Here is a 57,671-nt window from a genome sequence, read left to right on the forward strand (position 1 = left end):
GAGGATCCAGTTGACCATGTTGTGGATGGTCAGAAAGGCGGTGGTGGAGGTGCAGCCCTGGGCCAGCTCCTCGATGATCAGGGTCGCATCGAGGCGGCTCAGCCCCAGCCCGCCGGCGGCTTCCGGGGTGTACAGGCCGCAGAAGCCGAGGCCTCCGGTCTGACGCAGGACATCCACCGGAAAGACGCTGTTGGCGTCCCATTCGGCGGCGTTGGGTGCCATTTCGCGCTGGGCGAACTGACGTGCCGCCTCCCGATAGGCCTGCTGGTCGGCGTCGAGTTCGAAGTCCATGAGCAGTCGACACTCCTCGTCTTGGAAAATCCCGTCTGGAACGCATCCGCCTGGAGCAGCCCGGCCGGGCGTAGTCCGTCTGGAGATAGTCCTTCTGGAAATAGTCCGTCTGGAAAGAATCCGTCTGTAAATAGCCTCATGATCAGAGGACGCACGCGCCTGACCGGGTAGATCGGGCGCGTCGCACTGTTCTAGCGACGCTGCGTCGCGCAGGACAATAGGACCTAGTGCTGAAAGACCAAGGTCGGATGGCGGCGAGTTGACATTAACGTCAAGGTCATATGTCGAAAGCCGCTCACAAAGCGCATCGCTCTCTCGGCCATCTCGATTTCAGGAAGCGCCAGATGAAGACGACCCGATCCACGGCGAAGCCGGTCCACAAGCCCGTCTTCGCCAATGGCGACGATATCCAGATCCCCGTATTCACGCTGCTCAAGCCCGATGGCACCCTCTACGCCGGTGCGGGCCAGTCGAGCCTGGAACGCGACACGGCGCGGCGCCTCTACCGCGCCATGCTCTACACCCGGGTGCTCGACGAGCGCATGATGGCGGCCCAGCGCCAGGGGCGGCTCAGCTTCTACATGCAGTGCACCGGCGAGGAGGCCGCGGTGGTCGGCGCCACCGCGGCACTCGACGATGCCGACATGATCATGGCGCAGTACCGCGAACAGGGGGCGCTGGCCTACCGCGGCTTTACCACCGAGGCCTTCATGGATCAGCTGTTCGGCAATCAGGGCGACCCCGCCCACGGCCGCCAGATGCCGATCCACTACGGCTCGCGTGAGCTCTACTACCTCACCATCTCGTCGCCGCTGGCGACCCAGATTCCCCAGGCCACCGGCTACGCCTACGGTCAGAAGTTGGCCGGCCAGGGCCACTGCACGCTGGCGATCTTCGGCGAGGGGGCGGCCTCGGAGGGGGATTTCCACGCCGCGCTCAACATGGCCTCGGTGCACAAGGTGCCGGTGATCTTCCTGTGCCGTAACAACGGCTACGCCATCTCTACCCCGGTCACCGAGCAGTTCGCCGGCGACGGCGTCGCCGCGCGCGCGTTCGGCTATCGCATGCAGTCGATCCGGGTCGACGGCAACGATGCCCTGGCGGTCTACGAGGCGACCCGCGAGGCCCGGCGGCTGGCGGTGGAGGAGAACGAGCCGGTGCTGATCGAGGCGATGACCTACCGCCTGGCGGCGCACTCCTCCTCCGACGACCCCTCCGGCTACCGCAGCAAGAAGGAGGAGGAGGCGTGGCGCAAGAAGGACCCGCTGCGCCGCCTGCAGCGCTGGCTGCTCGATCGCGGCTGGTGGGAGGAAGACGAAGAGCGCGAGCTGGTGGAGTCGCTGCGCCGCGAGGTGCTCGATACCATGAAGCGCGCCGAGAAGCGCCGCCCGCCGGCGCTGAAGACGCTGGTCACCGACGTCTACGCCGAGGTGCCGCCGGCGCTGCGCGAGCAGTTCGAGACGCTGGTGGCACATGTGCGGCGCCACCCGGAGGCCTATCCGCGCAGCGCACCCTGGCTCGATGCCGACCAGGCCGATGAGGCGCTGCGGGATGACCCTTCGGCCCATGACGGGGAGGCACGCCCATGAGCCGCATGAATCTACTCCAGGCGATCAATAACGCGCTGGATACCGCCATGGCGGCGGACCCGCGGGTACTCTGCTTCGGCGAGGACGTGGGCGTGTTCGGTGGGGTCTTCCGTGCCACCAGCCATCTGCAGGAGAAGTACGGCCGCGAGCGCTGCTTCAACACCCCGCTGGTGGAGCAGGGCATCGTCGGCTTCGCCAACGGGCTGGCGGCTCAGGGCTCGGTGCCGGTGGCCGAGATCCAGTTCGCCGACTACATCTTTCCGGCGTTCGACCAGATCGTCAACGAGAGCGCCAAGTTCCGCTACCGCTCCGGCAGCCTGTTCGATGTCGGCGGGCTCACCATCCGCGCCCCCTACGGCGGCGGTATCGCCGGCGGCCACTACCACTCGCAGTCGCCGGAGGCCTATTTCGCCCACACCCCGGGGCTGACCGTGGTCGTGCCGCGCAATCCGCATCAGGCCAAGGGGCTGCTGCTGGCCGCGATCCGCTCGCCGGACCCGGTCATCTTCTTCGAGCCCAAGCGCCTCTACCGCGCCGCTGTGGGCGAGGTGTCGGACGAGGACTACCAGCTGCCGCTGCGCCAGGCCGAGGTGATCAAGGCCGGCGAAGACATCACCCTGCTCGCCTGGGGCGCCCAGGTCGAGGTGGTCGAGCAGGCGGCGGAGATGGCCGAGGAGGCGGGTATCTCGTGTGAAATCATCGACCTGCGCACCATCGTGCCGTGGGACGTGGAGACCGTGGCCAGCTCGGTGCTGAAGACCGGGCGGCTGGTGGTGAGCCACGAGGCGCCGCTGACCGGCGGTTTCGCCGCCGAGATCGCGGCCACCATCCAGAGCCGCTGCTTCCTCTACCTGGAGTCGCCGATCGCGCGGGTCACCGGGCTCGATACGCCGTTTCCGCTGACGCTGGAGAAGGAGTACATGCCCGGGCCCCTGAAGGTGTTCGAAGCGATCCAGCAGACGATGGATTTTTAGGCTATGTACGAAAAGTCGGCGAGCGATGACCAGACAAGGCAAAAATCAGCGAAAAGACGGAGTTTACGGGGTGTAAATGAGTACTTTGAGCTGGTTTTTAACGCCGTATGGTCGAGCACAGGCAGTTTTCGTACAAAGCCGAGGAGGGTGAGATGAGCGATTTCCTACTACCCGATCTCGGTGAAGGCATCGTCGAGTGCGAAGTGGTCAAGTGGCTGGTCGCCGAGGGCGACAGCATCGCCGAGGATCAGCCGGTGGTCGAGGTGAGCACCGACAAGGCGGTGATGGAGATCACCGCGCCCGACGCCGGGCGGGTGACCCGGCTCTATTGCGGCGAGGGGGAGACCGCCCGCGTGCATGCGCCGCTGTTCGCCTATGTCGTCTCGGCGGACACCGATAGCGCCGCCGCCAGCCCGGCAGCCCGCGCGCCCGCGCCCGAGGCGGCCACCCCCGAGACGGAAATTCCGCAGCCGCCGGCGCCGCAGGACGAACAGACGCCGCAGGACGAACAGACGTCACAGGGCGAACCGACGCTGCAGGACGAGCCGGCCCCCACCGCGGCCAAGCCGTTCCTGCTGCCCGATCTCGGCGAGGGCATCGTCGAGTGCGAGGTGGTGGCGTGGCGGGTCGCGGAAGGCGAGGAGATCGCCGAGGACCAGCCGGTGGTCGAGGTGAGTACCGACAAGGCGGTGATGGAGATCACCGCGCCCGAGGCGGGGCGCCTGGCGCGGCACCACTGCCAGGTCGGCGAGAGCGCCCGGGTGCATACGCCGCTGTTCACCTATCACCCCGCGACGAGCGAAACGTCCACCGCTTCCGGCACGACAACCGACACGGCCCCTGGCGCGGCAGCCGACGCCTCGCAGTCGACCTCGCAGTCGACCTCGCAGTCGACCTCGCAGTCGACCTCGCAGTCGACCTCGCAGTCGACCGCATTGGCGAGTGTTTCACGTGGAACCTCGGCGCCCGCGGCATCGTCGACTGGGCGGCGGCGTATCCCCGCCAGCCCGGCGGTGCGCCGGCGGGTGCGCGAGCTGGGGCTGACGCTCGATGAGATTCCCGGCAGCGGCAAGGATGGCCGCGTGCTCAAGGAGGACGTGCTGGCGTTCCAGCAGCGCCGTGACAGTGCCGCCGAGACAGCGCAGCCTGCGGCCGAGCGTGGCGACGAGAATCAGAGCCAGGCCCGGGCCCAGAGCCCGACCACCAGCGCTGGCGAGCCAGCGGCGGGGGATCGGATCGAGCCGCTCAAGGGCATCCGCGCGGTGATGGCGCGGCGCATGAGCGAGGCCGCGGCGAGCATCCCCCACTTCGCCTACGGCGACGAGTTCGATGTCACCGAGCTGCTGGCCCTGCGCGAGCGGCTCAAGGCCAGGTTCGCCGAGCGCGACGAGCGGCTCACCCTGATGCCGCTGCTGATGAAGGCGCTGGCGCTGGCGGTGAGCGAGTTCCCGCTGCTCAACTGCCGCTTCGATGCTGCCGCCGAGGCGATCCACTATCAGCCCGGGTGCCATATCGGCATGGCGGTGGATAGCCAGAGCGGCCTGCTGGTGCCCAACGTCAAGCATGTGGAGACGCTGAGCCTGCGCCAGGTGGCAGCCGAGGTCGAGCGCCTCACCCGCGCCGCGCGGGAGGGCCGGGTGGCGCCGGCGGATCTCAAGGGCGGCACCATCAGCATCTCCAACATCGGCGCGCTCGGCGGCACCTACGCCATGCCGATCATCAACGCGCCGGAAGTGGCGATCGTCGCCCTCGGCCGAGTGCAGCGGCTGCCGCGCTTCGATGCCGAGGGGCGGGTGGTGGCGCGCTCGATCATGACCGTGACCTGGTCCGGCGACCACCGCGTGCTCGATGGCGGCACCATGGCGCGCTTCTGCAACCGCTGGAAGGGCTACCTCGAAGCGCCGGAGAGCATGCTCGCCGAGCTGCGCTGAGTCGATCCCATGACCTCCGAGCCGACGGGACTGCAGCAGTTCTATATCCCCGAGGAGCAGTCGGTCTACCTGCTCAGCCAGAGCCAGGCGCGCCAGCTGCGCGCCTGGATCGCCCGCTGCTGCCGCCAACTGACCCAGATCGGCTATCGCGACGTCGAGCTGATCGGCAAGGGCGCCTACGGCTTCGTCTTCGCCGGCATCGAGGCGGGTGGCGCCAGCCACGTGTTCAAGTTCACCCGCCAGAATCTGCCCCAGGCGTTCCACGAGCGCCTCGAGGAGGAGGCGTTCATGCTCGAGCAGGTCGAGCATCCACGGGTGCCGCGGCTGATCGCCTATCGCACCCTGCGCCATCAGGCGATGCTGGTGATGCAGCGCGCCCCCGGGGTCAATCTGGAGGAGTACTCGCTGCGCCACGGGCGCCTGCCGGCGCGGCTGATCATCGCCATCGCCGCCCAGCTCGCCGATATCCTGCGCGCGCTGCGGCGCGATGCCGAGCAGGGGCGCATCGTGGTCCACGGCGACATCAAGCCCTCCAACCTGATGTTCGACCCACAGAGCGGGCACATCGCGCTGATCGACTGGGGCTCCTCGGTCTTCGCCCAGCTCGATGCCGCGGGCCAGTTCCTGTCGCGCCACGTGATGGCGCTGATGTCCGACGACCTGCAGCACACCAATGCGCGCATGGGCGACGTTTACTATATCGGCGAGGCCCAGCTCAACGGCGCGCTATCGTCGCCGCGCTTCGACGAGCAGGGTGCCGCGGCGACCCTCTATGCCCTGGCCTCGGCGCAGTCGAGCCGCTTCGGCCGTGCCACCATCCCGGCCACCGCGCTGGGCCTGCCGGTGGAGTTCGCGCGCCTGCTGGATGCCATGCTCGCCGACGACCCCAGACTGGCGCGCCGCGCCGGGGACTATTTCCTCGCCCATATGCCGCGGATCGCCCGCACCCGGCTGCCCGAGATCGCCTCTCCCGCGGAGACACCGCTGGTGCCGGTGTGGGTGCGCTCGCTGGAGCAGGAGATCGAGACCGTGGTCTACAGCTCGCGCAAGGCCTTCCTGCGTGAGGACGCGCGCCAGGAAGGGCGCGACGAGGACGCCCTGCGGGCGGTCAACGACGTGCAGCTCGACCGCTACTACAAGCACTTCATGCAGGGCATGGGCGATCTCGAGAAAGCGTTCCTGGTCGCGGTGGGTCGGCTAGGCCGCTATCCGGTGGTGGGCGGGCTGGCGCTGCGCTGGAGTGATGCCGGGGTGGAGGTCGACACCTCGCTGAGCCTGCACGAGAGCGAACTGCGCAGCGCCTTCGTCGCCGCGGTCAACAACATGGTCACCCTGGCACGGGCGATTCATCGCCCCGAGGGCGTGTTCAAGGCGTGTCTGTTCAATGCCCGGCGCACCCTGCACATCGACCGCGACGACCCTGCCCAGCCGTTCGTGCCCGAGCCCGGCTGGGCGATCCCCTACGAGGTCAGCCCCACGCCGGAGCTGGAGGACACCAGCCGTGAGCACTCCTATTTCGAGGATGGCCCCGACCCGGAAGAGTTCCTGCGCCTGCCGCCGGTGATGATCGAGGCGCTGTCACGCCTCAACGCCATCCACCACACCGGGATGATCATCTTCGAGGCGCTGCCGACCCATCTCAAGATTCACAGCCACTACCGCCTGCTCGACCCGGCCCGCGAGGGGGAGTTTCGCCAGTGTCTGGAGACGCTGCTGGCGGCGGTGCCGGAGATCGACGGTCTGGGGATCTCCGGCTACATGAAGATGCCCTACAAGAACGCCCGGCACTTTGCCCATCGGGCGCATCTGCCGGAGCGCTTCCATCCACGCTGAGACGGTGCTTTAGAGCGTGTTTACAAACCCTCTGACGATGGGCGCCGGAGGCAGGGCAAAGCGAGGGTCCTTTGCCAGGGATGGCAAAGGTAGCGCCCAGGGAGGGGTTCACAGCGCCCTCGCGACGGCCTGACGCTTCGGGCCCTGCCGCCGGATCAGCCCACGTTGTCCAGCGGTTGTGAAGAGCGTGCTTAGCGAGGAGATTCCGGGCTTTTGCCCCGTTTTTTATCGCTTTTCCCGCGCAGGGCGGGATCAACAATGCGCGAGTCGATATAATCCGCGCGGAAAATAAGAAGCCCCGGCTGGCCCGGTGGACTTCCAACAACACATCCAGTCGATGGTGAACTCATGGCCAAATCCCACACCCATGCGCAGTGGTCCTCTCGCACGGCCTTCGTCCTGGCGGCGACCGGCTCGGCGGTCGGGCTCGGCAATATCTGGAAATTCCCCTACATGGTGGGCGACAGCGGCGGCGCCGTGTTCGTGCTCGTCTACCTGGTGTGTATCGCGCTGATCGGGCTGCCGATCCTGGTCTCCGAGTGGCTGCTCGGCCGCCGCGGCCAGTCCAACCCGATCAACACCATGCAGACGCTCAGCCGCAAGGAGAAGAAATCGCCGGACTGGGTGCTGGTGGGGATCGCCGGCGTGCTCGGGTCGTTCCTGATTCTCTCTTTCTACAGCGTGGTCGGCGGCTGGTCGCTCAACTACACCTGGAGCACGCTGAGCGGTGATCTCGGCCGCTCCAGCGGGGTCAGCGTGGGTGACTACTTCACCACCCTGCTGGGCCAGCCGGGTACGCTGCTGCTGTGGCACACGCTGTTCATGCTGCTGACCTTCGGCATCGTCGCCGGCGGGGTCAAGGGCGGCCTGGAGCGCGCCGCCAAGTGGCTGATGCCGCTGCTGATCGTGGCGCTGATCGTGCTGATCGGCTTCGGCATGACCACTTCCGGCTTCGGCGAAGCGGCCACCTTCATGTTCTCTCCCGACTGGAGCAAGCTCAACGGTGGGGTCATCCTCGCCGCGCTGGGTCACGCCTTCTTCACCCTGTCGCTGGGCATGGGCATCATGATGGCCTACGGCTCCTACCTGGGGCAGGACGTCGATCTGATCAAGACCGCGCGTACCGTGGTGATCCTGGATACGGTGATCGCCCTCGGCGCCGGCATGGCGATCTTCCCGGTGGTCTTCGCCAACAATCTCGACCCCAGCGCCGGCCCGGGCCTGCTCTTCGTCACCCTGCCGCTGGCGTTCATCGACATGCCCTGGGGGCTGGCGTTCGGCACCATCTTCTTCGCCCTGCTCACGGTAGCCGCGCTGACCTCGGCGATCTCGCTGCTGGAGCCGGTCACCGAGTTCCTCGAAGAGCGCACGCCGCTGTCGCGCCTCGGTTCGGCGTTCGTCGCCGCGCTGGCGACCTGGAGCCTGGGGATCGCCGCGCTGCTGGCGTTCAACCTCTGGTCCGGCTTCCAGCCGTTCGGCTTCAACGTCTTCGATCTGCTCGATGCCCTCACCAGCAAGCTGATGCTGCCGCTGACCGGGCTCGCGGTGATCGTCTTCACCGCCTGGTTCCTGGACAGCGACGACGTCAAGCAGGAGCTGGGCCTGGGGCCGAAAGGGCGCGTGCTGTGGCACTACGTGTCGCGTTACGTCGCCCCCATCGGCGTCATCGTGGTGTTCTTCAACAGCCTCTGATGCTCAAAAGCGCTTGAGTTTCGAAAGCGCCTGTTTTCACAAACTGAAAGACGCATACGGCCGGGGCCCGGGGGCATGATGCTCCCGGGCCCCGGTGTCGTTTTCGCCGATTTTTGTCTCAGCCACGCGCCCCGGTCTGGCCGTCGCTCGCTGACTTTTCGTACAAATCCTAGCGCCGGCATCGGCGCGAAAGAAGGGGTAGGGCAGCGGCCGCGTGGCGCTGCCCCGAGGGCCAGACACCCCCTCAGCGGGGCGTCTGGTGTGCCGAATGGATCGCCCTAGTCGGGCAGCTCGGCGATATGCTGCTGTAGACGGCGCCTCTCCGCGCGCTGTTCGATACCGCGACGCGCCTTCAGGTAGCGTACCGCGGCGCGACGCTTGCGCTGCTCGTGCTCGTCGACTTCGAGATGCATGAAAATGTCGAAAATTTCGCTCTTCAAGGCGTGAAGATTTTCAATGTCCTTCATTGATCGAATCTCCTGGCATCCTCAGGTCATCGGGTTGGGTGCCCGACATGCATACTATACCCAACTTTACAAGATCATGACGTCCGACTTTTTTCCCTTTTTCGGCGCCCGGTGGGCGCGTGCTCCCGCCCGGCGAGTGGGGCATACTAGCCACCCCACGCGAAAGCGAGACCGATAATGCTGCGATACGAGGGACGGGCATGAGCCGTTCGCTGTTCGACGAACTGCGTGTGCACATGGATCGCCTGCGGCGCTCCGAACAGAAAGTCGCCCGTTTCGTGCTGCGCCACCCCGAAGAAGTGATCCTGATGCGGATCACCGATCTCGCCAGCGAAGCCCAGGTGAGCGAGCCGACGGTGGTGCGCTTCTGCCGCGCCATGGGCATGGCCGGCTTCCAGGAGTTCAAGCTCAAGCTGGCCCAGATGATGGCCAAGGGCAGCCAGTACGCGCAGTTCTCGCTGACCGATGCCGAGAGCGTCTCCGAGTTCTCCCACGGTATCTTCGATACCACCATCGAGACCCTCGAGCAGGTACGCGACAGCCTCGACAACGAGGCGCTGGGCCGCGCGATCGCCGCGCTGGCGGTGGCCAATCGGGTCGAGTTCTACGGCTATGGCGCCTCCGGCGTGGTCGCCGCCGACGCCCAGCACAAGTTCTTCCGCCTGCAGATCCAGACCTCGGCCTACGCCGATCCGCACATGCAGGCGATGTCGGCGGCGACGCTGAAGGTCGGCGATGTGGTGGTGGCGATCTCCCAGACCGGACGCACCCGGGCGCTGCTGGCCAGCGCCAAGACCGCGGTCAAGGCCGGCGCCACGGTGATCGGGCTGTGTCCCAGCGACTCGCCGCTGGCCCACGAGGTGAGCCTGGTGCTGCCGGTGGACGTGCAGGAGGACACCGAGGTCTATATCCCCATGACCTCGCGTATCGCGCATCTGTTGACCATCGACGTGCTGGCGGTGGGCGTGGCCAAGAATCGCGGCCCGCAGATCAGCGACCAGCTCAAGGCGATCAAGCGCAGCCTGGGCACGCTGCGGGTGCCCAATACCCCCTCGTCTTCGGCCTGACGCACACGCCTTCTCGGTTCCGCGCTCTCGGACGCCGTGCTCTCGAATCCCGCTCTCTCTGTCTTCTCTCCGCCTTTTCTCTGCTCCCCGGCGCTTGCCGGGCCGCGCCCGTGCGGTCCATGCGTTCGTTCGGGACTCGTTCGCTCAGACGCGCTCTGCCGGCGCGGCGCCCTTCGCTGCCGGGCCAAGGCATGTCACAAATACTGTATATATAGACAGTATTTGGGTTTGTGAGCGACACTATCCCCTTCGAAGGCCAGGGGGATGTCGCCCATGTCTGAGTGTCATCGTCAGCTTTGCCGCCACGTTGCCGCGATCTGCCGCGTCCGGTGTACCTGGCGTTGCCAGTGCCAGTGCCAGTGCCAGTGCCAGTGCCATTGCCGGAGCCGCGGGCGGTGAGTGCGCTCGATCGGCTGCTCGATAGCCGCGTCGTCTGGCGCGCTCAGGAGAGCGCCGCCGAGTCTCCCGCCAGCGCGGTCGCCAGTGGCCACCCGACGCTGGATGCGGCACTCCCGGCGGGCGGCTGGCCGCGCGGGGCGATCAGTGAGCTGCTCTGTAGCGGTGCCGGCAGCGGGGAGCTCGCGCTGCTGTGGCCGCTGCTGGCACGTCTGACTCGCGAGCAGCGCCCGGTGGTGCTGGTGGCGCCGCCGGCGCTGCCCTATCCGGCGGCCTGGCGGCGCGCCGGGGTCGAACTCGACCACTGCCACTGGCTCGACGTGAGCGGGCGCGAAGCGCTCTGGGCCACCGAGCAGTGCCTGCGGGCCGGCTGCTGTGCGGCGGTGCTGGCGTGGCTGCCGCAGGCCGATGCGCGCGCGCTGCGTCGGCTGCAGGTGGCCGCGGCGAGTGGCGATACCCTGGGCTTCGTGCATCGGCCGCTGGCGCGCACCAGCGAGGCCTCACCGGCGGCGCTACGGCTGCGCCTCCATCCGCCGGGCACCGGGCGCACGCCGGCGCTGGAAGTGCTCAAGTGCCGCGGCGGGTGGCCGCGTGCCACGCACATCGCCCTCGAAGCGGGGGCGTGACGCCGTGCGCTGGGCCTGTCTGCTGTTTCCGCGGCTGGCGCTGGAGGGGGCGCTGCGCCGGCGTGACGACCCCACGGCGCCTTTCGCGCTGCTCGAGGGCGCGCCGCCGCGCCAGCGCATTCGTGCCGCGAATCAAGCCGCACGCGACCAGGGGGTCAAACCCGGCCAGCCGCGCGGGCTGGCCGAGGCGTTCTGCCCGGCGCTTGACTGCGCCCCGCTGGAGGCCGCGGCGGTGGAGCGCTGGCGCCAGCGTCTGGCCGCCTGGGCCTATGCCTACAGTGGGCAGGTGAGTCTCGACTATCCGCATGCGCTGGTGTTCGAGGTCGCCAGCAGTCTGGCTTTGTTCGGCCCCTGGCCGGCATTCGAGGCGCGGCTACGCGGCGAGCTCGCCGCCCTGGGGTTTACCCACCGCCTGGTGGTGGCGCCCAACCCAGCGGCGGCGCGGATACTGGTCAATGCCCACGACGGCCTGGCAGTGGACGACGCCGGGCTGGAAGCGGCGCTGGCGAGGCTACCGCTGGCGCGCAGCGGGCTGGCGGCGGAGAGCGTACAGACCCTGAACCGCAGCGGCTTCCGGCGGCTCGGCGAGCTGTTCACGCTGCCGCGCCCGGCACTGGCGCGGCGCTTCGGCGGCGGCGTGATGCGCCATCTCGGCGAGCTGCGCGGGGAGTGGCCGCTGGCGCTGGCGGTCTATCGCCCGGCGACGCACTTCTCGCGCAGCTTCGAGTTCGAGCGCCCGGTGCACGCCATCGCCGGGCTGGCCTTTCCGCTCAAGCGTCTGTTGCAGGAGCTGAGCGCTTTCCTGCGCGGCCAGGATGCCGGGGTCGAGCGTTTCAGCCTGGTGCTGGGGCTGGAGGGCGGCCCGGCGCAGCGCTTCGAGGTCGGCCTGCTGGCCCCCCAGCGCGACGCCGAGACGCTGCTCGAACTGACCCGCGCGCAGCTCGAGCGGGTGCGTCTCGAAGGGCCGGTGCTGAGCGTGACCCTGGCGGCCTCGCGGTTCACCCCCTATGCCCCGGTGCGCCGCGAGCTGCTGGCCGGCCCCGCGCGCCAGGCCCAGGCCTGGGCGGCGCTGCATCAGCGGCTGGTGGCGCGGCTGGGCGAGGCGGCGCTGAAGCCGCTGGTCGAGCATCGCGAACACCGCCCCGAGGCCGCAGTGTTCGCCGCCGCCGGGCCGCGCGCCACCGACACCCCCGAGGCCCGATTGCGTCCCGGCTGGCTGCTCGCCGAGATGACGCCGGCGGAGCCCGGTATCGCCCGGCTGCTGGCCGGGCCCGAGCGGATCGAGAGCGGCTGGTGGGATGGTGACGACGTGCGTCGCGATTACTATCTGGCCGAGTGGCATGATGGCCGCCACGCCTGGGTCTGGCGCGAGCCCGGCGGTGAGGGCTTTCATCTGCATGGGTGGTTCGGATGAGCCGCCCGCCTGCCTGGTCGCCCGGCGATGCCGCCAACGATGCCGCCAACGATGCCGGCGCGGCCGCCCACGGCGACGAGACAACGGCCCCCGGCGCGGCTTCGGGCGCCCATGACGGAGCAACGCCTTCAGGCGCGGCTTCGGGCGCCCATAAAGAGCGAGTCCACGAGGCCAACGCCTACGCCGAGCTGCACTGTCTCTCGGCTTTCAGCTTCCAGCGCGGTGCCTCCACCGCGGACGAACTGCTCGCCCGCGCCGCGCGGCTCGGCTATCACTCGCTGGCGATCACCGACGAGGCGACCCTGGCCGGCATCGTGCGTGCCTGGCAGGCCGCCAGGGCCCACGGGGTGCGCCTGATCGTGGGTGCCGAACTGCGTAGCGACAGCGGCCTCAAGCTGGTGCTGCTGGTGGAAAACCGTCACGGCTATGCCCAGCTGTGCGGGCTGCTGACGCGGATTCGCGGCCGCGCGCCCAAGGGTGAGTACCGGCTCTACGACAGCGACCTGGCCGCGCTCGACGGCGGTGCCGGCCTGTTCGCGCTGTGGCTGCCGGGCGACAGCGCCACGCTTGCGGCAGGCGCGCGCCTGGCCGGTTACTTCCCCGGGCGGCTGTGGCTGGCGGCAGAGCTGCACTACGGCTTCGCCCAGGGGCTCGACGATGCTGCCCGGCTGGCCCGCTGGCAGGCCCTGGCGGCGACGCTGAAGATACCGCTGGTGGCCGCGGGCGATGTGCACATGCACGCCCGCGGGCGGCGCGCGCTGCAGGACTGCCTGACCGCGATCCGCCAACACCAGAGCGTGTTCGAGGCCGGCGATACGCTGTTCCCCAACGGCGAACGCCATCTGCGTACGCGTGCCGCGCTGGCGGCGATCTATCCCGCCGAGCTGCTGGCGGAGAGCGTGGCACTGGCGGCACGCTGCCACTTCGATCTCGGCGAACTCGAGTACACCTATCCCCATGAAGTGGTGCCGGCGGGGCAGACTCCGGCGGCGTGGCTCGCCGAGCTGACCCGCCAGGGCGCACGGCGGCGCTGGCCCGATGGCGTACCGGAGACGGTGCAGCGCCAGCTCGACCACGAGCTCGCGCTAATCACCGCGCTGGGTTACGAGCACTACTTCCTGACCGTGCACGACATCGTCGCCTTTGCCCGCGGCGAGGGCATCCTGTGCCAGGGGCGCGGCTCGGCGGCCAACTCGGCGGTCTGCTTCGCCCTCGGCATCACTTCGATCGACCCGGCTCATAGCGCGCTGCTGTTCGAGCGCTTCATCTCGCCGGAGCGCAACGAGCCGCCGGACATCGACGTCGATTTCGAGCACGCCCGCCGCGAGGAGGTGATTCAGTACGTCTTCCGCCGCTATGGCCGCCAGCGTGCGGCGTTGACCGCGGTGGTCAGCCACTATCATGCCGCCGGCGCGATCCGCGATATCGGCCGCGCGCTGGGCTTCGCCCCCGAGCGTATCGACCAACTGGCGCGCTGTGCCGGGCGCTGGAGCGATGAGATACCCGATGCGGCGCGCCTGCGCGAGTACGGCTTCGTCCCCGAAGAGCCGCCGCTGCGGCGGCTGTTGGTGCTGGCCGCGAGCCTGATCGGTTTTCCGCGCCATCTGTCCCAGCACCCCGGCGGCTTCGTCATCTCGGACGCCCCGCTCGATACCCTGGTGCCGGTGGAGAACGCGGCCATGGCCGAGCGTACCGTGATCCAGTGGGACAAGGACGATCTCGATCTGGTCGGGCTGATGAAGGTCGACGTGCTCGCCCTGGGCATGCTCACGGTGCTGCGGCGCAGCTTCGACCTGCTGCGCCGCCACCGCGGCCTCGACTACGGCCTGGCGGACCTGCCCGCGGAGGACCCCGAGACCTACGCCATGATCCAGCGCGCCGACACCCTGGGCGTGTTCCAGATCGAGTCCCGCGCGCAGATGGCGATGCTACCGCGGCTGAAGCCGGCCACCTTCTACGATCTGGTGATCGAGGTGGCGATCGTGCGCCCGGGGCCGATCCAGGGCGACATGGTGCACCCCTATCTCAAGCGGCGCAGCGGCGAAGAGCCGATCACCTACCCCTCGGCGGAGGTCGAGGCGGTGTTCGCGCGCACCCTCGGCGTGCCGCTGTTCCAGGAGCAGGTGATGGCACTGGCGGTGGCGGCGGCCGGTTACACCCCCGGCGAGGCGGACCAGCTGCGCCGCTCGATGGCGGCGTGGAAGCGCCACGGCGGGCTCGAACACCACCGCCAGCGGATCGTCGAGGGCATGCTGGCGCGGGGCTATACGCAGGCGTTCGCCGAGCGTCTGTTCGAGCAGATCAAGGGCTTCGGCAGCTACGGCTTCCCCGAATCCCATGCCGCTAGCTTCGCCCTGCTCACCTACGCCAGCTGCTGGCTCAAGTGCCATGAGCAGGCGATCTTCGCCTGTGCGCTGATCAACAGCTGGCCGATGGGCTTCTACTCGCCCGATCAGGTACTGCAGGACGCTCGCCGCCACGGGGTCGAGGTGCGCCCGGTCGATATTCGCCTGAGCCAGTGGGAAAGCACCCTGGAGCCGGTGGACGAACACGCCGGCGCGGACACCGGCGAGCTGGCGATCCGCCTCGGTCTGCACATGATCCATGGGCTCGCCGAGGCCGATGCCGAGCGCTTGCTGGCGGCGCGCGACACGCCCGGCTGCGATAGCGTGGCGCTGCTGGCCGCCCGTGCCGGGGTCAAGCCGGCGGTGATGTCGCGGCTGGCCGATGCCGGTGCCCTGGCGGCGCTCGTCGGTGACCGCCACCAGGCGCGTTGGGCGGTGGCGGGTATCGAGACCACGCTGCCGCTGTTCGGCGAGCTGGAGGGGGAGGAGGCGGCGCTCGCGCTGCCGCCCATGGCGGTGGCCGAGGCGGTGCGCGCCGACTACGCCAGCGTCGGCACGACGCTGGGTCCGCACCCGCTGGCGCTGCTGCGCCAGGCCCGCGGCCTCGGCGGGGTGGTGGACTCGCGCCGTCTGGCCACGCTGCCCGGCGATATCGGGGTCAACGTGGCCGGGTTGGTGGTCGGGCGCCAGCGCCCGGGCTCAGCCAAGGGTGTGACTTTTCTCACCCTCGAGGACGAGTTCGGGCTGGTCAACGTGGTGGTGTGGAAGCGGCTCGCCGGGCGCTACCGCCGCGTGCTGCTGGAGGCGCGCCTGCTGCGGGTGGTGGGGCGCCACGAGTGCCATCAGGGCGTGCGCCATGTCATCGCCCGGCGCCTGATCGACCTCAGCGCGCTGCTCGACGGCCTCGCCCCGCGCAGCCGCGACTTTCATTGAGTCGATTTCACTGAATCGATGTCATTGGGCCGATGCCACTGAACCGAAGCCCACGGCGAGACCTGTCGGGCTGGCCGACGGTGGCTGAATTATGCTTAGGTAAGGAACCATAAGTGCTCGCTTTCGGTCTCTTGAGAACGCTGCATAAATGCCTGCGCTAGCGAATCGCTGCGTTGCGTGGTACTCGAACACTCGCCTAACCCCCTGTTATGTCTCGTGTTCTGTGTTCCATGCGCCTTTCGCTTCATCTCGCTCGTCGATTTATTCAGCGTTTCTCTTATGGCCGGGGCACGAGCGCCCGATTTCATCGATAACCGAGAGGCAGCGGAGTATGGAGAGCATTGGCGTAGGGCCCTGGATCGCGATCGTCGTGGCGGTGGGCGCCGTGGGCGTGCTGGTGGGTTACTGGCTGGGGGCCAAGCTCGGAGGGCACAACACCGAGCCGATGCGCGAACTGCATCGTGAGCAGAAGGCCTACAAGGACGAGGTGCGTGAGCATTTCGAGCAGGTCTCGGCCACCATGACGCGCATGGTCGAGGACTACCGCGATCTGTACCACCACGTGGCCAAGGGGGCCGAGAAACTCGCCGATATGCACCATGAAACCGTGATCGAGCCGCCGCCCAAGCCCGAAGCCATCACCCGCCAGCGCGCGGCCTCCGATAGCGAGAGCGACGCCGGTGCCGCCCGCCGCGCCTCGGCCACGCCGACCACCCAGGCCGCCGCCGAGGCCAGCGCCGGGCCCGCCGGCACCACCCACGACCATGGCAAGCCGCTGGACGCCAAGCAGCAGGCTCCGGGCTCGTCGACGCCCTCGGCCACCGAGCGCCCGCAGGACGCCGCCATCCGCGCTGCCGCCGAGGACGCCGCGAGCAAGCGCTGAGCGTGGCCCGGCGCCCGCAGCGGGCGCCGGGGCAAACGGCGGCTGTGGTAGACTGGTAGTTCGTTGCGCGGCCGTCATATGAGCAGGCCGGCACGTGCCTTCGGGCCGTGCCGGCCTGCGTGTGGCCGCGCCGGCCGCTTCTCCAACCGCAGGTCTCGCAGCTCTCCATGGACGACGTCTCGGCACTCATCGACTCCCTCAATGCCAACCAGCGCGACGCCGTGGCCGCCGCGCCCGGCAACATGCTGGTGCTGGCCGGCGCCGGGTCGGGCAAGACCCGGGTGCTGGTGCATCGCATCGCCTGGCTGTTGCAGGCCGAGGGTGTCTCGCCCTACGCCATCCTGGCGGTGACCTTCACCAACAAGGCGGCGCGCGAGATGCGTACCCGTCTGGAGGCGCTGCAGGGCGTCTCGCTGCGCAGCCTGTGGGTGGGTACCTTCCACTCCATCGCTCACCGTCTGCTGCGCACCCACTGGCACGATGCGCGCCTGCCGCAGCACTTCCAGATCATCGACAGCGACGATCAGCTGCGGCTGGTCAAGCGCCTGCTGCGCGACCACGGCGTCGACGACGAACGCTTCCCGCCCAAGCAGGTGCAGTACTTCATCAGTGGCTGCAAGGAAGAGGGCCTGCGCCCGTCCCAGGTCGCCACCCACGGTGACGCCTACATGGCGCAGATGGTCGATCTCTACGAGCGCTATCAGTTGACCTGCGAGCGCGGCGGGCTGGTCGATTTCGGCGAGCTGCTGCTGCGCAGCCTGGAGCTTCTGCGCGACAACGCGGCGCTGCTCAAGCACTACCGCGAGCGCTTCGGGCATATCCTGGTCGATGAGTTCCAGGACACCAACACCCTGCAGTACGCCTGGCTCAAGCTGCTCGCCGGCACCGAAGGCGACGGCGAGAGCGCCTGCATGACGGTGGTCGGCGACGACGACCAGTCGATCTACGGCTGGCGCGGCGCGCGGGTCGAGAACATCCGCCGCTTCGAGAGCGAGTTCCGCGACACGCGCACGGTGCGCCTGGAGCAGAACTACCGCTCCACCAGTGCCATTCTGGATGCCGCCAACGCCCTGATCAGCCACAACACCGGGCGCATGGGCAAGGAGCTGTGGACCGACGGCGACGCCGGCGACAAGATCTCGGTCTACGCCGGTTTCAACGATCTCGACGAGGCGCGCTTCATCGTCGACACCATCAACGAGCAGCACCGCAACGGCCACGCCCGGCGCGAGATGGCGGTGCTCTACCGCTCCAACGCCCAGTCGCGGGTGATCGAGGAGGCGCTGATCCGCAGCGGCGTGCCGTACCGCATCTACGGCGGCCAGCGCTTCTACGAGCGGCTCGAGATCAAGAACGCCCTGGCCTATCTGCGCCTGCTGCTCAACCGCGAGGACGACGCCTCGCTGGAGCGGGTGATCAACGTGCCGGCGCGGGGCATCGGCACGCGCACGGTCGAGATCCTGCGCATGCGCGCCCGCGATACCGGCGTCTCGCTGTGGCAGGCGCTCCACGACAGCCTGGGCGATGCCACCCTCAAGGGGCGCGCCGGCAACGCGGTCAACGCCTTCGCCGAGCTGATCGAACGGCTCGACAACGACACCGCGGGGATGGCGCTGCACGAGATCATCGATCACGTGATCACGCTCACCGGGCTGGTCGAGCATCACCGCAACGAGAAGGGCGAGAAGGGCCAGGCGCGGGTCGAGAACCTGGAGGAGCTGGTCAACGCCGCGCGCGCCTTCCAGCAGAGTGAAGGCAACCCGATCGACCTGCAGGAGGCCGGCGAGGGCGCGGCGGCACTGGAGCCGTTCCTGGCCGAGGCGGCGCTCAACGCCGGCGACCACGAGGCCGACGAGTTCGAGGACTGCGTGCAGATGATGACGCTGCACTCGGCCAAGGGGCTGGAGTTCCCGGTGGTGTTCGTCGCCGGCATCGAGGAGGGGTTGTTCCCGCACAAGATGTCGCTGGAGGAGCCGGGGCGTCTCGAGGAGGAGCGCCGGCTCTGCTATGTCGGCCTGACCCGGGCAATGCGCAAGCTCTATCTCACCTACGCCGAGATTCGCCGCCTCCACGGCCGCGAGACGATGGCGCGGCCGTCGCGCTTTCTGCGCGAGATCCCCGAGGCGCTGCTCGAGGAGGTCCGTCTGCGCGGCCAGGTGTCGCGCCCGGTGACCTCGCGGCCGAGCGTCGGCGTGGCGCGCCAGCAGGGCGTCGAGGGTGGCGACGAGCTGCCCTCGCTGGCCCTGGGCCAGCGTGTCAGCCACCCGCTGTTCGGCGAAGGGGTGATCCTGGATGCCGAAGGCGAGGGCGCACGCGCCCGGGTCCATGTCAGCTTCGAGGGCGAAGGCGACAAGTGGCTGGTGCTGGGCTTTGCCAAGCTGACGCCGCTGTGACCGCCAGAGCGCTGTAATGACCAGAGCGCTGTGATCGCCGGGCCGGTGTCATATGCTTGCAATAAAATCGCGGCACCATGCTGCGATAGGTGGTAATACGCCCACGCCGTCCGCGTACGGCCATCGCCCTGACGTCTCGTCCTTTCGGAGCCCTCGATGGATATCACCAGCGATACCCACAGCCAGCACATCTCGCAGCAGTTCAACCAGGATCTCGAAGCGCTCAAGAGCCAGCTGATGGCCATGGGTGGCCTGGTAGAAAAGCAGCTGCAGGAATCCATCTCGGCGCTGCTCGAAGGGGACAGTACGCTGGCCACCCGCGTGCGCGACAACGACACCAGCGTCAACGACCTGCAGCTCAAGATCGACGAGGAGTGCGTGCGCATCCTGGCCCGGCGCCAGCCGGCGGCCTCCGATCTGCGCCTGGTGATCGCGGTGATCCGCGCCACCAACGACCTCGAGCGCATGGGCGACGAAGCCAACAAGATCGCCCGCAACGCCATCGATCTGATCGATGCCGGGCGCATCCCCCAGGGTAGCGTCGAGATCCGCCACATCAGCGAGCACGTGCGCCGCATGCTGCGCGACGCCCTGACCTCCTTCGCCCGCTTCGATACCGATCTGGCGCTGAGCGTGCTGCAGGAAGACGACTCGGTGGATACCGAGTACACCTCCGCCATGCGCTCGCTCTCCACCTTCATGATGGAAGACCCGCGCTCGATCAGCGGCATTCTCAACGTGATGACGGTGCTGCGCGCCCTCGAGCGGATCGGCGACCATGCCGACAACCTGGCCGAGCACGTGGTCTACCTGGTCAAGGGCCGCGATATCCGCCACACCTCGATCGACAAGCTCGATGCCGCCTCGCTGGGCCAGAGCGGCCCGGCGGAAAAGCACAGCATCAAGCGCGACGACAAGCCCGACCAGGGCTGAGTCGGGCGATTGCCCCCGCCGTGACGCCAGGCTAGCTTGCCGGGGGCGCGGACTGTGTTAGCTTGTCGATCTTGCAACGCACTGTCCGGATGGCGGAATTCGAATGATCTACTCCCTGCAAGCGATCGTCCGTGGGACCCGGCTGGTACTCGAACCGGGCCTGCGGCGCTTCGTCATCGGCCCGATCGTGGTCAACCTGCTGCTCTACGGCGGCGCCATCTACTATCTGATCGGCAACTTCGGCGGTTGGCTCGACTACGGCATGCGCCAGGTGCCCAGCTGGCTCGACTGGCTGGAGTGGCTGATCTGGCCGCTGCTGGTGGTCGCGCTGGTGCTGATGGTGTTCTTCACCTTCACCCTGGTCTCCAACCTCATTGCGGCACCGTTCTACGGCTTTCTGGCCGAAAAGGTGGAGACTCGCCTCACCGGGCGTCCGCCCAGCGACGAGCGCGGCTGGATCAAGACCGGCGTCGACGCCCTGGGGCGCGAGCTGGTCAAGCTGGGCTATCTGCTGCCGCGCATGGCGCTGCTGTTCCTGCTCGGCTTCGTGCCCGGCCTCAATCTGATCACACCCTTCCTGTGGGCGGCGTTCTCCGCCTGGATGATGGCGATCCAGTATCTTGACTACCCCATGGACAACAACCAGGTCGCCTTCACCGACATGCGCCGACGGCTGCGCGCGCGCTGGTGGCCGACCCTCACCTACGGCGGCTGCATGTCGCTGGCGACCTGGGTGCCGCTGCTCAACCTGGTGCTGCTGCCGGGCGGCGTCGCCGGCGGGGTGATGCTGTGGGACCGCTACTACCGCTCCCTGCCCGTGCCGGCGCGCTGAGGTCGATATGTCGGATCTACGTGATGTCGTGAGCTGGCAGCGTGGCCTCGGGGCCCTGCTGCTGGTGGCCGCCATCCTGCTGGCGGGGGTCTCTCTCACCGGCCTGCACGAGAGCTTCGCCGCGCTGGGCAATGTCCAGGCGGGGATTCTGGCGAGCCTGATCGCGGGGCTGTTCACCCCGGTGGGGGCGCTGCCGATTCTGCTGCTGCGGCGCATCAGCCAGCGGCTGGAGGATTCGCTGATGGGCTTCGGCGCCGGCGTGATGCTGGCGGCCACCGCCTACTCGCTGATGCTGCCGGGGTTCGAGGAGGCGCTGACGCTGAGCCGCAGCCAGTGGCTGGCGCTGGCCATCGTCTGCGCCGGCATGACCCTGGGCGGGGTCACCATCCTGGCGATCGAGCGCCTGCTGCCCCATGAGCACTTCGCCCTGGGCAAGCAGAGCGGTGCCGATGCGCTGCAGATTCGGCGTATCTGGCTGTTCGTGCTCGCCATCACCATCCACAACTTCCCCGAGGGGGTGGCGGTGGGTGTGGGCTACGGCACCGGCGACGTCTCCGCCGGGCTGGCGCTGACGCTGGGGATCGGCATCCAGAATCTGCCCGAGGGGCTGATCGTGGCGCTGGGCCTGATCGCCATCGGCTATTCGCGCGGCATGGCGCTGCTGGCGGCACTGATCAGCGGTCTGGTGGAGCCGGTCGGCGGTATCGTCGGCGCTCTGGCGGTCAATCTGGCCTCGGCGCTGCTACCGGTGGGGCTGGCCTTCGCTGCTGGTGCCATGCTGTTCGTGATCAGCCACGAGGTGATTCCCGAGTCGCACCGCAAGGGCCACGAGAGCTTCGCCACCGCCGGCGTGCTGCTGGGGTTCATGCTGATGTTCGTGTTCACCCAGGTGCTGTGAGCGGTGTCTGGCAGCGCGGCGGGACGGTCGTGCACGTGCCCGACACGCAGGCCCGGAAAAAAACCCACCCGCGGGGTTGAAAGCGCCCCTGGGGCACGCCATGTAGGTGGTGTAAGACGAAATTTTTGCCAAGTCGCTCCGCGTCGGGCGGCTTTGTAAAAGGCACTGAAGATCAGCAGGTTAGCGTCAAAAAGGCAGGGCGCCAGACGGTGCCGATCGGTTTGACACCGCCGCGCGCTGCTCACTATTGTTATTCACCCGCGAGGCGCCCGTGCCTCTTGAGAAAGGGAGTTTGATCATGGCTCATAGCTTACCGTCACTGCCGTACGCCTACGACGCGCTGGAACCCAAGATCGATGCGATGACGATGGAGATCCACCACTCCCGTCACCATCAGACCTACGTCAACAACCTGAATGCCGCGCTGGAAGGCACCGGGCTGGAAGACGTGCCGGTCGACAAACTGATGGCCGACATCGACAAGGTACCGCAGGACAAGCGCCAGGCGGTCATCAACAACGGTGGCGGCCACGCCAACCACTCGCTGTTCTGGACCGTCATGTCCAAGGATGGCGGCGGTGCACCGACCGGCAAGGTCGCCGAGGCGATCGACAGCGAGCTCGGCGGCTACGCGAACTTCCAGGAGGAGTTCAAGAAGGCGGCCACCGGTCGTTTCGGTAGCGGCTGGGCATGGCTGGTGGTGACCCCGGAGAAGAAGCTCAAGGTCATCAACACCCTCAACCAGGACAGCCCGCTGATGGACGGCCTGACGCCGATCCTGGGTCTGGATGTGTGGGAGCACGCCTACTACCTGAAGTATCAGAACAAGCGCCCGGACTACATCGCGGCCTTCTTCGACGTCATCAACTGGGATGAGGTCAACCGCCGCTACGCCGAAGCGACTGCCTGATCGGCTCACCGCGCCCGGCACGCAGCCGGGCTACGTGACCCTGCCATGCCCCCGTCTCGACGGGGGCATGCTGCGTTTGGGGCCTGTATCCCAACGCCATGTCTGCTAGTCTGTCGCTCGATGCTGGCGCTCGCCGGCCCGCCTTGTAACGCCCCCTCGCGTTTTTCCGTGCCACCCCCGCTGACGGTTCGACATCATGACTGCACTTCGCTGCGATGCCACACTGACGCTTACTGATGTAAATAATTTTCAATCGCGCCTGAGAGCCTTTCTGGATGAGTACGATGTCGGCTATCGCAGTGAAGGTGCCAGCATCGTGGTCGAGCTGCCCGGCGGCGAGGCGAGCTTCACCGCCATTCGGGTCGGCCTACGCCTGGCGGCGTGTGCCGCCACCCGCGACGGCCTGGAGACGCTGCGCAGCGTGATCGAGCACTATGCGACGCTGTTCGCCGGCGACAACGCCGTGCCATTGCACTGGCATGGCGATGTCGTCGCCGCGCCGACCTTCGCCAACTTCCGCGAGATGCGCGTGGTCAAGAGCGAGGCGCTGTCGCCGAGCATGCGCCGGCTGACCCTGGCCGGTGAGGACCTGGCGCGCTTCGACCACGACGAGGAGTGGCACGTGCGCCTGCACTTTCCGCCGCCGGGGCTGGCGCGGCCGCAGTGGCCGCGACCGACGGCGGAGGGCGCCACGCTGTGGCCGCCGGAAGAGGTGCGCGCGGCGATCCGCTACTACACCATCCGGCGCCTGGATCGCGAGCGCGGCGAGGTCGAGATCGACTTCCTGCTGCATGCGGCGCCGGGGCCGGGCGGTGACTTCGCCCGCCGCGCCCGGCCCGGCGATCTCTGCGGTATGGCCGGGCCCTACGGGCGCGGTGTCGCCAGCGCTGCGCACTATCTGCTGGCGGGGGACGAAACCGCGCTGCCGGCGATCTCACGCCTGCTCGAGACGCTGCCGGCCGAAGCGCGCATCGAGGCGTGGCTGGAGGTCGAGTCGCCGGCGGATCGGCTCACGCTGCCGACTCACCCCGGCGCGCATTTGCACTGGTGTTATCGCTGCCAGGGCCACGCCCCCAGCGAACAGCTCGCCAGCGCGGTGGTCGCGGCGCTGCCGACGGCGGACAGTGACCGCTTCGTATGGTTCGCCGGCGAGGCCGAGGTCAGCCAGCGCCTGCGCAAGCGCTTGAAGCAGGAGTTCGCCCTGGCCAAGGGGCAGCATCTGGTCACGGGTTATTGGAAGCGCGAGGCGGGTTGAGCGGTGGGCTGTCGGCTCACCACGCCTAGCGCGTGCGCTCGAGCACCAGCAGCGGATCGATACGCGTATCGAACCAGTTCATGCCCCAATGCAGGTGCGGCCCAGTGGCCCGACCGGTGGCACCCACCGCGCCGATCACCTCGCCCTGGTCGACGTGCTGGCCCACCGCGACGTCGATCCGCGACAGGTGCAGGAAGTTGGAGCTGATGCCGTAGCCGTGGTCGAGCAGCACGGTGCCGCCGGTGAGATAGAGATCGTCGGCGAAGGTGATCACTCCGCTGGCCGGCGCCTTTACCGGGGTGCCGGTGGCGGCGGCGATATCCATGCCCGAGTGGGCCGAGCCGGGGGTGCCGTTGTAGACCCGCTGATTGCCGAAGCGCCCGCTGATGCGCCCCTTCACCGGCCAGATGAAGGCCTCGGCGAAGCCGACCCGATCGTCGTCACGCTGGCGCTGGGCGCTCACCGCGGCCTGTTCGCGGGCGATGCGGGCGGCGATCTTGGGCGGCGGTGAGACCGTCTTCGGCGGCACGCCATCGATACGTTCGATCGGCCAGTCGCGCGGGGTGATCGCCACCGACGCCTGCTGCTGTCGGCCATCCGGGGTGACGATCTCGATCGACTGCGCGCCCTGGGCGTCGCGGCCGACGCCGAATACCACCGTGCCGTAGCCGGTGACCCGCAGCGTATGCCCCGCCACCCGTACCTGGCTGCCCGGCGGCACCCGCCCGATCACCATCGAGCCCTGTTCGACGCTGGCGGGGAAAGTGATCGCGACCGGTGCCGCCACGCCAGCGGCGGCCCACAGCCATAGCGTCGCGGCCAGGAGCAGGGCGCTCGCAGCGCGATACGGGTGGCGTCCAGTGGGGCGAGATCGCAGGCGGGTGATCGACGGCATGGGTACGGCGCTCCGGCAGAGAGAAAGGCGCCCATCTTAACCTGTCGTTGCTGCAGGCCTGGAACGCCTGTCATAGCCGGTAAACGAAGTGGGCTTATCCGGTGGCAGGGCGTCGCGAGGGCGCTGTAAACCCCTCCCTGGGCGCTACCTTTGCCATCCCTGGCAAAGAACCCTCGCTGTGCGCTGCCACCGGCGCCCATTGTCGCAGGGTTAGGAAATTAGCGCTTGAGTCGTGATGGCGTCGGCTGGAGGGGGCAGAGAGAGCGGGGCCGGCATGCCGGCCCCGCTGGGGTAGGAGCTTGGCGCTCAGGCTCAGAACGACTCCCAGTCGTCCTCGGTGGTGGCCATGGCCGGCCGGCGGGTCGCGCTCAGACGGGTGGCTGGCGCTACCACCTGGGGCGCTGCCACCTGGGGCGCTGGCGTCGATACCTGTGGCGCGGATGTGGCCGTCGCCATCGGGCGCGACTCGGCCCCGGCGATGCGGAAGCCTGCCAGGGCCTGCTCCAGGCGCTGGACCTGTTCGTTGAGACTGGCCGCGGCGCTGCTCGCCTGCTGCACCAGCGAGGCATTCTGCTGGGTGACCTGATCCATCTGCACCACGGCTTCGTTGACCTGGTCGATGCCGTTGGACTGCTCGGCGGAGGCGACCGAGATCTCCTCGATCAGATCGGTCATGCGCGAGACCGACTCGACCACCCGGCCGATGGTCTCGCCGGCCTCGGCGACGATCCCCGACCCCGCTTCGATCTTGCGATTGGAGGCATCGATCAGCTCGCGGATCTGACGCGAGGCGTCGGCGCTGCGGCTGGCCAGGGTGCGTACCTCGTTGGCGACCACGGCGAAGCCACGCCCCTGCTCGCCGGCACGGGCCGCTTCCACCGAGGCGTTGAGGGCGAGGATATTGGTCTGGAAGGCGATCGAGTCGATCACGCCGACGATGTCGGTCACCTGGCGCGAGCTGTCGGTGATGCCCTGCATGGTGGAGACGACCTGATCCATCATCGCCCCGCCTTCGCTGGCGGTGCTGCGCGCCTGGCCGGCGAGGCCATTGGCCTGGCGCGCGTTCTCGGCGTTCTGACGCACGGTCTGGGTCAACTGCTCCATGCTCGAGGCGGTCTCGCCGATCGAGGCGGCCTGCTGATCGGTACGTGCCGCCAGGTCCTGGTTGCCGCTGTGAATCTGCCCCACGCCCACGGTGATGGTGGTGGAGGCCTGACGCACGCCGCCCAGGGCCTCGGCCAGATGCACGCGCATACCCTCGATGGCGTGCAGCAGGCTATGGCGGTCATTGGGCTTGAGCGTCAGCGCCCGGGTCAGGTCGCCCTCGGCGATGCCCTGCACCGCGTTACGCGCGTGACGTGGGTCGCCGCCCAGATCACCCAGCACGCTGCGGATGATCCACGCCATCACCAGGGTGATCGCGATACCGATCGTGCCGGCGATCAGGCTCATCTTGAGCACCCCCATCCAGAACGCGTGCTGGATGTCGCTGACATAGACGTTGGCGGCGAGATACCAGTCCCAGGCGGGGACATGGCGCACGTAGTTGATGCGCGAGACGTCCTCGCCGTCGGCGTTGGTCGAGGTGTATTCCAGGGTGCCGTCGTCGGGCGAGTCGGCCAGCGCTTTCAGCTCGCGATAGAAGTAGACGCCGTTGTCGTCACGGAAGTTGCTCATGTCGGTGCCGATCGCCCGCTTGGGGTGATAGACGAGGTGAATCTTGCCGTTGAAGGCGTAGACATAGCTGCCGTCGAGATCGAGCGCCGACAGATTGCGCCGGGCGAAGTCCTGCGCCGCTTCGACGCTGAACTCACCCTGGGCGGCGCGATCGGCGTAGCGCTGTACCAGCGTCTGGGCGCTGGCGACGAAGCTCTTGAGACTCTGGACCCGCTCGGCCATCAGGGTGTCGCGCTTTTCCAGGGCCATCCAGCCCACCAGCACCAGCATGCCGAACCACATCAATCCCACCGTGATCCAGAGTTTTTGCCGCATCGTCATCGCGAAAGCCGTCCTTATCCGAGGTATCTGCCGATTCATATAGAGGAATGTATTACTAGTCCGCTCACTTTATCGGCAGCACCTACTTAAGATTTAGATAACAATCCGCTGCGCATCGCGCCGTTGCCATGAAAGCGTGCGCGACGGACCCGGTGCGATAAAAAGGGGCGATGGAAAAGGGTCGATGAAAAAGGGCCGCTCAATCGTGGGCTGATGGAGAGTGGATCGAATGCTGAGAGTAAGAGCCAGAGGCCAGCGAGAGCCAGGGGACAGCTAGCGTAGGGCAGCCGTGCGTGAGAAGGCGGAAAGAGCCGGGCGGCGCGGTGCCGCCCGCGGCGTTCATGGCTGCGCCGAGATCGCCGGCGTGTCGTCTTCGTCGTTTGTGATCAGACGCGTGGCGGGGAAGACACAGCGGAAGCGGGCGCCCATGCCGGGTCGGCTGACGATCTCCAACTGAGCATCGTGGCGCAGCAGCACGTGCTTGACGATGGCCAGCCCCAGGCCGGTACCGCCGGTGGCGGCGCTGCGCCCCTTGTCGACGCGGTAGAAGCGCTCGGTCAGGCGCGGGATGTGCACAGGGTCGAAGCCCTCGCCGTCGTCCTCCACCTCGATCGCGGCGCCATCGTGCCAGGGCTTCCAGCGCAGCGTGATACGGCTGCCTTCGGGGGTGTAGCGCACGGCGTTGAAGACCAGGTTGGAGACCGCGCTGCGAATCTCCTTGGTGTTGCCGAGCAGGCGATGAGGCTCGTCGACCTGCAGCGCGATCTGCTGGTGCCCCGCGCTCAGCCCGCGGGCGTCGTCGACGATGCTCTCGAGCAGGGCGCGCACATCGATGGCGTCGCGGTCGTCATTGGGGCTGTCGATCTCCAGGCGTGACAGCAGCAGCAGATCCTCGACCAGGTTCTGCATCCGCATGGTCTGCGCCTGCATCTGCGAGAAACCGCGCTGCCAGCGGGTCGGCAGCTGATCGGCGTGGTCGGCGTAGGTCTCCAGATAGCCCGCCAGCACGGTCAGCGGGGTGCGCAGCTCGTGGGAGACATTGGCGACGAAGTCGCGGCGCATCATCTCCAACTGGTGCAGCCGGGTCACGTCGCGCACCATCAGCAGGCGCTCGTCGTCGCCGAACAGGGTGATATGGAACTGCAGGGTGTGCGCGGCGTCGATCGGCGAGGGTATCAGTAGCGGCTCGCGGTAGTCGCGGGCCTCGAAGTAGTCGATGAAGCGCGGATCGCGCAGCAGGTTGGTGATCGGCTGGCCGCGGTCGTGGTCGGGCTGCAGGCCGAGCATGTCGGAGGCGGCGCTGTTCCACCACTCCAGGTCGCCGCGCGGATCGAGCATCACCACGCTGTCGCGCATCGCCTCGCAGGAGTCCTGGATGCGCCGCAGGATATCGCGCAGCCGTTGCTGCATCTGGCTCTGCGCTTTCTGGTAGGTGTAGAGGCGGTCGAACAGATCGCCCCAGACGCCGGTACCGGGCGGCGGCGCCTCGCGCGGATGGCGCAGCAGCCACACATAGAGCAGGCGCACATGGCGTAGATGCAGGAAGACATAGAGCCCGAGGCCCGCGGCCAGCCCCCAGCCGAGGCCGGCAAACAGCGCGCCGAACAGCTCGCCCAGCAGCGTACCCATCGCGCCGAGCCCGAACAGCATGTAGCCAAGGCGCCACAGTTCGTTGATCCAGTAGCGCACGCTGCGACTTACTCCCTGATCGAAAAGCGGTAACCGGTGCCGCGCACCGTCTGGATCAGATGCTGGTGCTTCTCGCCCAGCGACTTGCGTAGCCGGCGGATATGCACGTCGACGGTGCGTTCCTCGACGTAGACGTTGCCACCCCAGACCTGATCGAGCAACTGGCTACGCGTGTAGGCGCGCTCCTGATGGGTCATGAAGAACTGCAGCAGGCGGTACTCGGTGGGGCCGATCTCCAGCGCGCTGCCGTGGGAGGTGACGCGATGGCTGGCGGGGTCGAGCTTGAGCCCCTCGACCTCGACCGCCTCCTCGATGCCCGGTGGCGTGGCCCGGCGCAGCACGGCCTTGAGCCGGGCCACCAGCTCGCGCGGCGAGAACGGCTTGGTGATGTAGTCGTCGGCGCCTGCTTCGAGCCCCTGGACCTTGTTGTCCTCCTCGCCCTTGGCGGTGAGCAGGATGATCGGCATCTCGGCGGTGGCCTCCTCGCGCTTGAGGCGGCGCGCCAGCTCGATCCCGCTGGTGCCCGGCATCATCCAGTCGAGCAGCATCAGGTCCGGCTTGTGGTCCAGCGCCATGGCGTGGGCGCTCTGGGCGTTGTCCGCCTCCAGCACGCGGTAGTCGGCCATCTCCAGCGCCACCGCGATCATTTCGCGGATGGAGGGCTCGTCGTCAACGATGAGTACGGTCTTGGAGCTCATGACAGGCCTCGAGTGAGCCGCCGGAGGAGGCGCGCGTGCAGCGAACAACCTTCCGGCCGTGACAGAACGGTGACGATTACAGCGTGAAAATATGACAAATACGTGACATCGATGTCATCCCTCACATCTCGCATCGAGACCATCGACCCTGGCGGCGACCGCTGGGGGCGCGAAGAGGCGATCGATGAGGGCAGCGGCTCATATCACCGGCCACAGGCTCAGCACCACCCCGGCGAACAGTAAAAGCCCCGACCAGAAGTTGTTGAGAAAGGCCTGGAAGCAGGGGCCGCGCTCGCGCCCACGGATCAGCCACTGCTGATAGACGAAGGTCGCCGCCATCGCCGCCAGCCCCAGCCAGAAGAACCCGCCCAGCGCCAGGCGTGCCCCGATCCCGGCCAGCAGGCCCAGCGTGGCCAGCTGCAGCAGACCGATGATCAGCTTGTCGGCGCGGCCGAACAGGCGCGCGGTGGATTTGACCCCGATCTTGATGTCGTCGTCGCGATCGACCATGGCGTACTGGGTGTCGTAGGCCACGGTCCAGGCCAGGTTGGCCAGCAGCAGCAGCCAAGCCTCCAGCGGCACGCTGCGACTCACCGCCATGAACGCCATCGGGATGCTCCACGAGAACGCCAGCCCCAGCACTACCTGGGGCAGGTGGGTGTAGCGCTTCATGAACGGATAGAGCGCGGCCAGCGCCACGCCGACGAAGGAGAGCAGCACCGTGGGCAGATTGGTGAAGCAGACCAGCACGAAGGCCGCCGCGACCAGCACCGCGAACAGGGTCTTGGCCTCGCGCTCGCGGATACGCCCGGTGGCCAGCGGGCGCTCCTTGGTGCGCTTGACGTGGCCGTCGATCTTGCGGTCGGCGTAGTCGTTGACCACGCAGCCGGCGGCGCGCATCAGATAGACGCCGAGCACGAAGATGATCAGGTTGGCGCGGTCCGGCAGGCCGTCGGCGGCGAGCCACAGCGCCCATAGCGTGGGCCACATCAGCAGCCAGGTGCCGATCGGCTTGTCGAGCCGGGTCAGGCGCAGGAAGTCGGGGATTCGCGCCAGGCCGCGGGGGCGTGGCGTGGGGTCGGCGGCGGACATCGAATTCTCCAGAACGGCGAGCGGGACGCGACTGGCTGGACCTTACACCACAACCCCGCCGGCAGCGAGGCATGGCAATGGGCGCAGCGATAGGCGCGGCGATAGCTACGGGGCGTAGCGATAGATATTGCTTTTGTCACGCTGACGCGCTCAGACTCGAGGTGGGCGCGGTCAGCGGATGTCGGCGTCGCTCCTGGGTGTCGATAGACGCTGGCAGCACGGGGATCGCGGAACAGGGTGGCTCGATCCTTGGGAGTAGAACAATGACAAACCACGGTAAACCCGCCGCCGGCATCCACTACCAGCAGCAGGATGCCAGCTATTTCGACAAACGCGGCCTGCGCCGCCACGCCGGGCCCTGGTCGCTCTGGGCACTGGGCGTGGGGGCGGTGATCTCGGGCCACTACTCGGGCTGGAACCTGGGGCTCGCCTCGGGCGGCTGGGGCGGCATGGCGATCGCCACCGCGATCATCGCGGTGATGTACCTGGGCCTGACCTTCTGTATCGCCGAGATGTCGCCGGCCCTGCCGCACACCGGCGCCGCCTACTCCTTCGCGCGCTCCTCCATGGGGCCCTGGGGCGGCTTCGTCACCGGCCTGTGCGAGAACGTCGAGTACGTGCTCACGCCGGCGGTGATCGTGTTCTTCATCGGCTCTTATCTGGGCAGCATCTTCGAGACGCCGGCGGCGTTCCAGCCGCTGTGGTGGCTGCTGGGCTATCTGCTGTTCGTCGGCCTCAACATCGTCGGGGTCGAGCTGTCGTTCAGGGTGACGCTGGCGGTGACCCTGCTGGCGCTGGCGGTGCTGGTGGTGTTCTGGTTCAGCGCCGTCACCCATCTCGACTTCTCGACCTGGGCGCTGAACATCGCCCCCGGCGGCGGTGAGCTCGAAGGCGGCCACGGACCGCTGCTGCCGATGGGTATCGGTGGGGCGCTAGCGGCGATGCCGTTCGCGGTGTGGCTGTTCCTGGCCATCGAGCAGTTGCCGCTGGCCGCCGAGGAGTCGGTCGACCCGCGGCGTGACATGCCGCGCGGCATCCTGCTCGGCATCACCACCCTGATCGTCTCCGCGACCCTGATCCTGGTGCTCAACCCCGCGGTGGTAGGCGTTGGTAGCTACGCCCTGAGCCAGTCCGGTGAGCCGTTGCTGGATGGTTTCCAGGCGATCTTCGGCGCCGGCACCGCCAAATTTCTCGCGCTGCTGGCGCTGATCGGGCTGATCGCCAGTTTCCATACCATCATTTTTGCCCAGGGTCGCCAGATCTACTCGCTCTCCCGCGCCGGCTACTTTCCCACCTTCCTCTCGGTGACCCACGGTACGCGCAAGACACCGTACGTGGCGATGATTGGCGGCGCGCTGGTGGGCATGACCATCATGCTGATCTGCTTCTTCGGCCTCGGAACCCAGGAGGGCTCGGCGGTGATCGGGGGCACCCTGCTCAACATGGCGGTCTTCGGCGCCATGTGCTCCTACATCGCCCAGGCGCTCTCCTTCATCCTGTTGCGCCGCCATCACGCCCATATCGAGCGCCCCTACCGCAGCCCCTTCGGGATTCCAGGCGCCGTGGCGACCATCGTCATCGCGCTGATGACGATCTACTTTCAGCTCAGCGACAGCACCTATCGGATCGGCGTGATCGGCGTCGCCCTGTGGCTGGCGGTGGGTATCGGCTACTTCGCCTGCGTCGGGCGGCACCGTCTGATCCTGTCGCCGGAGGAGGAGTTCGCCATGCAGCGAGGCGAGCAGGCCGCGGACGACGACGGCCGCGCGGCGTGATCCCGATCTCCCTGACACTGTGAGCGAGGAACGGCCATGAGTGACCAACAAGCCAGAAGCGTGCGCACCGCCGCCCAGGCGCGCGAACTCGTCGAGGCGCGCGGGCTGACCCACGTCAAGGTCGGCATGTTCGACATCGACGGCGTGATGCGTGGCAAGTACATGCAGCGCGACAAGTTCTTCGCCGCGCTGGAGAAGGGGTTTGCCTTCTGCGACGTGGTACTGGGCTGGGACAGCAAGGACGAGCTCTACGACAACGTCGCCTTCACCGGCTGGCATACCGGCTATCCGGATGCGCCGCTGCGGATCGTCCCCGAGAGCTGCCGCGAGGTGCCGTTCGAGGGCGACATGCTGCTGTTTTTGGCCGAGTTCGAGGGCGATGCCGGCCAGCTCTGCCCGCGCGGGCTGCTCAGGCGCGTGCTCGCCCGCGCCGAGGCGCAGGGGTTCGATGTCCTTGGTTCGCTGGAGTACGAATTCTTTCTGTTCCAGGAGACCCCGGAGTCGATCCGCGAGAAGGGCTATCGTGACCTCAAGCCGTTGACGCCGGACATGATGGGCTACTCGATGCTGCGCAGCTCGGTGCATGGCGAGCTCTACCACGACCTGCTGGCGCTGGCGGAGACCATGGATTTCCCCATCGAGGGGCTGCACACCGAAACCGGGCCCGGGGTGCTCGAGGCGGCGATCGGCGTCGACGACGCCCTGAACGCCGGCGACAAGGGGGCGCTGTTCAAGACCTTCACCAAGGTGTGGGCGCAGCGGCGCGGGCTGATGGCGACCTTCATGGCCAAGTGGTCGCCGGACTACCCCGGTCAGAGCGGGCATATCCATCTCTCGCTGCGCCATCGCGACGGCGACCGTTCGGCTTTCTTCGATGCCGACGCGGCCGATGGCATGAGCCAGATCCAGCGCCACTTCGTCGCCGGCCAGCAGCGTCTGATGCCGGAGCTGCTGGCGATGTTCGCGCCGACGATCAACAGCTATACCCGGCTGATTCCCGGCTTCTGGGCGCCCACCGATGCCACCTGGGGGGTCGAGAACCGCACCTGTGCGCTGCGCGTGATCCCCGGCTCACAGACATCTCAGCGGGTCGAGTATCGCCTCGGTAGCGCCGACGCCAATCCCTACCTGGCACTGGCTGCCGCGATCGGTTCCGGGCTCTACGGCATCGAGCAGGGGCTCGAACCGGAGGCGCCGGTCGCCGGCAATGCCTACGAACTCGAACACCCGGCATCGCTGGCGTTGCCGCGCACGCTGTGGGATGCCGCTAGCCGCCTGCGCGGCTCGGATGCCGCCCGCGAGCTGTTCGGTGATGCCTTCGTAGAGCACTTCGCCGCCACCCGCGAGTGGGAGGAGCGCCAGTTTCGTCGTCATATCACCGATTGGGAGTTGGCACGTTACTTCGAGATTATTTGAGCCCCCCGGGCACGACCGGGATAACGACACTTTCTGGGTGGGAGCAGCGCATGGCACGACAACACACGATTTCCCCCGTGGATGGCGGGGTCTATGTCGAACGCGAGCTGGCCGAGAAGGCGCAGATCGAAGCCTGCGTCGCCGACGCCGTGGCGGCGCAGCGGGCATGGCGCGAGACGCCGCTGGCCGAGCGCGCGCGGCTGTGTACGGCGATGGTCGATGCCTTCGTCGCGCGGCGCGATAAACTGGCCGAGGAGCTGACCTGGCAGATGGGGCGGCCGATCGCCGCTGCGGGGGGCGAAATCGGCGGTTTCGAGGAGCGCGCACGCGGCATGATCGCGCTCGCCGAATCGGCCCTGGCGCCGATCCGGCTGGCCGACAAGCCCGGCTTCACCCGCTATATCACCCGCGAGCCGCTGGGTGTATCGCTGATCGTGGCGCCGTGGAACTTCCCCTTCATGACCGCCGTCAATGCGGTGGTGCCGGCGATCATGGCCGGCAATACGGTGATCCTCAAACACTCGGCGCAGACGCCGCTTTGCGCGGAGCGTATCCATGAAGCCTTTCAGGCCGCCGGACTGCCCGAAGGGGTGTTTCAGTTCCTGCATCTGGCGCACGCCGATACCGAAGCGCTGATTCGCGATTCCCGCATCGCTCACGTCTCCTTCACCGGGTCGGTGGCCGGCGGCGAGATGGTCGAGCGCAATGCCGCCGGGCGCTTTATCGCCACCGGGCTCGAACTGGGCGGCAAGGACCCGGCCTATATCCGCGCCGACGTCGACCTCGATGCCGCCGTGCCGGCGGTGATGGATGGTGCCTTCTTCAACTCGGGGCAGAGCTGCTGCGGCATCGAGCGCATCTATGTCCACCGCGACATTGCCGAGGCCTTCGTCGAGCGCGCGGTGGCCTGGGTGCGCGAGCTTCGGCTGGGCAACCCCACCGACCCGCAGACCACGCTGGGGCCGCTGGTACGGCCGGCAGCGGCCGACTTCGTGCGCGGCCAGATCGAGGCCGCGGTCGCCGCCGGCGCCAAGGCGTGGATCGACCCCGCTGACTATCCGCTGTCGGTGCCGGGCAGCGCCTATCTGGCGCCCCAGGTGCTCACCCAGGTGACCCACGAGATGGCGGTGATGCGAGAGGAGAGCTTCGGCCCGGTGGTGGGCATCATGACGGTGGCCGATGACGACGAGGCGGTGGCGCTGATGAATGACAGCGCGTTCGGCCTCACCGCCGCCGTGTTCACCCGCGATCTGGCCGTGGGTGAGGCGCTGGCCAAACGCCTGGACGCGGGTACCGTGTTCACCAACCGCTGCGACTATCTCGACCCGGAACTGGCCTGGACCGGGATCAAGCAGTCCGGGCGCGGCTGCTCGCTGTCGCAGGTCGGCTACGAGACGCTGACACGGCCGAAATCCTTCCACCTGAAGCACGCCTGAAACGCGGCGACCCCGTACAGGAGATCCGTCATGAGTGACTTCGATCACGCACGCTATACCGCGAACTGGAACTACCCCACGCCCATCCGCATCGGCGCCGGGCGGGCCGAGGAGCTACCCGACGCCTGCCGGGCGCTGGGCATGCGCGCGCCGCTGTTGATCACCGACCCCGGACTGGCGGCGTTGCCGATGGTCGAGCAGGCGCTCACGCGCTGCCGCGAGGCGGGGCTGGCGGTCGAGGTGTTCAGTCAGATTCAGGGCAACCCCACCGGGGCCAACGTCGCGGCCGGCGTGGCCGCTTTCCGCGCCGGTGACCACGACGGCGTGATCGCCTTCGGCGGCGGTTCGGGGCTGGACGCGGCCAAGGCGGTGGCGCTGATGGCGCGCCAGCCCGAGTCGCTGTCGCTGTGGGCGCTGGAGGATCGCGGCGACAACTGGCGCCAGGCGGATGCCGACGCCGTGCTGCCGGTGGTGGCGGTGCCGACCACCGCCGGCACCGGCTCGGAGGTCGGGCGCGCCTCGGTGATCACCGACGCCGAGACCCAGGTCAAGCGGATCATCTTCCATCCGCGCATGCTGCCCGGCGCGGTGATCCTCGACCCGCTGCTGACCCGTGAACTGCCGCCGGGGCTCACCGCCGCCACCGGCATGGACGCGCTCTCCCACTGTCTCGAAGCGTGGTGCGCGCCCGGGTATCACCCCCAGGCCGAGGGCATTGCGGTGGAGGGTATGCGGCGTATCCGCGATGCGCTGCCGCGGGCCTATCTGAACGGCGACGATCTCGCCGCACGCAGCGACATGCTGGTGGCGTCGATGATGGGGGCGACCGCCTTCCAGCGCGGGCTGGGCGCGATGCACGCGCTGGCGCATCCGCTGGGGGCGCTGTTCGATGCCCACCATGGCATGCTCAATGCGGTGCTGATGCCCTACGTGCTGCGCGCCAATACCCGCGCGATCGGCGAGCCGATGGTGCGCCTGGCGCGCTATCTCGACCTGCCGCAGCCGGGGGTCGCTGCGGTGATCGATTGGGTATTGGATCTGCGTGAGCGCCTGGGCATTCCCCATACGCTGAGCGCGCTGGGCATCGACGACAGCCATGCCGAACGGGTCGGGCAGATGGCGGTGGAGGACCCCTCCGCCGGGGGCAATCCGATTGCTTTCGACGCGGCGACCTACCGCAGGATCTTCGAGGCGGCCCTCGCCGGGCGGCTGTAGGCGGTGAGCGGGGGCTCACACAGTCCGGAAGCCGGGCTCACCCCGCGGGCGGCAGCGCCAGGTCGGCGGCCATCTGCCTCAGGAAGCGTTCCTGCACCAGCAGTTGGATGCGGCCGTGGCGAAAGCGCGAACGGCGCAGCCAGACGCCGGCAGGGTCCGCACTCAGCTCGATCGGCCCGCGTTCGAGATCCGGTTGGGCGAACAGCCAGCTGCCCAGCGAGCGCTCGCCCAGGGCGCGCAGGCTGCGGCAGCCGCCGCGGGTCAGCGGCGCCACCGAGCGCGCCGCGACCCAGGGGCGCTCGCCGCTCATCAGCAGCACCTCGCGAATCCAGGCTACGCGGCCCGGCGCCAGGCCCAGCGCCTGGGCTTCGTCGCGTCGCGGCACGCCGATGCCCTCATCGAGCAGGCGGACGCGAAAAGGCCGCGGCGAGGCGGCGATCAGACGCGCGGTGAGCGAATCGGTCGAGGCGACCCAGCGCCACCAGCGCGGGTCCATCACCGGTCGCCAGGCGGCGGCCGGGCTCCAGCGCCGCAGCGGCGGCGTGGTCTGCCAATGGCTCGCAGCCACGGCGGTAGGCGCCGAGGGGCTGGCATCCGTAGACCGGGTATCCGTAGCGCTTGAGCGCACGCGACTGGGCAGGCGAAGGGATGAAGATGAGGACACGCACGACTCCGGACAGGACTGGCCGCGAGGGCCCGGGCGCGGCGGCCCTGGGGCGGCGTAGTGTATCATGGGGCCATTCCGCGACCGAGAGGAAGGCATGAGTGCGCCCCTGACGATCATCGGCACCGGCATGGCCGGCCTGGGCCTGGCCCGTGCGATACGCAGCCGCGACCCCCACCGCGCGCTGACCCTGATCACCGCCGACAGCGGCGATGAGTACGCCAAGCCGCTGCTCTCGAGTGCCTTCACCAAGGGCCAGAGTGCCGCGGCGCTGGCCCAGCGCGACGCCATCGGGGTGGCCGATGCGCTTGGCGCCACCCTGCGCTGCCATACCCCGGTCGACGCGATCGACCCGCGCCAGCGCACGCTGTGGCTGGGCGCCGAGCGCCTGCCCTACGCGCAACTGGTGCTGGCCACCGGCGCGGCGCCGTGGCAGCCGTTCGCAACCCCCGAGGGGCTCGCCGGGCGGGTCTTCCAGGTCAACGATCTCGATGACTACCGGCGTTTTCGCGCCGCCCTCGAGCGCCATCCCGGACAACCGGCCCGAGTGGCCATCGTCGGCGCCGGGCTGGTGGGCTGCGAGTTCGCCAACGATCTCCACGCCGGCGGTCATCGGGTCGCGCTGATCGCCCCGGAGCCGGCGCCGCTGCCACGGCTACTGCCGCCACCGCTGGGGCGGGCGCTGGCCGAGGCGTTCGCTGCAGCCGGTATCGCCGGCTACTTCGAGCGCCAGGTGCAGGCGCTCGAACCCAGTGACGGCGGCGTGTCGCTGACGCTCGACGACGGTGAGCGCTTCGCTGCCGATCTGGTCCTGGTGGCCACCGGGCTGCGCCCGCGCACCGCGCTGGCCGCCGCCGCCGGGCTGCAGACCGGCCCCGCGGGCATTCTCACCGACCGCTATCTGCAGACCAGCGACCCGCACATTCATGCGCTCGGCGACGTCGCTTGCGTCGATGGCCTCAACGCCATGTACGTACAGCCGCTGCAGGCCAGCGCCAAGGCGCTGGCCGCCACGCTCACCGGCACGCCGACGGCGGTCGCCTATGGCGCCTGGCCGGTGATGGTCAAGACCGCGCTGCTGCCGATCGCCGCGCTGGTGCCGCGGGAGACCCCGGCGCGCTGGCGCATCGACGGCGAGGCGGGGGATTTCAGCGCCGTGGCCGAGGATGCCGCCGGGCGGCTGATCGGATTCGCCCTGACCGGCGCCTGCGTTCGGCGCAAAGTCGAACTGGCGCGGGCGGCACCGCCGTTGCTAGGCTAGCAGCGGTGGTCGGGCGCGAACGGCAAATGCTCATGTAAGGCTTTACAAACCGCGTCGAGAGCTGCCTATTATGCGCTGGGGGCGCGCCGACCCGACTGGCGCGCCCCGATAACAACAGCGCTTAGGAATCGCGAGGCGTCGCTATCCGCGACCTCGCCCCAGTAGAGCCAAACAAGGAGGGCTTTATGCGTAAGCCAGAACTCGCCGCGGCGATCGCCGAGCGTGCGGATCTTTCCAAGGACAAAGCCAGCCAGGTACTCAACGTCATCCTCGATGAGATCACCGGCACGGTATCTAAGGGCAGTGACGTCACGCTGATCGGCTTCGGCTCGTTCACCGTGCGCGAGCGTGCCGCCCGCACCGGCAAGAACCCGCAGACCGGCAAGCCGCTGAATATTCCCGCCAGCAAGACCGTGGCATTCAAGCCCGGCAAGGCGCTCAAGGACGCGGTTAGTAAGTAATCGCTGCCGCGACGGGCTCGACGCCTGACGGCGAGTGGCCATCGATGACCGATCCCCCGTCACCGGGCGGGTCGGCATTTCTTTCTTGACCTGACGGCTTGCGAGGGCGCATGAAGCTCAAGTTGATGCTGTGGTGGCTGGGCGTGATGTTGAAGCGTACGCGTGCGCGCAAGCCCGAATTCCGTGAGGCCCTGACGCGTCTGAAGCGCTTCGATTGGGGCGTGGCGACCGAAGACCGAGCGATTGCTCGCCACTACCGGATGACGCCGGAGCGCGTCGACAGCCAGAGCGGGCTGCCGGTGGATCTCAATCTCGAACTGCGCTTTCGCGATGCCGACAGCGCCACTCATTTTCTGCGCAAGCCTTCCCAGCGCGCCTTCCGCGAAGGCCTGTTCGACGGACGTCTGCGCCTGGTCGGCGATTCGCGCGATCTGGAGCGGTTGCAGAGTCTGCTCAAATATTTATAGCAGGCCTAGTTCGAGTACGACTGGCCTGTAAGACGCTCGACCGACCTGCACAAGGCCCCCGACGCTTTCGCGTTCGGGGGCCTTTCGCGTTCTGGGCCTTGCCCACGTAGACGCGGGTATCAGCTATCGCTGCCGCCGGCCTCGGCTTCGCTCGAGATACGGATATGGATCGCGTCGCTGACGTTGGGCACGTACTGGTCGAGGCCGTAGTCGCTGCGCTGAATGGTCGTCTCGGCGTCGAAGCCGAGCGCCGGTACCTTGGCCATGGGGTGCTCGCCGACCTGGTTGAGGGTGGCGTGGAGTACCGCCGGATGGGTCACACCCTTGATGGTCAGCTTGCCGTGCACGTCGTAGTGATCGTCGCCGGTGGCCTCGATGCTTGTGCTCTCGAAGGTCGCCTCGGGATACTGCGCGACGTCGAAGTAGCTCTCTCCCAGAAACTCCTTGTTCAGCGCCGGCACGCGCGTATCCACCGTCTTCACCGGGATGCTCACCGTCACGCTGGAGTCGGCGATGTCGTCGCGGTCGAAGTGGATCGTGCCCTTGACGTCGGAGAAGCTCGCCGTGGGATGGGAGAAGCCGAAGTGGCTCCACGAGGCCACCACGCTGGTGTGGCTCGGGTCCATCTGGTAGGTCACGCTATCGGCCAGGGCGCTTAAGCTGGCGGTGCCGGCGAGCAGGGCAGCGGTCAGGGTCAGGGATTGGCGCAGGTTGCGATAGGGCATCTTGTCACTCCAGAGATAAGAACATCAGATCTTGGGTAGCACACGCCTCGAGGCGCGTGCACTTCTCACTGACGGTCGACGCGGCCGCGCCGACCGCCGTCGAATCAGGCCGCGTCGATCACCGGCAGGTCGAATACCAGCACCTCGGCGTCCTCGCCCTGTTCCAGCGTCAGCGTCGGCTCGTCGGTCAGCATCAGCGCATCGCCGCCCGCCAGCCGGATGCCGTTGACCGTCAGCGCGCCACGCACCAGATGCACGTAGGCCTGGCGCTGTGCGCCCAGCGCCAGTTCGGCGCGCTCGTCGCCATCGAGCAGCGAGGCGTAGATGAAGGCGTCCTGCTGCAGCGTGAGCGAGCCATCGCGGCCGTCCGGCGACAGGATCAGGCACAGCCGGCCGCGCTTGTCGGCGGCGTCGAAATCCTTCTCGGCATAGCGCGGTTCGAGGTTGCGCGCGCGCGGGAACAGCCAGATCTGCAGGAAATGCACCGGCTCGCTGGCAGAGTGGTTGAATTCGCTGTGCTCGACCCCGCTACCGGTGGTCATGATCTGCACCCGGCCGGGGCCGATCGCCGAGCCGTTGCCCAGGGTGTCACGGTGGGCCAGCTCGCCGCTGAGCACGTAGGAGAAGATCTCCATGTCGCGATGACCGTGCTGGCCGAAGCCCTGCCCCGGCGCCACGCGGTCTTCGTTGATCACCCGCAGGACGCTGAAGTGGACGTGCCGCGGGTCGTGGTAGCCCGCGAAGGAGAACGAATGGAAGCTCTTGAGCCAGCCGTGGTCGGCATAGCCGCGTTCGTCGCTGCGTCGAATCGTCAACATGGCGTCTCTCCTGAAAGAGGGCCGACACCCGGGTCGGCACCGTTGGAGAGAGTCTAGATTCTATTTTTTGGTATAAAAGCGCGTTTTGTCGCCTGTTTCATCCTATTCAATAGAATGGTCTCAGCGGTGCGTTCTCTCCGCCAATTCACGCACCAGCGCCAGGGCGGCTGCCTGCCCCTGTGTCTCCAGGCGCTCGACCAGAGCGCTACCCACCACCACCGCGTCGGCCACCGCGGCGACCGCGGCCGCGGCGTCACCATCGCGGATACCGAAGCCCACTGCCAGCGGCAAGGGGGTGTGCTCGCGCAGCTGTGCCAGCGCCGTCTCGAGATCGCCGCTGGGGGCGCTGCCGGCGCGTCCGGTGATGCCGTTGTAGGCGATGCGGTAGACGAAGCCGTCACCCTGGGCGAGCAGTGCCGGCAGCCGTTCGGCCGGGGTGGTCGGGGCGACCAGCGGAATCCGCGCCAGACCCAGATCGCGGGCCCGGGCGGTGAAGGCGGCGCCGTGCTCCGGCGGCAGGTCGACCACGATCAGGCCATCCACCCCCGCTGCCGCGGCGTCGCCGAGAAAGCGCGTCTCGCCGTAGCACTGGATCGGGTTGAGATAGCCCATCAAGACCAGCGGGGTGGCGGTGTCCTGGCGCCGGAACTCGCGCACCATATCGAGGGTGCCGGCCAGGGTCTGGCCGTCGCCCAGCGCGCGCTGGCCGGCGCGCTGGATCGCCTCGCCGTCGGCCATGGGGTCGCTGAACGGCATGCCCAGCTCGATGATATCGGCGCCGGCGGCGGGCAGCTCTGCCAGCAGTGCCTGACTGCTGGCGCGGTCCGGGTCGCCGGCCATGACGTAGGTCACCAGCGCGGCGCGCCGTTGTGCCTGGCAGGTGGCGAAGCGCGCTGCGAGACGCGACGGCGGAGTGAGATCGTGCGGGCTCATGGGGTTGCCTCCTGCGCGGGTAGATGCTCGATGATGGTGGCCATGTCCTTGTCGCCACGGCCGCTCAGGCAGACCACCACGGACGCCTCGGGCGGCAGCTCGGCGGCGACTCGGGTTGCCTCGGCCAGCGCGTGGGCCGACTCCAGCGCCGGCAGGATACCCTCCAGACGGCAGCACAGCGCGACCGCGGCCAGCGCTTCGCTATCGGTGACGCTGACATAGCGCGCGCGGCCGCTGTCGTGGAGCCAGGCGTGCTCGGGGCCGATGCCGGGATAGTCGAGCCCGGCGGAGATCGAGTGGGCATCCTGGATCTGGCCGTCGGCGTTCTGCAGCAGATAGGTGCGGTTACCGTGGAGCACCCCGGGGCTGCCGCCGTTCAGGCTGGCGGCGTGGCGCCCGCTCTCGATCCCTTCACCGCCGGCCTCGACGCCGATCAGCGCCACCGGGTCATCGAGGAAGGCGTGGAACAGCCCCATGGCGTTGGAGCCGCCGCCGACACAGGCGATCAGGCTGTGGGGCAGGCGTCCGGTCTTCTCGACGATCTGCGCCCGCGCCTCGCGGCCGATCACCGACTGGAAGTCGCGCACCATGCGCGGATAGGGCGCCGGGCCTGCCACCGTGCCGATCACGTAGAAGGTGTCATCGACGCTGGCGACCCAGGCGCGCAGGGCCTCGTTCATGGCGTCCTTGAGCGTCGCGGTGCCGTTTTCCACCGCCACGATCCGGGCCCCGAGCAGGCGCATGCGCTGCACGTTGGGCTGCTGACGGTGGATGTCCTTGGCGCCCATGTAGATGGTGCAGGTCATGCCCAGACGTGCCGCCACCGTGGCCACCGCCACCCCGTGCATGCCGGCGCCGGTCTCGGCGATCAGCCGGGTGCGCCCCATGCGCCGGGCCAGCAGCGCCTGGCCGAGGGCGTTGTTGATCTTGTGCGCGCCGGTATGGTTGAGATCCTCGCGCTTGAGATAGATCTGCGCGCCGCCGGCATGGGCGCTCAGCCGCTCGGCCAGGTAGAGCGGCGTGGCGCGGCCGACGTAGTCGCACTGCAGGGCTGCCAGCTCGGCGTTGAAGTCGGGGTCCTGACGAGCGTCGTCGTAAGCGGCTTCGATCTCACCGATCAGCGGCATCAGCGTTTCGGCGACGTAGCGCCCGCCGTAGCCGTCGCTACCGCCGAAAAAGCCGTTTCTATCGGGATAGTCAGTCATTGCGGGGGCTCCGGTTGGCATCATGGCGTCCACGTTAGCCTGGTGCGGGCCCGGAAAAAATCGATAAACTCTCGCCGACCTGTGAGTAAAACTCACAATAGAATGCCCGCGAGAACCTCGTGGGCGAGCCCGTCGACCGCGAGGATCGTCATGGCGCCAATCTCGTCACTCCCGTCGCTCAATGCGCTGCGCGCCTTCGATGCCGTGGCCCGGCTGGGCAGCGTCACCGCCGCCGCCGAGGCGCTGCATGTCACCCATGGTGCGGTCAGTCGCCAGCTGCGCACGCTCGAAGCCCACTTCGGCACGTCGCTGTTCGACAAGTCGGGGCGCGGGCTCGTGCTCACCGCCCATGGCCGCCTGCTGCAGCCGTCGATCCGTGAGGCTTTCGCCCGGCTCGGCGAGGGCTGCGCCGCGCTCTCCCGCGAGCTCGCAAGCCAACCCTTCACCCTGGCCTGCCCCGGCAGCCTGCTGGCGCGCTGGCTGATTCCGCGGCTCGACCGGCTCAACGCGGATCTGCCCGCGCTGCGTCTGCGCGTGGTCTCCAGCGAAGGGGAGCTCGATCCGCGGCGCGAGGATATCGATGCCACGCTGCGCTTCGCCGCACCGCCGTGGCCGGCGGATATCGCGGTGTTTCCGCTCCAGGCCGAGCGTATCGTCGCCGTGGCCACACCGGCGGTGTGGGCGCACACGTCTCACGCGACGGCCGATGCGATGCTGGGGGAGGCCACCCTGCTGGATACCGCCTCACGGCCGCAGGCGTGGCCGCAGTGGGCCGCGGCGCTGGGCGCCGAGCCGGTGACGCTGGCCGCGGCACGTGCGCGCGGGCGCACCTTCGAGCATCTCTACTATCTGCTGGAGGCGGCGCTGGCGGGGCTGGGGGTGGCGATCGCCCCCGAGCTGCTGGTGGCGAACGATCTGGCCCAGGGGCGGCTGGTAGCGCCCTGGCCGGCACAGGAGACCGATGCCGCACTGGGGCTGTGGCTCGCCCCGGGGCGTGAGCGGAGCCGCGGCGAAAGTCTGGCGAACTGGCTGGCTAGAGAGCTGGCAGCGGGCTGACGCACCGGGGGCGCGTGCCAACGACGCTCAGCGCGGCTGGCGCGCCTGCTCACGGGCCTGCATGCGCTCCATGGCGCGGCGGTAGGAGCCGTTGCGCACCGCCCAGCGCATCACCGGGGCGAGGGTGCGGATTCCGCCACGCACCGCGCGGCGTTCGGGCGCGGCGAGTTCGAGACTCAGCAGGGTGGCGGCCCAGGGCGGCAGCAGGTCGATGCCGGCGCGCATGAACAGCGCCCCCACCGGCTTGACCAGCGGGCTTGGCGGCAGCGCGTGGAGCAGAATCTCGGTCACCTCGCGGGTGCGCGCATCGCACACCAGATAGCGGCGCTGGTGTTCGAGGTAGGCATCCACCGCCGCGCGGCTGGTGGGCACCTGGGTCGCACCCAGCGCCTCGGCCACGCGGGCGGTCTCGGCGAAGTAGCGGTCCTGCTCGGCAAGCGACAGGCGCGGATTGCGATAGCGCAGGTGGGCAGCGAGAAAGCGGCTCATCTCGGCCACATGGACCCAGGTGAGCAGCGCCGGGTCGCTGGCCGCATAGGCGCGGCCATCCGCGGTCGTCCCCTCCACCTCGGCATGCACCCGGCGCACCCGCTCGAGCAGGCGTTCGGCGTCGTCGTGGGAACCGAAGGTGGTCACCGCGATGAACTGGCTGGTGCGGCGCAGGCGGCCGATCATGTCGTGGCGGAAGTTGGAGTGGTCCCACACCCCGGCCAGCGCCAGCGGGTGCAGCATCTGCAGCAGCAGGGCGCTGATGCCGCCGCACATCATCGAGGTGAAGTCGCCGTGCACCCGCCAGGCCACGGTATCGGGGCCGAACAGCCCCGGGTCGCCCTTGGGCTGGGTGTAATCGACCCCGCCCAGAGTGCGCCCGGTCAAATGGCTGATGCGCTTCTCGATGGCATCGCGCAATGGCGTGAACGGTGCGCTCATGGAGATCGCTCGGGGGTGTCGACGGCGGGCGGCGTGGCACTCGGCACGCCGTCGCGGATGGCCCGGGAGAAGGCCAGGCTGCCCGCGGCGTAGGGCACCGCCCGGGCGCGCGGGTCGATATAGCCGCGCTGGCGCAGTGTCTCCAGCGCCACCCCCGGGGCCAGGCCGCCGACATCGTGGACATAGCCGGGCAGATAGCCGGAGAGGATCAGCCGTTGGTCGCGCGGCAGGCCGTCGACGATCCGGGCGACCATGTCGAAGACGATGGTGGTGCAGTTGCTGGTCAGGGTGTTGTAGAACGCGGGCTCCGCGTGCAGCCGTTCGGCCTCGTCGAGATAGGCCAGGAACAGCTCGCGCCGGGCCTGCGGGGTCAGCCCCACGCTGTAGAGGTAGACGTCTTCGCCGCGCACATTGCTGCGCAGGCGCAGGATATCGTTCTCGTCGGCGGCGATCAGATTGAGTTCGAACTGCTTGAAGAAGCCGCCGGCGATCGAGAACGCCTCGTTCCGCTCGCGGCGGATCTCCACCGAGAAGGTGAGGTGGCGGCCATCGGCGAAGCCGAAGCTGACCAGGGTGTGGGCGATCGCCGGGCCCATCCAGTAGGAGACGATCATGTCCACGCTCGCAAGCGTCGAGAGATCGTAGTCGCGGCTCTCCCAGCGCACGCGGGCGAGATCCGGGGTGAACCACTCGAAGTCGCGCACGTTGTCCAGGCGTACCCGGTCGCCGTGGCGCTCGACCACCAGCTGCCGCGCCACGTCCGGGGCCCAGTCGCGATCGTTGCGGGGCGTCAGCTGCTGCCACCAGATCACCACCGCCAGCAGTGCCAGGGCGAAGGCGAGGCGGGTGGCGAGACTCGCACGCTGCAGGCCGCGGTGGAGGGGCTGGCGAGCCGCGCTGCCGTGTGGCCGATAGCGGCGCCAGGCCGGGGCGAACAGGGCAGCGAGGCCAAGTGTCACCCACAGGGCGATGACCGCCAGCACCAGCAAATGCGGCCCCGGCAGCGCGAAGTGCAGCGCCAGGGCGCCCCAGACGATGACCAGCGCCAGCACCAGGGCGCGCAGGAGATGCCCCACACCACGCAGCAGTCGGCGCGTGCGGGAGTCGGGGGCGGTCACATGGCGGGATGGCGATCTGGGCATGGGCGGGTGCGGGTCCTCTGCTGGGGCCGCCCGGCATGACGGGCGCACCACGATGGTGCCGGAGTCCCGGCGTGGAGGGAAGCGCGAGGCGTTGCCGAGGGCGGGGCGAGAGGCGTTATACTAAAGTCTAATCCGGGTCTGTCCGCTGCCCCGACAGACTATCGTGTGATCATCACCATTTTGCTGGAGCCGCCGCAATCTCCGACTCGCTCTCCCACTCCCTGCGTCGCCTGTGGACCCTCGACAAGTTCGCCTACAGCCTGCGCGTATTCATGGCCTTCAGCGGCGCCATGGCGTTGAGCTGGCAGCAGGACCAGGTCGGACTCGCCATCCCGCTGTTCCTGGGCATCATCGCCAGCGCCCTGGCCGAGACCGACGATAGCTGGGAGGGGCGGGTCAGAGCGCTGCTGGTGACCCTGGGGTGCTTCTTCGTCGCCTCGCTCAGCGTCGAGATACTGTTTCCGTGGCCGTGGCTGTTCGCACCGGGTCTGGCGCTGTCGGCGTTCGTCCTGATCATGCTGGGTGCGGTAGAGCAGCGCTACGCCACCATCGCCTCGGCGACTCTGATCCTCTCTGTCTACTCGATGATCAATATCGAGCAGCACGGCGGGACCAGCGAGGATGTGTGGCGCCAGCCGCTGCTACTGGTGGCGGGTGCCGCGTGGTACGGGGTCATCTCGGTGGTGTGGTGTGCGCTCTTCTCGCGCCAGCCGGTGAAGCAGAGCATGGCCCAGCTCTATCGCGAGCTGGGCACCTACCTGATCATCAAGGCGACCCTGTTCGAGCCGCTGCGCGGGCTCGACGTGGAGGCGCGCCGGGTCGAGCTGGCGCGCCAGAACGGGCGCGTGGTGAGCGCGCTCAATCAGGCCAAGGAGATGATCTTCCGGCGTCTCGAAGGCCAGCGCACCAGCCGCAAGCTCAATCGCTATCTGCGTCTCTACTTCATCGCCCAGGATATCCACGAGCGCGTCAGCGCCTCGCACTACCCCTACTCGGCGCTGGCCGAGACCTTCTTTCATCACGACGTGCTGTTCCGCTGCCAGCGCCTGCTCGACCAGCAGGGGCGAGCGTGCAAGCGGCTGGCCAAGGCGCTGCTGCTGCGCCAGCCGTTCGATCACGGGTTGAGCGAGCAAGCGCTGGAGGATCTGCGCGCCTCGATCGTCTACCTGCGTGCCCAGCGCAACCCCGCCTGGACCCCGCTGTTGCGCTCGCTACAGGCGCTGGGGCGCAACCTGGCGACGCTGGAAGACCAGCTCTCGCGCGCCCACAACCCCGATATGGTCGCCGATCAGCAGGATGCCAGCCTGTTCAACCGCTCGCCGCGCAGCCTCAAGGACGCCTGGGAGCGGGTGCGCCTCAACCTGACCCCGGGCTCACCGCTGTTCCGCCACGCGCTGCGGCTCTCCACCGCGCTCTTGGTAGGCTACGGCGTGCTGCATCTGGTCCATCCCACCCAGGGGTTCTGGATCCTGCTCACCACGCTGTTCGTGTGCCGGCCCAACTTTGGCGCCACCCGGCGCTTTCTGTACCAGCGTATCGTCGGCACCGTGCTCGGGCTGGTGGCCGGCTGGGCGCTGATCAGCCTGTTCACCGACCCGCTGATGCAGTCGCTGATCGCGATCGCCGCCGGGGTGGTGTTCTTCGCCAATCGCGAGAAGCACTATGTGATCGCCACCGCTGCCATCACCACCCTGGTGCTGGCGAGCTTCAACCAGGTCGGCGACGGCTTCGACCTGATCCTGCCGCGCCTGATCGATACCCTGATCGGCGCGCTGATCTCCGGCCTGGCGGTATTCTTGATCCTGCCCGACTGGCAGGGGCGGCGGCTGCACAAGGTGGCCGCGGCGGCGCTGGCCAACAGCACCGCCTATCTGCGCGAGATCATTCATCAGTACGAGAGCGGCAAGCAGGACGATCTCGCCTATCGGCTGGCGCGGCGCAACGCCCACAACGCCGACGCTGCGCTCTCCACCGTGCTTTCCAACATGCTGCAGGAGCCGGGCCACTACCGGAAGAAGGATGCCGACGAGGGGTTCCGCTTCCTGGTCGCCTCGCACACCCTGCTGGGTTACCTCTCGGCGCTGGGGGCCCACCGCGGCAGCGTCAGCGCCAGCGCCCAGGATGCCGAGCTCTACGCTGCCGCGCGCACCCTGGCGGATCGCTTCGACGCGCTGGCGGCGCGGCTGGCCGCGCGCGAAACGCCTCCCGACCCCAAGGCCGTGCAGGCCGAACTGATGGCGGTGTTCGAGCGCGAGCCAACCAGCGCCCAGGACGACGCCGACGACGAGCGCCGCCTGATCCAGGGTCAGCTGTTGCACATCGCGCGCCAGCTGACGCCGCTGCACGACGCCGCCGAACGGCTGATCGCCCGGCCCGCCGAGAGCGCCTCGGGCACTTCCGCCCCGGCCTGAGGCCAGGCCGCGCGCTCACCCTGAGCATCCCGCGGGTTTTACATCGATCTCTCTCGCCGATGCTCTCGACTGCACTCGGCCTGTTCTTGGGCCTGTTCTTGGGCCTGTTCTTGGGCCTGGCCTGGGACCTGGCCTGACCTTGCACCTGGACTAACGTCGAGGGCGCCGGCGTTTGACTTCCGACGGCGCTGGAACGAGCATGAGTCCTTCTTGAGCATTTTTGTGAATTTTTCACAAAATGCATCATCTGCTCTCAGGGTGATTCGTGATTCCCAGCCAGCGCCGCCAGCAGCTGCTCGACCTGCTCGATACCCACAGCGTGCTCGGTATCGCCGAGCTCGCCACCCATCTGGCGGTCTCGCACATGACCGTGCGCCGGGATATCCAGCGTCTCGAGCAGGCTGGGCAGGTGCTCTCGGTCAGCGGCGGCGTGCGCCGGATCGCACCCCTTCATCGCGAGCCCGCCTGGCCGCTCAAGGCCGCCACCAACATCGCGGCCAAGCGCGCCATCGCCCGCCATGCCGCCTCGCTGGTCAAGCCGGGGCAGACCCTTTATCTGGATGCCGGGACCACCCTCTACGAGCTGGCGGCGCTGCTCACCGGCCACCACGAACTGTGCGTGATCACCAACAGCTTCCAGGTCAGCGCGCTGCTCGCCGACTACCCGCAGATCGAGCTGCACCACGCTGGCGGCCGGGTCGACCCCGACAACCACGCCACCGTGGGGCCGGCGGTGGCGGCCTATCTGAGCGGCGTCAATCTGGATCTGGCCTTCTTCAGCTCGTCCTCGTGGCATCTCGAACGCGGCCTGACCACGCCGGACGAGGCCAAGCTGGTGGTCAAGCAGCAGCTGCTGCACAGCGCCGCGCAACGGGTACTGCTCGCCGACAGCGCCAAGTACGGCCGCTTCGGGCGCTTTCGCGCCTGCTCGCTGGAGGCGTTCGATCTCATCGTCACCGACGATGCGCTACCGCCGCCGGCGCGCCAGGCGCTGGCCGAGCGCGGCATCGCGCTGAGCTGCGTGCCCGTCACCGAGCCCGCCGCCGCCGAAGGCGCTTTCCACCCTCACCCCGACCCGCTTCTCAACCGCTAGCCCAGGAGCCCCACGATGCCTCTGATTGGCTGTATCGCCGACGATTTCACCGGCGGCACCGACCTCGCCAACAATCTGGTCAAGAGCGGGTTTCGTACCCGCCAGGTCATCGGCGTGCCCGATAGCGATAGCCCAAACGAGCCGGTGGATGCCGTCGTGGTCGCGCTGAAATCGCGCAGCATTCCGGCCGCGGACGCCGTCTCCCAGTCGCTGGCGGCGCTCGAGTGGCTGCGTCGCCAAGGCTGCGAGAAGTTCTACTTCAAGTACTGCTCCACCTTCGACTCCACCCCCGAGGGCAACATCGGGCCGGTGGCCGAGGCGCTGATGGCCGCGCTGGGGGTCGATGGCACGCTGTTCTGCCCGGCCTTTCCGGCCACCGGGCGTACGGTCTATCAGGGGCATCTGTTCGTGGGCGACCGCCTGCTCAACGACAGCGGCATGGAGCGGCATCCGCTCAACCCGATGCGTGATGCCGATCTGGTGCGCTGGCTGGGGCAGCAGACCCAGGCCGCCACCGGTCTGCTCGACCACGCCTGCCTCAGCCGCGGCGAGGCGGCCACGCGTGAACGTATCGATCAGCTGATCGCCGAGGGGCGGCCGCTGATCGTCACCGACACCCTGGACGATGCCCAGCTCACCACCCTGGCCCTGGCCAGCGCCCATCTGCCGTTGGTCACCGGCGGCTCCGGGCTGGCGCTCGGCCTCGGCGCGCTCTATCAGCCGGCGGTCAGCGACCCCGGCCAGCTGCCGCCGGCCCAGGGCAGTGCGGTGATCCTGGCCGGTAGCGCCTCGCGGCGCACCCGCGAGCAGATCGAGCATGCGAGTACGCGCCTGCCCACCTATACCCTCGACCCGCAGCGCCTGGCTGAAGACTTCGACGCCACCCTCGAGGCGGTCATGGCCTGGGCCACGCCGCAGCTCGGCGAGACGCCGCTGCTGATCCACAGCGACACCCGGCCCGAGGCGGTCGAGGCGGCCCAGGCGCAGCTCGGGGTCGAGGCCGCCGGGGCGCTGATCGAGCGTGCCCTGGCGACCCTGGCCGAGCGTCTGCTCGCCCAGGGCGTGCGCCAGTGGATCGTCGCCGGCGGCGAGACCTCCGGGGCGATCGTGCAGGCGCTGGGGATCGCGGCGCTGCGCATCGGCCCCGAGATCGCCCCGGGGGTCCCCTGGACTCACGCCGCCACCGCCGAAGGCGATATCCATCTGGCGCTGAAGTCAGGCAACTTCGGCGCCCCCGAGATGTTCACCAGCGCCTGGGAGATCATTCGATGAGCGACGCCACCAGCGAACGCCAGCTACGCCAGCGCATCGCCACCCTGGGCCAGCGCCTCTATGCCCGCGGCCTGAGCCCGGGTACCAGCGGCAATATCAGCGTGCGTCTCGACGAGCAGAGCTGGCTGTGCACGCCGACCAACTCCTGCATGGGCGAACTCGAGCCGGAGGCGATCAGCCGGCTCGACTGGGAAGGCAACCATCTCGGCGGCGAACCGCCGAGCAAGGAGTACTTCTTCCATCTGGCCTACTACCGCCATCGGCCGGCGGCGCAGGCGATCGTCCACCTGCACTCGAGCTACTCCAGCGCGGTGGCCTGTCTCGACGATCTCGACCCGCACAACGCGCTGCCGCCGATCACCCCCTACTTCGTGATGCGCATCGGCAACCTGCCGCTGCTGCCGTACCGCCGCCCCGGCGATGCGCGGCTGGGCGACGACATCGCCCGCTACGCCTCCAAGCACGCCGCGGTGCTGCTGGCCAATCACGGCCCGGTGGTGACCGGCAAGACGCTCGACGCCACGGTCAGCGCCGCCGAGGAGCTGGAGGAGACCGCCAAGCTCTACCTGCTGCTGCGCGACAAGCCCTACCGCGAGCTCACCCGGTCACAGATCGAGGAGCTCAAGGAGGTGTTCGGCGCCGAGTGGGAGAGCTGAGCAGGGGAAGTAGAAGAGAAAAAAGAGGGAAGACATGCCTGCGCCGGACGGGCGCAGGCGGTTGGTGGTACCCGTCTATGCCTAGGAGGCGCACGCAAAGTCGGTGATCACCGTGGCCCCCACACCCTGGAACGAATCCATCGCCATCAGTGCCGCCGGCGCTTCGGCCAGGCCAATACGCCGGCCGACCAGCCGCGCCGGGTCGAGCCGGCCGTGGCGCACCATGTCGAGCATGGCGCCGTAGCGGTGCGCCTGCATGCCGTGGCTGCCCAGAATCTCCAGCTCCTCGGCGATCACCCGGTGCATGGGCAGCGGCGGCGACTGCTGGTCCCCCGCCATCAGCCCCACCTGCACGTGCTTGCCGCGGGTGCGCAGACTCAGGATCGAGTTCTGGCAGGTGAGCCGGCTGCCCAGCGCGTCCAGCGAGACATGGGCACCGCCCTGGCTCAGCTCGCGAACCGCTGCGACGACATCCGCACACTGCGTGGCATTCAGCGTCGCCGTGGCGCCGAGTTCCCGCGCCAGGCGCAGTTTGGCGTCGTCGATATCCACCGCTACCACCTGTGCGCCCAGCGCGCTGGCGATCATGATCGCCGAGAGGCCGACCCCGCCGCAGCCGTAGACGCTGACCCACTGCCCGCCGCTGACCCGGCCCTGATCGACCACCGCGCGGAAGGCGGTGGCGAAACGGCAGCCGAGGCCCGCGGCGGTGGCGAAGTCCATGCTCTCGGGCAGTGCGACCAGGTTGAGATCGGCCTGCTGCAGACTGGTGTACTCGGCATAGGAGCCCCACTGGGTGAAACCGGGCTGCACCTGGTGGTGGCACACCTGCTGGTGGCCGCTGCGGCACTCGTGGCAGGCGCCGCAGCCGCTGACGAAGGGCACGGTGACCCGCGCGCCCGGCTGCCAGCGGGTCACCTCCTTGCCCACCGCGACGATGGTGCCGGCCAGCTCGTGCCCGGGCACGTGGGGCAGCACGATGTCGCTGTCGTGCCCCATCCAGGCGTGCCAGTCGCTGCGGCACAGCCCCGATGCCTCTACCCGCACCACCACACCATGAGGCTCGGGTGAGGGATCGGGCACGGTCTGGATGCTGGGAGGTGTCTGGAAACTTTCGAAGACCACGGCTTTCATGGCGATGACTCGTACGCTGGAGAGTGGGAGAGACGCGGCGTGACGACTGGCCGATCCTGCGAGACAGGCTACCGCGAATGGTCGAAATAGCTTTGCGTTATTTCCCCCTATTGCCGCCAGATGGCAAGCTCGTTTCGGTTAATCGCCAGAATAGAGAAGGATCTTCCCTTGAAGCCGCTGGATGACATCAATCTGCGTCTGCTCGATCTGTTGCAGCAGGATGGCCGCATGACCAACGCCCGGCTGGCCGAAGCTCTGGCGCTGAGCGAGACGCCGTGCTGGCGACGGCTCAAGCGCCTGGAAGAGGAGAAGCTGATCACCGGCTATCAGGCCAATCTGGATCGCAAGCGGCTGGGGCTGGGGGTGCTGGCCTTCGTCCAGCTCAACTGCTCGGAGCATGACCCCGGCTCGGTGGCGGCGTTCGAGCGGATCATCAACGCCAGCCCCAATATCCTCGCCTGCCACAACACCACCGGCGACGACGACTTCCTGCTGATCATCGTGGCCAAGGATCTGGACGATTACAGCCAGTTCGTGGAGCGCGAGCTGCGACGGCTGCCGGGGGTGACCAATATCCGCTCCAGCCTCTCGCTGCGCGAGTTGAAGTCGACCAACCGGCTGCCGCTGGGGTGAGGTGTCAGCCTTACTGGCGCCGCGTTGGACGCCTCACACCTGCCCGTACCTGCCCGCCTCGTCGCCCAGCCAGCGCTGGATCAGCGCCGGGGCCACGTCGGGGGCCTCTTCGAGCAGTGCCGTCGCCAGCGCGGTGACCGTGTCGAGCAGGTCGCGGTCGCGCTCCAGGTCGGCGATCTTCATCTGCGCCAGCCCGGTCTGGCGGGTGCCCAGCACCTCGCCGGGGCCGCGCAGTTCGAGATCCTTCTCGGCGACCTTGAAGCCATCGGTGGTGTCGCGCAGGATGCCCAGGCGCTCGCGGGAGTGGTGCGACAGCGGCGGGTGGTAGAGCAGCACGCAGTAGCTGTCGACGCGCCCGCGGCCGACCCGGCCCCGCAGCTGATGCAGCTGAGAGAGCCCCAGGCGCTCCGGGTTCTCGATGATCATCAGGCTGGCGTTGGGCACGTCGACCCCCACTTCGATCACCGTGGTCGCCACCAGCAGATCGAGCTCGCCACGCTTGAAGGCGTCCATCACCTCACCTTTCTCGGCGGCCTTCATACGCCCGTGGACCAGCCCGATCTGGAGTGCCGGCAGCGCCTCGGTCAGGGTGTCGCGGGTGACCTCGGCGGCCTGACAGGTGAGCGCCTCCGACTCTTCGATCAGCGTGCACACCCAGTAGGCCTGGCGACCCTCGGCGCAGGCGCTGCGGATGCGTTCGATCACCTCCGGGCGGCGCTCGTCGGGCACCGCCACGGTATGCACCGGGGTGCGCCCCGGCGGCAATTCGTCGATCACCGAGAGGTCGAGATCGGCGTAGGCGCTCATCGCCAGGGTGCGCGGGATCGGCGTGGCGGTCATGATCAGCTGATGCGGGGTCAGGCCGCCGTTCTCGCCCTTCTGGCGCAGCGCCAGGCGCTGGTGCACACCGAAGCGGTGCTGCTCGTCGATCACCGCCAGCCCCAGGCGCTGGAAGCTGACGTCGTCCTGGAACAGCGCATGGGTGCCCACCACCACCTGGGCGCGGCCATCGGCGATCGCCGCCTTGGTGTCGCCGCGCGCCTTGCCCTTGAGCTTGCCGGCGAGCCAGCCCACCTCGATGCCCAGCGGTTCGAGCCAGCTGCGGAACTGGCGGAAGTGCTGCTCGGCGAGAATCTCCGTCGGCGCCATCACTGCGGCCTGGCAGCCGCCGGCGACCGCGGCCAGTACCGCCATCGCGGCGACCACGGTCTTGCCCGAGCCGACATCGCCCTGGACGAGACGCAGCATCGGCACCTCGCGCTCCAAGTCGCGCCCGATTTCGTCGAGCACGCGGCGCTGGGCCTGGGTCAGCGAGAACGGTAGCTGGGTCAGAAAGCGCGCCTGCAGATGGCCGCTGCCGGCGAGCTTGGGGGCGCCGTCGGTCTGGATGCGCAGGCGCACCTGACGCAGGCTCAACTGGTGCGCCAGCAGCTCCTCCAGCGCCAGCCGGCGCTGGGCCGGATGGCGCCCGGCGGCGAGCACTTCCTGGGGGGCGTCCGGCGGTGGCTCGTGCAGATAGCGCAGCGCTTCGAGCAGGCCGGGCAGGCGAAAGCGCTGGCGCAGCGTCGCGGGAATCCACTCCGGCAGCGCGTCCGGCGCCTCCGCCAGGCGCTTCAGTGCCTGCTGGATCAGCGCCCGCAGGCGCGGCTGGGCGAGCCCCTCGGTGGCCGGGTAGATAGGGGTCAGGTGCTCGTCCACCGGCGGCGCTTCGCTCTGCACCAGACGATATTCGGGATGATAGATCTCGAGCCCGGTGCTGCCGGCGCGGGCTTCGCCGAAGCAGCGCACCTGGACACCCTTGACGAACTGCTGCTGCTGGGCCGGCGAGAAGTGGAAGAAGCGCAGGCTGAGAATGCCGGAGCCATCCTTGAGCCGCACCAGCAGGCTGCGCCGGCGCCCGCGGATCACGTCGGCGGCGCTCACCTCGCCCTCGACCACCGCCTCGGTCCCTGCCCGCAGGGTGCCGATCGGGGTGATCCGGGTACGATCCTGGTAGCGCAGCGGCAGATGGAACAGCAGATCGGCGATCTGGACGATCCGTAGCCGGGCCAGCTTGAGCGCGAGCGCTTCGCCGACGCCGGCGAGGTCGGTGACCGGTGCGTCGAGGCTCATGCCGCCTCGACGTCGCTACCGTGAACCTGATCGATCGCCTGGATCAGCGCATCGATCGCGCGCGGCCGCGGGAAGCTGGCACGCCAGGCCAGGGCCACGCTGCGGGTGGGGGCGTCACCCTTGAACGGCCGGCTCTCGAGCAGGCCCCCCTCGTAGTGACTGGTGCCGATGGCCAGCTTGGGCAGCACCGTGATGCCGAGCCCCGAGGCGACCATGTGGCGGATCGTCTCGAGCGAGCCGCCCTCGGCGATCAGGGTGTTCTCGGGGTTGTTGAGCTGGGCGCTGATCGCCGGGCACGCCTCGAGAATCTGATCGCGGAAGCAGTGGCCCTCGCCGAGCAGCAACAGACGCTCCTTGAGCAGATCCTCCTTGTCGATCGCGGCGCGCTCGGTCCACGGGTGGTCGGCCGGCAGCAGGATCTCGAACGGCTCCTGATAGAGCGTCTTGGTGACCACGTCCGGCTCGTTGAACGGCAGCGCGACGAAGATCGCATCCAGCTCGCCGCTACGCAGCTTGCGCCGCAGCACGCCGGTGAAGCTCTCTTCGATGTACAGCGGCATCTGCGGGGCGATGCGCGACAGCGCCGGAATCAGATGTGGGAACAGATAGGGGCCGATGGTGTAGATGGCGCCGATGCGCAGCGGGCTGATCAGCTGGTCCTTGCCCTCGCTGGCCATCTCCTTGATCAGCGTCGCCTGCTCCAGCACGCGGTGGGCCTGCTCGACGATACGCTCGCCCAGCGGGGTCACCTGGACGGTGGATTTGGAGCGCTCGAACAGCGCGATGCCCAGCTCCTCCTCGAGCTTCTTGACCGCCACCGACAGCGTCGGCTGCGAGACGAAGCAGCGCTCGGCAGCGCGACCGAAGTGACGCTCCTGCGCCAAGGTTACGATGTAACGGAGTTCTGTTAGAGTCATGAGGTGGGACCGAAAGGCTCCCTTTATTCGCAGAGAAGAGAATCATCGCAAAGGGCCGTAGACGTCACCCACGTCCGCGACCTGAGACCGTCTCTCGTGGTCATTCGTGTCTTCACGGATGTATTAACAAGGATGTTTTACCAAGAGGCCAGGGAAAGGTGAAGAAAACCACATTAATTCTAGGTTGCGGCGATATCGGCACCCAGCTCGGCAAGCAGCTGATCGCCGCCGGGCACCGGGTGATCGGCGCGCGGCGTAACGCCGGCGCGCTGGAAGGCACCGGGATCGAGCCGGTGGCGCTGGACGTCACCGACGACGCGGCCTTGGCCGCGCTGCCGGACGCCGATTTCGTGGTCTACGCGGTAACCGCCGACCGCTTCGAAGAGAGCGCCTACGCTGCGGCCTATCCGGAAGGGCTCAAGGCGGTGATTGCCCAGTTCGCCCAGCGCGAAACGCCGCCCAAGCGGCTGTTCTTCGTCTCCTCGACCAGCGTCTACGCCCAGCAGGGCGGCGAGGAGGTCGACGAGACCTCGCCCACCGAGCCCAACGGCTTCTCCGGGACGCTGATGCGCGAAGCCGAGCAGGCGCTGCTCGACCATACGCTGCCGGGCACAGTAGTACGCCTCTCCGGCATCTACGGCCCGGGCCGCGACCGCCTGATCCGCCAGGTGAAGGAGGGCCGGATCGCCGCCGCCAACCCGCCGATGTACTCCAACCGCATTCATCGCGACGACTGCGCCGGGGTGCTGGCGCATCTGATCGGGATGGCCGAGCGCGACGAGCCGCTGGAGTCGATCTACCTCGCCAGCGACGGCGAGTCAGCGCCGCTGCACGAAGTGATGGCGTGGATCGCCAAGCAGCTCGAGGTGGAAACGCCGGAGGTGATCCAGTCACCGCTGCGCCGGCGCTCGAGCAAGCGCTGCAACAACGCTCGTCTGCGCGCCTCGGGCTACACCTTCCACTACCCCTCCTTCCGCGAAGGCTACGCCGATATCCTCAAGCAGGGCGGTTTTCTGCGCGACACCGCCAAGGCGTGATGTCGGGCGGCGATGATGCCGCCCGCCAACGCTCAGCCAGTCGAGACATAGCCCGTCGAGAGATAGCCAGTCAATGCGAGATACGACAGAGCGCCCATTGCCGGGCGCTCTGTCGTTACTGGGGGGTTATCGAGTGGCTAGCGCCTATTCGGCACGCCTCGTGCGAGCTGGCCTATCTGACGTCTTCCACCCGCTCGGTGCTCTCACCTGCCAGGGTCGAGCCGTGATCCTGGCGCAGCGGCCCGGCCAGCTTGCGCAGCGCGACATAGAACACTGGGGTCAGCAGCAGGCCGAACAGGGTCACCCCGAGCATGCCGGCGAAGACTGCGACCCCCAGCGCCTGGCGCACCTCGGCACCCGCGCCGTGGCCCAGCGCCAGCGGTATCACCGCCGCGGTGAAGGTGATCGAGGTCATGACGATCGGGCGCAAGCGCAGACGGCAGGCCTCCAGCGCCGCGGCCACGGTCTCACGCCCCTCGAGCTCCAGCTCGCGGGCGAACTCGACGATCAGGATCGCGTTCTTGCACGCCAGCCCGATCAGCACCACCAGCCCCACCTGGACGAAGATATTGGTATCGCCGCCCACCAGGCGCACCCCGATCAGCGCCGAGAGCACGCACATCGGCACGATCAAGATCACCGCCAGCGGCAGGGTCCAGCTCTCGTAGAGCGCGGCCAGCACCAGGAACACCAGCATCACCGCCAGCGGGAACACGATCAGCGCGGCGTTGCCCTGGGTCGCCTGCTGATAGCTGAGATCGGTCCACTCGAAGTCGATCCCCGCCGGCAGCACCTGGGCGCCGATCCGGGTCAGCTCGGCCATCGCCTGGGGCGAGGAGAGCACACGCGGGTCGGCCTCGCCGGCGAG

The 57,671-nt window shown here is 68.3% G+C and carries 48 protein-coding genes (2 of these 48 running past the window's edge); 30 read left to right on the forward strand and 18 right to left on the reverse strand.

What is annotated here, in order from left to right; translation table 11 throughout:
- A protein-coding gene (locus J0A90_RS13390) for an acyl-CoA dehydrogenase family protein (protein WP_207036672.1) crosses the window boundary here: on the reverse strand, positions 1–291 show its beginning. It extends 876 nt beyond the left edge of the window; only the first 291 of its 1,167 coding nucleotides appear in the window; its start codon is at positions 289–291; its stop codon lies beyond the left edge, outside the window.
- 344 nt (positions 292–635) lie between these two features.
- Between J0A90_RS13390 and J0A90_RS13395 the strand changes: the two genes are divergently transcribed.
- The 5 genes from J0A90_RS13395 to J0A90_RS13415 all read left to right on the forward strand — a co-directional run bounded on the left by J0A90_RS13395 (position 636) and on the right by J0A90_RS13415 (position 8,310).
- The gene (locus J0A90_RS13395; protein WP_207036674.1) at positions 636–1,880 is read left to right on the forward strand and encodes a thiamine pyrophosphate-dependent dehydrogenase E1 component subunit alpha; all 1,245 of its coding nucleotides are present in this window, start codon (positions 636–638) and stop codon (positions 1,878–1,880) included.
- Positions 1,877–2,854 carry an alpha-ketoacid dehydrogenase subunit beta gene (locus tag J0A90_RS13400; RefSeq protein ID WP_207036675.1) on the forward strand — a complete coding sequence of 326 codons (978 nt, stop codon included), beginning with the start codon at positions 1,877–1,879 and terminating at the stop codon, positions 2,852–2,854. Before J0A90_RS13395 ends, J0A90_RS13400 begins: the two co-directional genes overlap by 4 nt.
- A 152-nt stretch (positions 2,855–3,006) precedes the next feature.
- Positions 3,007–4,785: a dihydrolipoyllysine-residue acetyltransferase gene (locus J0A90_RS13405; protein WP_233076781.1), complete on the forward strand. Its 1,779-nt coding sequence runs from the start codon at positions 3,007–3,009 to the stop codon at positions 4,783–4,785.
- A 9-nt stretch (positions 4,786–4,794) separates the two neighbouring features.
- The gene (locus J0A90_RS13410) at positions 4,795–6,618 is read left to right on the forward strand and encodes a phosphotransferase (protein ID WP_207036681.1); all 1,824 of its coding nucleotides are present in this window, start codon (positions 4,795–4,797) and stop codon (positions 6,616–6,618) included.
- Between the two features lie 348 nt (positions 6,619–6,966).
- A complete protein-coding gene (locus J0A90_RS13415; RefSeq protein WP_207036682.1) occupies positions 6,967–8,310 on the forward strand; it encodes a sodium-dependent transporter in 1,344 nt (447 codons plus the stop codon).
- Positions 8,311–8,588: 278 nt separating this feature from the next.
- Here J0A90_RS13415 and J0A90_RS13420 read toward each other — a convergent pair whose 3' ends face one another.
- Complete coding sequence (locus tag J0A90_RS13420) at positions 8,589–8,777, reverse strand: PA3496 family putative envelope integrity protein (RefSeq protein WP_035469655.1); 189 nt, start codon at positions 8,775–8,777, stop codon at positions 8,589–8,591.
- Positions 8,778–8,977: 200 nt separating this feature from the next.
- Between J0A90_RS13420 and hexR the strand changes: the two genes are divergently transcribed.
- The 11 genes from hexR (at position 8,978) to J0A90_RS13475 (ending at position 23,662) form a co-directional block, all read left to right on the forward strand.
- Positions 8,978–9,844 carry a transcriptional regulator HexR gene (gene hexR / locus J0A90_RS13425; RefSeq protein ID WP_035469657.1) on the forward strand — a complete coding sequence of 289 codons (867 nt, stop codon included), beginning with the start codon at positions 8,978–8,980 and terminating at the stop codon, positions 9,842–9,844.
- A gap of 395 nt (positions 9,845–10,239) precedes the next feature.
- Positions 10,240–10,866 carry a translesion DNA synthesis-associated protein ImuA gene (gene imuA / locus J0A90_RS13430; protein WP_207036683.1) on the forward strand — a complete coding sequence of 209 codons (627 nt, stop codon included), beginning with the start codon at positions 10,240–10,242 and terminating at the stop codon, positions 10,864–10,866.
- Positions 10,832–12,280 carry a DNA polymerase Y family protein gene (locus tag J0A90_RS13435; RefSeq protein ID WP_207036684.1) on the forward strand — a complete coding sequence of 483 codons (1,449 nt, stop codon included), beginning with the start codon at positions 10,832–10,834 and terminating at the stop codon, positions 12,278–12,280. Before imuA ends, J0A90_RS13435 begins: the two co-directional genes overlap by 35 nt.
- Complete coding sequence (locus J0A90_RS13440) at positions 12,277–15,558, forward strand: error-prone DNA polymerase (RefSeq protein WP_207036685.1); 3,282 nt, start codon at positions 12,277–12,279, stop codon at positions 15,556–15,558. The genes J0A90_RS13435 and J0A90_RS13440 overlap by 4 nt, the downstream gene beginning before the upstream one ends.
- A gap of 331 nt (positions 15,559–15,889) precedes the next feature.
- Entirely contained in the window at positions 15,890–16,441 is a 552-nt protein-coding gene (locus J0A90_RS13445; protein WP_207036686.1) for a ZapG family protein, read from the forward strand.
- Positions 16,442–16,608: 167 nt separating this feature from the next.
- Positions 16,609–18,834 (forward strand): DNA helicase II, encoded by a 2,226-nt coding sequence (uvrD, locus tag J0A90_RS13450; protein ID WP_207036687.1) that lies wholly within the window; start codon positions 16,609–16,611, stop codon positions 18,832–18,834.
- Positions 18,835–18,990: 156 nt separating this feature from the next.
- Positions 18,991–19,767: a phosphate signaling complex protein PhoU gene (phoU, locus tag J0A90_RS13455; protein ID WP_207036688.1), complete on the forward strand. Its 777-nt coding sequence runs from the start codon at positions 18,991–18,993 to the stop codon at positions 19,765–19,767.
- Between the two features lie 103 nt (positions 19,768–19,870).
- Positions 19,871–20,599 carry a sulfate transporter CysZ gene (gene cysZ / locus J0A90_RS13460; protein WP_207036689.1) on the forward strand — a complete coding sequence of 243 codons (729 nt, stop codon included), beginning with the start codon at positions 19,871–19,873 and terminating at the stop codon, positions 20,597–20,599.
- 7 nt (positions 20,600–20,606) lie between these two features.
- Complete coding sequence (locus J0A90_RS13465) at positions 20,607–21,497, forward strand: ZIP family metal transporter (protein WP_207036690.1); 891 nt, start codon at positions 20,607–20,609, stop codon at positions 21,495–21,497.
- 298 nt (positions 21,498–21,795) lie between these two features.
- Positions 21,796–22,407, forward strand: coding sequence for a superoxide dismutase (locus tag J0A90_RS13470; protein ID WP_035476106.1), 612 nt, complete (start codon positions 21,796–21,798; stop codon positions 22,405–22,407).
- A gap of 196 nt (positions 22,408–22,603) precedes the next feature.
- Positions 22,604–23,662, forward strand: coding sequence for a siderophore-interacting protein (locus J0A90_RS13475; RefSeq protein ID WP_207036691.1), 1,059 nt, complete (start codon positions 22,604–22,606; stop codon positions 23,660–23,662).
- A gap of 25 nt (positions 23,663–23,687) precedes the next feature.
- Here the strand turns inward: J0A90_RS13475 and J0A90_RS13480 are convergent, their stop codons facing one another.
- From J0A90_RS13480 to ubiA, 5 genes are all read right to left on the reverse strand, one after another.
- On the reverse strand, positions 23,688–24,557 hold the full coding sequence (locus tag J0A90_RS13480; protein ID WP_207036692.1) for a M23 family metallopeptidase: 870 nt from the start codon (positions 24,555–24,557) through the stop codon (positions 23,688–23,690).
- 312 nt (positions 24,558–24,869) lie between these two features.
- Complete coding sequence (locus tag J0A90_RS13485; RefSeq protein ID WP_207036693.1) at positions 24,870–26,555, reverse strand: methyl-accepting chemotaxis protein; 1,686 nt, start codon at positions 26,553–26,555, stop codon at positions 24,870–24,872.
- A gap of 339 nt (positions 26,556–26,894) precedes the next feature.
- The gene (phoR, locus tag J0A90_RS13490; RefSeq protein ID WP_207036694.1) at positions 26,895–28,244 is read right to left on the reverse strand and encodes a phosphate regulon sensor histidine kinase PhoR; all 1,350 of its coding nucleotides are present in this window, start codon (positions 28,242–28,244) and stop codon (positions 26,895–26,897) included.
- An 8-nt stretch (positions 28,245–28,252) separates the two neighbouring features.
- A complete protein-coding gene (gene phoB, locus J0A90_RS13495; protein WP_035470561.1) occupies positions 28,253–28,942 on the reverse strand; it encodes a phosphate regulon transcriptional regulator PhoB in 690 nt (229 codons plus the stop codon).
- Between the two features lie 198 nt (positions 28,943–29,140).
- Positions 29,141–30,034 carry a 4-hydroxybenzoate octaprenyltransferase gene (gene ubiA / locus J0A90_RS13500; protein WP_207036695.1) on the reverse strand — a complete coding sequence of 298 codons (894 nt, stop codon included), beginning with the start codon at positions 30,032–30,034 and terminating at the stop codon, positions 29,141–29,143.
- Between the two features lie 263 nt (positions 30,035–30,297).
- Here ubiA and J0A90_RS13505 point away from each other — a divergent pair, with 263 nt between their 5' ends.
- The 4 genes from J0A90_RS13505 to J0A90_RS13520 are packed head-to-tail and all read left to right on the forward strand — an operon-like array spanning position 30,298 to position 35,876.
- Entirely contained in the window at positions 30,298–31,809 is a 1,512-nt protein-coding gene (locus J0A90_RS13505) for an amino acid permease (protein WP_207036697.1), read from the forward strand.
- Between the two features lie 36 nt (positions 31,810–31,845).
- Positions 31,846–33,225, forward strand: a complete 1,380-nt coding sequence (locus tag J0A90_RS13510) for a glutamine synthetase family protein (RefSeq protein ID WP_207036699.1) — start codon at positions 31,846–31,848, stop codon at positions 33,223–33,225.
- A 50-nt stretch (positions 33,226–33,275) separates the two neighbouring features.
- Positions 33,276–34,661, forward strand: a complete 1,386-nt coding sequence (locus tag J0A90_RS13515) for an aldehyde dehydrogenase family protein (RefSeq protein ID WP_207036701.1) — start codon at positions 33,276–33,278, stop codon at positions 34,659–34,661.
- A 30-nt stretch (positions 34,662–34,691) separates the two neighbouring features.
- Complete coding sequence (locus J0A90_RS13520) at positions 34,692–35,876, forward strand: iron-containing alcohol dehydrogenase (RefSeq protein WP_207036703.1); 1,185 nt, start codon at positions 34,692–34,694, stop codon at positions 35,874–35,876.
- Between the two features lie 37 nt (positions 35,877–35,913).
- On the opposite strand, the gene J0A90_RS13525 is transcribed toward J0A90_RS13520, so the two are convergent.
- Positions 35,914–36,444: a chorismate lyase gene (locus tag J0A90_RS13525; RefSeq protein ID WP_370635786.1), complete on the reverse strand. Its 531-nt coding sequence runs from the start codon at positions 36,442–36,444 to the stop codon at positions 35,914–35,916.
- Between the two features lie 193 nt (positions 36,445–36,637).
- On the opposite strand from J0A90_RS13525, the gene J0A90_RS13530 reads away from it, so the two are divergent.
- The 3 genes from J0A90_RS13530 (at position 36,638) to J0A90_RS13540 (ending at position 38,729) form a co-directional block, all read left to right on the forward strand.
- Positions 36,638–37,801, forward strand: coding sequence for an FAD-dependent oxidoreductase (locus J0A90_RS13530; RefSeq protein ID WP_207036705.1), 1,164 nt, complete (start codon positions 36,638–36,640; stop codon positions 37,799–37,801).
- Between the two features lie 185 nt (positions 37,802–37,986).
- On the forward strand, positions 37,987–38,262 hold the full coding sequence (locus J0A90_RS13535) for an HU family DNA-binding protein (RefSeq protein ID WP_035472794.1): 276 nt from the start codon (positions 37,987–37,989) through the stop codon (positions 38,260–38,262).
- Positions 38,263–38,372: 110 nt separating this feature from the next.
- Entirely contained in the window at positions 38,373–38,729 is a 357-nt protein-coding gene (locus J0A90_RS13540; protein ID WP_035472797.1) for a hypothetical protein, read from the forward strand.
- A 119-nt stretch (positions 38,730–38,848) separates the two neighbouring features.
- Here the strand turns inward: J0A90_RS13540 and J0A90_RS13545 are convergent, their stop codons facing one another.
- The 4 genes from J0A90_RS13545 to trpB all read right to left on the reverse strand — a co-directional run bounded on the left by J0A90_RS13545 (position 38,849) and on the right by trpB (position 42,410).
- Positions 38,849–39,454, reverse strand: a complete 606-nt coding sequence (locus J0A90_RS13545; RefSeq protein ID WP_207036706.1) for a YceI family protein — start codon at positions 39,452–39,454, stop codon at positions 38,849–38,851.
- 104 nt (positions 39,455–39,558) lie between these two features.
- Positions 39,559–40,272 (reverse strand): pirin family protein, encoded by a 714-nt coding sequence (locus tag J0A90_RS13550; RefSeq protein WP_370635787.1) that lies wholly within the window; start codon positions 40,270–40,272, stop codon positions 39,559–39,561.
- Positions 40,273–40,392: 120 nt separating this feature from the next.
- On the reverse strand, positions 40,393–41,205 hold the full coding sequence (gene trpA, locus J0A90_RS13555) for a tryptophan synthase subunit alpha (protein WP_207036707.1): 813 nt from the start codon (positions 41,203–41,205) through the stop codon (positions 40,393–40,395).
- Positions 41,202–42,410, reverse strand: coding sequence for a tryptophan synthase subunit beta (gene trpB / locus J0A90_RS13560; protein WP_207036708.1), 1,209 nt, complete (start codon positions 42,408–42,410; stop codon positions 41,202–41,204). Before trpB ends, trpA begins: the two co-directional genes overlap by 4 nt.
- 150 nt (positions 42,411–42,560) lie before the next feature.
- Here trpB and J0A90_RS13565 point away from each other — a divergent pair, with 150 nt between their 5' ends.
- Positions 42,561–43,466, forward strand: coding sequence for a LysR family transcriptional regulator (locus tag J0A90_RS13565; protein WP_207036709.1), 906 nt, complete (start codon positions 42,561–42,563; stop codon positions 43,464–43,466).
- A 27-nt stretch (positions 43,467–43,493) separates the two neighbouring features.
- On the opposite strand, the gene J0A90_RS13570 is transcribed toward J0A90_RS13565, so the two are convergent.
- Positions 43,494–44,396, reverse strand: coding sequence for an oxygenase MpaB family protein (locus J0A90_RS13570; RefSeq protein WP_207036710.1), 903 nt, complete (start codon positions 44,394–44,396; stop codon positions 43,494–43,496).
- Positions 44,393–45,538, reverse strand: a complete 1,146-nt coding sequence (locus J0A90_RS13575; RefSeq protein ID WP_207036711.1) for a DUF4105 domain-containing protein — start codon at positions 45,536–45,538, stop codon at positions 44,393–44,395. Before J0A90_RS13575 ends, J0A90_RS13570 begins: the two co-directional genes overlap by 4 nt.
- Positions 45,539–45,810: 272 nt before the next feature.
- Between J0A90_RS13575 and yccS the strand changes: the two genes are divergently transcribed.
- The 4 genes from yccS (at position 45,811) to otnC (ending at position 50,970) form a co-directional block, all read left to right on the forward strand.
- Positions 45,811–47,949: a YccS family putative transporter gene (gene yccS / locus J0A90_RS13580; protein WP_233076782.1), complete on the forward strand. Its 2,139-nt coding sequence runs from the start codon at positions 45,811–45,813 to the stop codon at positions 47,947–47,949.
- Between the two features lie 265 nt (positions 47,950–48,214).
- Positions 48,215–49,042: a DeoR/GlpR family DNA-binding transcription regulator gene (locus J0A90_RS13585; protein WP_207036712.1), complete on the forward strand. Its 828-nt coding sequence runs from the start codon at positions 48,215–48,217 to the stop codon at positions 49,040–49,042.
- Positions 49,043–49,057: 15 nt separating this feature from the next.
- Positions 49,058–50,314, forward strand: a complete 1,257-nt coding sequence (gene otnK / locus J0A90_RS13590) for a 3-oxo-tetronate kinase (protein WP_207036714.1) — start codon at positions 49,058–49,060, stop codon at positions 50,312–50,314.
- Positions 50,311–50,970 (forward strand): 3-oxo-tetronate 4-phosphate decarboxylase, encoded by a 660-nt coding sequence (gene otnC / locus J0A90_RS13595; RefSeq protein ID WP_207036715.1) that lies wholly within the window; start codon positions 50,311–50,313, stop codon positions 50,968–50,970. The genes otnK and otnC overlap by 4 nt, the downstream gene beginning before the upstream one ends.
- A gap of 81 nt (positions 50,971–51,051) precedes the next feature.
- On the opposite strand, the gene J0A90_RS13600 is transcribed toward otnC, so the two are convergent.
- The gene (locus J0A90_RS13600) at positions 51,052–52,104 is read right to left on the reverse strand and encodes a zinc-dependent alcohol dehydrogenase family protein (RefSeq protein ID WP_207036716.1); all 1,053 of its coding nucleotides are present in this window, start codon (positions 52,102–52,104) and stop codon (positions 51,052–51,054) included.
- A gap of 168 nt (positions 52,105–52,272) precedes the next feature.
- Between J0A90_RS13600 and J0A90_RS13605 the strand changes: the two genes are divergently transcribed.
- The gene (locus J0A90_RS13605; protein ID WP_233076783.1) at positions 52,273–52,737 is read left to right on the forward strand and encodes an Lrp/AsnC family transcriptional regulator; all 465 of its coding nucleotides are present in this window, start codon (positions 52,273–52,275) and stop codon (positions 52,735–52,737) included.
- Between the two features lie 33 nt (positions 52,738–52,770).
- Here the strand turns inward: J0A90_RS13605 and recG are convergent, their stop codons facing one another.
- Together recG and J0A90_RS13615 are read right to left on the reverse strand one after the other, a co-directional pair.
- Complete coding sequence (recG, locus tag J0A90_RS13610) at positions 52,771–54,849, reverse strand: ATP-dependent DNA helicase RecG (RefSeq protein ID WP_207036718.1); 2,079 nt, start codon at positions 54,847–54,849, stop codon at positions 52,771–52,773.
- Entirely contained in the window at positions 54,846–55,766 is a 921-nt protein-coding gene (locus tag J0A90_RS13615) for a hydrogen peroxide-inducible genes activator (RefSeq protein WP_035472832.1), read from the reverse strand. The genes recG and J0A90_RS13615 overlap by 4 nt, the downstream gene beginning before the upstream one ends.
- Positions 55,767–55,924: 158 nt before the next feature.
- Between J0A90_RS13615 and J0A90_RS13620 the strand changes: the two genes are divergently transcribed.
- On the forward strand, positions 55,925–56,803 hold the full coding sequence (locus J0A90_RS13620; protein ID WP_207036719.1) for an SDR family oxidoreductase: 879 nt from the start codon (positions 55,925–55,927) through the stop codon (positions 56,801–56,803).
- Positions 56,804–56,975: 172 nt separating this feature from the next.
- Here J0A90_RS13620 and J0A90_RS13625 read toward each other — a convergent pair whose 3' ends face one another.
- Positions 56,976–57,671 carry the end of an efflux RND transporter permease subunit gene (locus J0A90_RS13625; RefSeq protein ID WP_207036720.1) on the reverse strand. Its footprint extends 2,487 nt past the window's final position, so only the last 696 of its 3,183 coding nucleotides appear in the window; its start codon lies beyond the right edge, outside the window; it ends in the stop codon at positions 56,976–56,978.

It is taken from the genome of Salinicola sp. DM10, from assembly GCF_017306975.2.
Taxonomy (GTDB): domain Bacteria; phylum Pseudomonadota; class Gammaproteobacteria; order Pseudomonadales; family Halomonadaceae; genus Salinicola.

Coding starts and splice junctions, on each gene's coding strand:
- J0A90_RS13395 (WP_207036674.1), top strand. CDS start 636: ATGAAGACGACCCGATCCACGGCGAAGCCGGTCCACAAGCCCGTCTTC.
- J0A90_RS13400 (WP_207036675.1), top strand. CDS start 1,877: ATGAGCCGCATGAATCTACTCCAGGCGATCAATAACGCGCTGGATACC.
- J0A90_RS13405 (WP_233076781.1), top strand. CDS start 3,007: ATGAGCGATTTCCTACTACCCGATCTCGGTGAAGGCATCGTCGAGTGC.
- J0A90_RS13410 (WP_207036681.1), top strand. CDS start 4,795: ATGACCTCCGAGCCGACGGGACTGCAGCAGTTCTATATCCCCGAGGAG.
- J0A90_RS13415 (WP_207036682.1), top strand. CDS start 6,967: ATGGCCAAATCCCACACCCATGCGCAGTGGTCCTCTCGCACGGCCTTC.
- J0A90_RS13420 (WP_035469655.1), bottom strand. CDS start 8,777: ATGAAGGACATTGAAAATCTTCACGCCTTGAAGAGCGAAATTTTCGAC.
- hexR (WP_035469657.1), top strand. CDS start 8,978: ATGAGCCGTTCGCTGTTCGACGAACTGCGTGTGCACATGGATCGCCTG.
- J0A90_RS13440 (WP_207036685.1), top strand. CDS start 12,277: ATGAGCCGCCCGCCTGCCTGGTCGCCCGGCGATGCCGCCAACGATGCC.
- J0A90_RS13445 (WP_207036686.1), top strand. CDS start 15,890: ATGGAGAGCATTGGCGTAGGGCCCTGGATCGCGATCGTCGTGGCGGTG.
- uvrD (WP_207036687.1), top strand. CDS start 16,609: ATGGACGACGTCTCGGCACTCATCGACTCCCTCAATGCCAACCAGCGC.
- phoU (WP_207036688.1), top strand. CDS start 18,991: ATGGATATCACCAGCGATACCCACAGCCAGCACATCTCGCAGCAGTTC.
- cysZ (WP_207036689.1), top strand. CDS start 19,871: ATGATCTACTCCCTGCAAGCGATCGTCCGTGGGACCCGGCTGGTACTC.
- J0A90_RS13465 (WP_207036690.1), top strand. CDS start 20,607: ATGTCGGATCTACGTGATGTCGTGAGCTGGCAGCGTGGCCTCGGGGCC.
- J0A90_RS13470 (WP_035476106.1), top strand. CDS start 21,796: ATGGCTCATAGCTTACCGTCACTGCCGTACGCCTACGACGCGCTGGAA.
- J0A90_RS13475 (WP_207036691.1), top strand. CDS start 22,604: ATGACTGCACTTCGCTGCGATGCCACACTGACGCTTACTGATGTAAAT.
- J0A90_RS13480 (WP_207036692.1), bottom strand. CDS start 24,557: ATGCCGTCGATCACCCGCCTGCGATCTCGCCCCACTGGACGCCACCCG.
- J0A90_RS13485 (WP_207036693.1), bottom strand. CDS start 26,555: ATGACGATGCGGCAAAAACTCTGGATCACGGTGGGATTGATGTGGTTC.
- phoB (WP_035470561.1), bottom strand. CDS start 28,942: ATGAGCTCCAAGACCGTACTCATCGTTGACGACGAGCCCTCCATCCGC.
- ubiA (WP_207036695.1), bottom strand. CDS start 30,034: ATGTCCGCCGCCGACCCCACGCCACGCCCCCGCGGCCTGGCGCGAATC.
- J0A90_RS13505 (WP_207036697.1), top strand. CDS start 30,298: ATGACAAACCACGGTAAACCCGCCGCCGGCATCCACTACCAGCAGCAG.
- J0A90_RS13510 (WP_207036699.1), top strand. CDS start 31,846: ATGAGTGACCAACAAGCCAGAAGCGTGCGCACCGCCGCCCAGGCGCGC.
- J0A90_RS13515 (WP_207036701.1), top strand. CDS start 33,276: ATGGCACGACAACACACGATTTCCCCCGTGGATGGCGGGGTCTATGTC.
- J0A90_RS13520 (WP_207036703.1), top strand. CDS start 34,692: ATGAGTGACTTCGATCACGCACGCTATACCGCGAACTGGAACTACCCC.
- J0A90_RS13530 (WP_207036705.1), top strand. CDS start 36,638: ATGAGTGCGCCCCTGACGATCATCGGCACCGGCATGGCCGGCCTGGGC.
- J0A90_RS13535 (WP_035472794.1), top strand. CDS start 37,987: ATGCGTAAGCCAGAACTCGCCGCGGCGATCGCCGAGCGTGCGGATCTT.
- J0A90_RS13540 (WP_035472797.1), top strand. CDS start 38,373: ATGAAGCTCAAGTTGATGCTGTGGTGGCTGGGCGTGATGTTGAAGCGT.
- J0A90_RS13545 (WP_207036706.1), bottom strand. CDS start 39,454: ATGCCCTATCGCAACCTGCGCCAATCCCTGACCCTGACCGCTGCCCTG.
- J0A90_RS13550 (WP_370635787.1), bottom strand. CDS start 40,272: ATGTTGACGATTCGACGCAGCGACGAACGCGGCTATGCCGACCACGGC.
- trpA (WP_207036707.1), bottom strand. CDS start 41,205: ATGAGCCCGCACGATCTCACTCCGCCGTCGCGTCTCGCAGCGCGCTTC.
- trpB (WP_207036708.1), bottom strand. CDS start 42,410: ATGACTGACTATCCCGATAGAAACGGCTTTTTCGGCGGTAGCGACGGC.
- J0A90_RS13565 (WP_207036709.1), top strand. CDS start 42,561: ATGGCGCCAATCTCGTCACTCCCGTCGCTCAATGCGCTGCGCGCCTTC.
- J0A90_RS13570 (WP_207036710.1), bottom strand. CDS start 44,396: ATGAGCGCACCGTTCACGCCATTGCGCGATGCCATCGAGAAGCGCATC.
- J0A90_RS13575 (WP_207036711.1), bottom strand. CDS start 45,538: ATGCCCAGATCGCCATCCCGCCATGTGACCGCCCCCGACTCCCGCACG.
- yccS (WP_233076782.1), top strand. CDS start 45,811: ATGGCCTTCAGCGGCGCCATGGCGTTGAGCTGGCAGCAGGACCAGGTC.
- otnK (WP_207036714.1), top strand. CDS start 49,058: ATGCCTCTGATTGGCTGTATCGCCGACGATTTCACCGGCGGCACCGAC.
- otnC (WP_207036715.1), top strand. CDS start 50,311: ATGAGCGACGCCACCAGCGAACGCCAGCTACGCCAGCGCATCGCCACC.
- J0A90_RS13600 (WP_207036716.1), bottom strand. CDS start 52,104: ATGAAAGCCGTGGTCTTCGAAAGTTTCCAGACACCTCCCAGCATCCAG.
- recG (WP_207036718.1), bottom strand. CDS start 54,849: ATGAGCCTCGACGCACCGGTCACCGACCTCGCCGGCGTCGGCGAAGCG.
- J0A90_RS13615 (WP_035472832.1), bottom strand. CDS start 55,766: ATGACTCTAACAGAACTCCGTTACATCGTAACCTTGGCGCAGGAGCGT.